General features: G+C 64.6%; 55 protein-coding genes and 1 tRNA gene (2 of these 56 only partly in view). 17 read left to right on the forward strand and 39 right to left on the reverse strand.

The genetic code is table 11. The annotated features are described in order from the left end of the window. Both ACK4FK_RS14845 and ACK4FK_RS14850 read left to right on the forward strand, forming a co-directional pair. Positions 1–46, forward strand: partial view of a U32 family peptidase gene (locus ACK4FK_RS14845; protein ID WP_409745847.1) — the end only. Its footprint begins 893 nt before the window's first position; the window shows 46 of its 939 coding nt (coding positions 894–939); its start codon lies off the left edge, out of view; its stop codon occupies positions 44–46. A 201-nt stretch (positions 47–247) separates the two neighbouring features. Next, positions 248–586 carry a P-II family nitrogen regulator gene (locus tag ACK4FK_RS14850; RefSeq protein ID WP_290811128.1) on the forward strand — a complete coding sequence of 113 codons (339 nt, stop codon included), beginning with the start codon at positions 248–250 and terminating at the stop codon, positions 584–586. A gap of 78 nt (positions 587–664) precedes the next feature. Here the strand turns inward: ACK4FK_RS14850 and ACK4FK_RS14855 are convergent, their stop codons facing one another. The 5 genes from ACK4FK_RS14855 to ACK4FK_RS14875 form a co-directional block, all read right to left on the reverse strand. After that, a complete protein-coding gene (locus tag ACK4FK_RS14855) occupies positions 665–1,189 on the reverse strand; it encodes a PAS domain-containing protein (RefSeq protein ID WP_409745850.1) in 525 nt (174 codons plus the stop codon). A 113-nt stretch (positions 1,190–1,302) separates the two neighbouring features. Further along, positions 1,303–2,286, reverse strand: a complete 984-nt coding sequence (locus tag ACK4FK_RS14860) for a metal ABC transporter solute-binding protein, Zn/Mn family (protein ID WP_409745852.1) — start codon at positions 2,284–2,286, stop codon at positions 1,303–1,305. Positions 2,287–2,288: 2 nt separating this feature from the next. Further along, positions 2,289–3,164: a metal ABC transporter permease gene (locus ACK4FK_RS14865; RefSeq protein ID WP_409745854.1), complete on the reverse strand. Its 876-nt coding sequence runs from the start codon at positions 3,162–3,164 to the stop codon at positions 2,289–2,291. A gap of 30 nt (positions 3,165–3,194) precedes the next feature. Then, on the reverse strand, positions 3,195–3,989 hold the full coding sequence (locus ACK4FK_RS14870) for a metal ABC transporter ATP-binding protein (RefSeq protein ID WP_409745856.1): 795 nt from the start codon (positions 3,987–3,989) through the stop codon (positions 3,195–3,197). 3 nt (positions 3,990–3,992) lie between these two features. After that, positions 3,993–4,127 (reverse strand): hypothetical protein, encoded by a 135-nt coding sequence (locus ACK4FK_RS14875; RefSeq protein WP_409745858.1) that lies wholly within the window; start codon positions 4,125–4,127, stop codon positions 3,993–3,995. A 155-nt stretch (positions 4,128–4,282) separates the two neighbouring features. Here ACK4FK_RS14875 and ACK4FK_RS14880 point away from each other — a divergent pair, with 155 nt between their 5' ends. Further along, a complete protein-coding gene (locus tag ACK4FK_RS14880; RefSeq protein ID WP_409745860.1) occupies positions 4,283–6,385 on the forward strand; it encodes a transglycosylase domain-containing protein in 2,103 nt (700 codons plus the stop codon). After that, the gene (locus tag ACK4FK_RS14885) at positions 6,382–7,428 is read left to right on the forward strand and encodes an alpha/beta hydrolase family protein (protein WP_409745862.1); all 1,047 of its coding nucleotides are present in this window, start codon (positions 6,382–6,384) and stop codon (positions 7,426–7,428) included. The genes ACK4FK_RS14880 and ACK4FK_RS14885 overlap by 4 nt, the downstream gene beginning before the upstream one ends. Here ACK4FK_RS14885 and ACK4FK_RS14890 read toward each other — a convergent pair. Both ACK4FK_RS14890 and ACK4FK_RS14895 read right to left on the reverse strand, forming a co-directional pair. Continuing rightward, positions 7,425–8,651, reverse strand: coding sequence for a multidrug effflux MFS transporter (locus ACK4FK_RS14890; protein WP_409745864.1), 1,227 nt, complete (start codon positions 8,649–8,651; stop codon positions 7,425–7,427). The genes ACK4FK_RS14885 and ACK4FK_RS14890 overlap by 4 nt on opposite strands. A gap of 3 nt (positions 8,652–8,654) precedes the next feature. Next, positions 8,655–9,281, reverse strand: a complete 627-nt coding sequence (locus tag ACK4FK_RS14895) for a M48 family metallopeptidase (protein WP_409745866.1) — start codon at positions 9,279–9,281, stop codon at positions 8,655–8,657. Positions 9,282–9,506: 225 nt separating this feature from the next. Here ACK4FK_RS14895 and ugpB point away from each other — a divergent pair, with 225 nt between their 5' ends. From ugpB to ACK4FK_RS14915, 4 genes are all read left to right on the forward strand, one after another. Then, the gene (gene ugpB, locus ACK4FK_RS14900; RefSeq protein ID WP_409745868.1) at positions 9,507–10,853 is read left to right on the forward strand and encodes a sn-glycerol-3-phosphate ABC transporter substrate-binding protein UgpB; all 1,347 of its coding nucleotides are present in this window, start codon (positions 9,507–9,509) and stop codon (positions 10,851–10,853) included. Between the two features lie 72 nt (positions 10,854–10,925). Beyond that, positions 10,926–11,807 carry a sn-glycerol-3-phosphate ABC transporter permease UgpA gene (ugpA, locus tag ACK4FK_RS14905; protein ID WP_409745870.1) on the forward strand — a complete coding sequence of 294 codons (882 nt, stop codon included), beginning with the start codon at positions 10,926–10,928 and terminating at the stop codon, positions 11,805–11,807. Then, positions 11,807–12,664 (forward strand): sn-glycerol-3-phosphate ABC transporter permease UgpE, encoded by an 858-nt coding sequence (gene ugpE, locus ACK4FK_RS14910; RefSeq protein WP_409745872.1) that lies wholly within the window; start codon positions 11,807–11,809, stop codon positions 12,662–12,664. Before ugpA ends, ugpE begins: the two co-directional genes overlap by 1 nt. A 9-nt stretch (positions 12,665–12,673) precedes the next feature. Further along, entirely contained in the window at positions 12,674–13,747 is a 1,074-nt protein-coding gene (locus ACK4FK_RS14915) for a sn-glycerol-3-phosphate import ATP-binding protein UgpC (RefSeq protein WP_409745873.1), read from the forward strand. A gap of 10 nt (positions 13,748–13,757) precedes the next feature. On the opposite strand, the gene ACK4FK_RS14920 is transcribed toward ACK4FK_RS14915, so the two are convergent. Continuing rightward, a complete protein-coding gene (locus ACK4FK_RS14920; protein ID WP_409745875.1) occupies positions 13,758–14,231 on the reverse strand; it encodes a hypothetical protein in 474 nt (157 codons plus the stop codon). A gap of 68 nt (positions 14,232–14,299) precedes the next feature. On the opposite strand from ACK4FK_RS14920, the gene ACK4FK_RS14925 reads away from it, so the two are divergent. Together ACK4FK_RS14925 and ACK4FK_RS14930 are read left to right on the forward strand one after the other, a co-directional pair. Next, a complete protein-coding gene (locus tag ACK4FK_RS14925) occupies positions 14,300–15,277 on the forward strand; it encodes an NAD-dependent epimerase/dehydratase family protein (RefSeq protein WP_409745877.1) in 978 nt (325 codons plus the stop codon). A gap of 10 nt (positions 15,278–15,287) precedes the next feature. Next, positions 15,288–16,409, forward strand: a complete 1,122-nt coding sequence (locus tag ACK4FK_RS14930) for a DegT/DnrJ/EryC1/StrS family aminotransferase (RefSeq protein WP_409745879.1) — start codon at positions 15,288–15,290, stop codon at positions 16,407–16,409. 12 nt (positions 16,410–16,421) lie between these two features. On the opposite strand, the gene ACK4FK_RS14935 is transcribed toward ACK4FK_RS14930, so the two are convergent. The 3 genes from ACK4FK_RS14935 to ACK4FK_RS14945 are packed head-to-tail and all read right to left on the reverse strand — an operon-like array spanning position 16,422 to position 18,489. Further along, positions 16,422–16,757 carry a DMT family transporter gene (locus ACK4FK_RS14935; protein ID WP_409745881.1) on the reverse strand — a complete coding sequence of 112 codons (336 nt, stop codon included), beginning with the start codon at positions 16,755–16,757 and terminating at the stop codon, positions 16,422–16,424. After that, the gene (locus ACK4FK_RS14940; RefSeq protein WP_409745883.1) at positions 16,754–17,746 is read right to left on the reverse strand and encodes a glycosyltransferase family 2 protein; all 993 of its coding nucleotides are present in this window, start codon (positions 17,744–17,746) and stop codon (positions 16,754–16,756) included. Before ACK4FK_RS14940 ends, ACK4FK_RS14935 begins: the two co-directional genes overlap by 4 nt. Further along, entirely contained in the window at positions 17,743–18,489 is a 747-nt protein-coding gene (locus tag ACK4FK_RS14945) for a class I SAM-dependent methyltransferase (protein ID WP_409745885.1), read from the reverse strand. The genes ACK4FK_RS14940 and ACK4FK_RS14945 overlap by 4 nt, the downstream gene beginning before the upstream one ends. A 97-nt stretch (positions 18,490–18,586) precedes the next feature. On the opposite strand from ACK4FK_RS14945, the gene ACK4FK_RS14950 reads away from it, so the two are divergent. Then, complete coding sequence (locus ACK4FK_RS14950) at positions 18,587–20,179, forward strand: hypothetical protein (protein ID WP_409745887.1); 1,593 nt, start codon at positions 18,587–18,589, stop codon at positions 20,177–20,179. On the opposite strand, the gene ACK4FK_RS14955 is transcribed toward ACK4FK_RS14950, so the two are convergent. Genes ACK4FK_RS14955 through ACK4FK_RS14985 form a run of 7 tightly spaced genes read right to left on the reverse strand, consistent with a single transcriptional unit; the run spans position 20,180 to position 26,197 of the window. Beyond that, complete coding sequence (locus ACK4FK_RS14955; protein WP_409745889.1) at positions 20,180–20,551, reverse strand: HesB/IscA family protein; 372 nt, start codon at positions 20,549–20,551, stop codon at positions 20,180–20,182. A gap of 13 nt (positions 20,552–20,564) precedes the next feature. Next, on the reverse strand, positions 20,565–20,909 hold the full coding sequence (locus tag ACK4FK_RS14960; RefSeq protein ID WP_374303674.1) for an SUF system Fe-S cluster assembly protein: 345 nt from the start codon (positions 20,907–20,909) through the stop codon (positions 20,565–20,567). Then, positions 20,909–22,159 carry a SufS family cysteine desulfurase gene (locus tag ACK4FK_RS14965; RefSeq protein ID WP_409745890.1) on the reverse strand — a complete coding sequence of 417 codons (1,251 nt, stop codon included), beginning with the start codon at positions 22,157–22,159 and terminating at the stop codon, positions 20,909–20,911. The genes ACK4FK_RS14960 and ACK4FK_RS14965 overlap by 1 nt, the downstream gene beginning before the upstream one ends. Next, complete coding sequence (gene sufD / locus ACK4FK_RS14970) at positions 22,156–23,463, reverse strand: Fe-S cluster assembly protein SufD (RefSeq protein WP_409745892.1); 1,308 nt, start codon at positions 23,461–23,463, stop codon at positions 22,156–22,158. Before sufD ends, ACK4FK_RS14965 begins: the two co-directional genes overlap by 4 nt. Positions 23,464–23,473: 10 nt before the next feature. Further along, positions 23,474–24,223 (reverse strand): Fe-S cluster assembly ATPase SufC, encoded by a 750-nt coding sequence (gene sufC / locus ACK4FK_RS14975; RefSeq protein WP_409745894.1) that lies wholly within the window; start codon positions 24,221–24,223, stop codon positions 23,474–23,476. A gap of 28 nt (positions 24,224–24,251) precedes the next feature. Further along, a complete protein-coding gene (gene sufB, locus ACK4FK_RS14980; protein WP_409745896.1) occupies positions 24,252–25,712 on the reverse strand; it encodes a Fe-S cluster assembly protein SufB in 1,461 nt (486 codons plus the stop codon). Between the two features lie 17 nt (positions 25,713–25,729). After that, positions 25,730–26,197, reverse strand: a complete 468-nt coding sequence (locus ACK4FK_RS14985; RefSeq protein WP_409745898.1) for an SUF system Fe-S cluster assembly regulator — start codon at positions 26,195–26,197, stop codon at positions 25,730–25,732. Positions 26,198–26,398: 201 nt separating this feature from the next. Here ACK4FK_RS14985 and ACK4FK_RS14990 point away from each other — a divergent pair, with 201 nt between their 5' ends. Together ACK4FK_RS14990 and ACK4FK_RS14995 are read left to right on the forward strand one after the other, a co-directional pair. After that, entirely contained in the window at positions 26,399–28,093 is a 1,695-nt protein-coding gene (locus ACK4FK_RS14990) for a tetratricopeptide repeat protein (protein ID WP_409745900.1), read from the forward strand. 5 nt (positions 28,094–28,098) lie between these two features. After that, a complete protein-coding gene (locus ACK4FK_RS14995) occupies positions 28,099–28,635 on the forward strand; it encodes a flavin reductase family protein (RefSeq protein ID WP_409745902.1) in 537 nt (178 codons plus the stop codon). Positions 28,636–28,653: 18 nt separating this feature from the next. On the opposite strand, the gene ACK4FK_RS15000 is transcribed toward ACK4FK_RS14995, so the two are convergent. Further along, a complete protein-coding gene (locus ACK4FK_RS15000; protein WP_409745904.1) occupies positions 28,654–29,361 on the reverse strand; it encodes a hypothetical protein in 708 nt (235 codons plus the stop codon). A gap of 38 nt (positions 29,362–29,399) precedes the next feature. Further along, positions 29,400–31,586, reverse strand: a complete 2,187-nt coding sequence (locus tag ACK4FK_RS15005) for a hypothetical protein (protein ID WP_409745906.1) — start codon at positions 31,584–31,586, stop codon at positions 29,400–29,402. A gap of 175 nt (positions 31,587–31,761) precedes the next feature. On the opposite strand from ACK4FK_RS15005, the gene corA reads away from it, so the two are divergent. Beyond that, positions 31,762–32,727, forward strand: a complete 966-nt coding sequence (gene corA / locus ACK4FK_RS15010; RefSeq protein WP_409745908.1) for a magnesium/cobalt transporter CorA — start codon at positions 31,762–31,764, stop codon at positions 32,725–32,727. 26 nt (positions 32,728–32,753) lie between these two features. Here the strand turns inward: corA and ACK4FK_RS15015 are convergent. From ACK4FK_RS15015 to miaA, 15 genes are all read right to left on the reverse strand, one after another. After that, positions 32,754–32,829 (reverse strand) — tRNA-Lys (locus tag ACK4FK_RS15015). A gap of 144 nt (positions 32,830–32,973) precedes the next feature. Then, the gene (gene rodA / locus ACK4FK_RS15020) at positions 32,974–34,116 is read right to left on the reverse strand and encodes a rod shape-determining protein RodA (RefSeq protein WP_409745910.1); all 1,143 of its coding nucleotides are present in this window, start codon (positions 34,114–34,116) and stop codon (positions 32,974–32,976) included. Position 34,117: 1 nt separating this feature from the next. Then, entirely contained in the window at positions 34,118–36,025 is a 1,908-nt protein-coding gene (mrdA, locus tag ACK4FK_RS15025) for a penicillin-binding protein 2 (protein WP_409745912.1), read from the reverse strand. A 17-nt stretch (positions 36,026–36,042) separates the two neighbouring features. After that, positions 36,043–36,564 carry a rod shape-determining protein MreD gene (gene mreD / locus ACK4FK_RS15030; RefSeq protein WP_409745914.1) on the reverse strand — a complete coding sequence of 174 codons (522 nt, stop codon included), beginning with the start codon at positions 36,562–36,564 and terminating at the stop codon, positions 36,043–36,045. A gap of 11 nt (positions 36,565–36,575) precedes the next feature. Further along, positions 36,576–37,445: a rod shape-determining protein MreC gene (mreC, locus tag ACK4FK_RS15035; protein WP_409745916.1), complete on the reverse strand. Its 870-nt coding sequence runs from the start codon at positions 37,443–37,445 to the stop codon at positions 36,576–36,578. 58 nt (positions 37,446–37,503) lie between these two features. Further along, entirely contained in the window at positions 37,504–38,547 is a 1,044-nt protein-coding gene (locus ACK4FK_RS15040) for a rod shape-determining protein (protein WP_300297710.1), read from the reverse strand. A 118-nt stretch (positions 38,548–38,665) separates the two neighbouring features. Next, positions 38,666–40,222 (reverse strand): 2-isopropylmalate synthase, encoded by a 1,557-nt coding sequence (locus ACK4FK_RS15045; RefSeq protein WP_409745918.1) that lies wholly within the window; start codon positions 40,220–40,222, stop codon positions 38,666–38,668. 262 nt (positions 40,223–40,484) lie between these two features. Then, on the reverse strand, positions 40,485–41,378 hold the full coding sequence (locus ACK4FK_RS15050; RefSeq protein ID WP_409745919.1) for a phytanoyl-CoA dioxygenase family protein: 894 nt from the start codon (positions 41,376–41,378) through the stop codon (positions 40,485–40,487). Positions 41,379–41,462: 84 nt separating this feature from the next. Continuing rightward, on the reverse strand, positions 41,463–42,644 hold the full coding sequence (locus tag ACK4FK_RS15055; protein ID WP_409745921.1) for a lipid-transfer protein: 1,182 nt from the start codon (positions 42,642–42,644) through the stop codon (positions 41,463–41,465). A gap of 17 nt (positions 42,645–42,661) precedes the next feature. Then, positions 42,662–43,153, reverse strand: coding sequence for a MarR family winged helix-turn-helix transcriptional regulator (locus ACK4FK_RS15060; protein ID WP_409745923.1), 492 nt, complete (start codon positions 43,151–43,153; stop codon positions 42,662–42,664). 1 nt (position 43,154) lies between these two features. Next, positions 43,155–44,306 (reverse strand): Acg family FMN-binding oxidoreductase, encoded by a 1,152-nt coding sequence (locus tag ACK4FK_RS15065; protein WP_409745925.1) that lies wholly within the window; start codon positions 44,304–44,306, stop codon positions 43,155–43,157. Between the two features lie 148 nt (positions 44,307–44,454). After that, positions 44,455–45,477, reverse strand: coding sequence for a ketol-acid reductoisomerase (gene ilvC / locus ACK4FK_RS15070; RefSeq protein ID WP_409745927.1), 1,023 nt, complete (start codon positions 45,475–45,477; stop codon positions 44,455–44,457). Between the two features lie 43 nt (positions 45,478–45,520). After that, positions 45,521–46,036, reverse strand: a complete 516-nt coding sequence (ilvN, locus tag ACK4FK_RS15075; protein ID WP_409745929.1) for an acetolactate synthase small subunit — start codon at positions 46,034–46,036, stop codon at positions 45,521–45,523. Positions 46,037–46,067: 31 nt separating this feature from the next. Continuing rightward, a complete protein-coding gene (locus ACK4FK_RS15080) occupies positions 46,068–47,858 on the reverse strand; it encodes an acetolactate synthase 3 large subunit (RefSeq protein ID WP_409745931.1) in 1,791 nt (596 codons plus the stop codon). A gap of 81 nt (positions 47,859–47,939) precedes the next feature. Beyond that, positions 47,940–48,914 (reverse strand): tRNA (adenosine(37)-N6)-dimethylallyltransferase MiaA, encoded by a 975-nt coding sequence (gene miaA, locus ACK4FK_RS15085; protein ID WP_409745932.1) that lies wholly within the window; start codon positions 48,912–48,914, stop codon positions 47,940–47,942. Between the two features lie 71 nt (positions 48,915–48,985). On the opposite strand from miaA, the gene serB reads away from it, so the two are divergent. Continuing rightward, complete coding sequence (serB, locus tag ACK4FK_RS15090; protein ID WP_409745934.1) at positions 48,986–49,882, forward strand: phosphoserine phosphatase SerB; 897 nt, start codon at positions 48,986–48,988, stop codon at positions 49,880–49,882. A 40-nt stretch (positions 49,883–49,922) separates the two neighbouring features. Here the strand turns inward: serB and ACK4FK_RS15095 are convergent, their stop codons facing one another. Then, positions 49,923–50,705: a 3-hydroxybutyrate dehydrogenase gene (locus ACK4FK_RS15095; protein ID WP_374303622.1), complete on the reverse strand. Its 783-nt coding sequence runs from the start codon at positions 50,703–50,705 to the stop codon at positions 49,923–49,925. Between the two features lie 176 nt (positions 50,706–50,881). Between ACK4FK_RS15095 and ACK4FK_RS15100 the strand changes: the two genes are divergently transcribed. Further along, entirely contained in the window at positions 50,882–51,508 is a 627-nt protein-coding gene (locus ACK4FK_RS15100) for an ATP-dependent Clp protease proteolytic subunit (RefSeq protein ID WP_409745936.1), read from the forward strand. Between the two features lie 67 nt (positions 51,509–51,575). Here ACK4FK_RS15100 and ACK4FK_RS15105 read toward each other — a convergent pair whose 3' ends face one another. From ACK4FK_RS15105 to hflK, 3 genes are read right to left on the reverse strand one after another with little or no spacing between them, the layout of a single operon-like run. Beyond that, a complete protein-coding gene (locus tag ACK4FK_RS15105; protein ID WP_409745938.1) occupies positions 51,576–53,078 on the reverse strand; it encodes a DegQ family serine endoprotease in 1,503 nt (500 codons plus the stop codon). A 43-nt stretch (positions 53,079–53,121) separates the two neighbouring features. Further along, entirely contained in the window at positions 53,122–54,012 is an 891-nt protein-coding gene (gene hflC / locus ACK4FK_RS15110; protein ID WP_409745940.1) for a protease modulator HflC, read from the reverse strand. 13 nt (positions 54,013–54,025) lie between these two features. After that, positions 54,026–55,171, reverse strand: a complete 1,146-nt coding sequence (hflK, locus tag ACK4FK_RS15115) for an FtsH protease activity modulator HflK (RefSeq protein ID WP_409745942.1) — start codon at positions 55,169–55,171, stop codon at positions 54,026–54,028. 227 nt (positions 55,172–55,398) lie between these two features. Between hflK and apbC the strand changes: the two genes are divergently transcribed. Further along, positions 55,399–55,717 carry the beginning of an iron-sulfur cluster carrier protein ApbC gene (apbC, locus tag ACK4FK_RS15120; protein WP_409745944.1) on the forward strand. Its footprint extends 851 nt past the window's final position, so only the first 319 of its 1,170 coding nucleotides appear in the window; its start codon is at positions 55,399–55,401; its stop codon lies off the right edge, out of view.

Raw genomic sequence — 55,717 nt, forward strand, 5'->3', positions numbered from 1 at the left:
CCGCAGCCTGGTTTCGGCCCGGTTCGCCCCCCCTGACGCCGCCTGATCATTGCCTATTATTTTTGCAGCGAGGGTGCGTTTTGGGCAGCCCCGCCGCCCTTCCGCTTCCCGGCCGGGTCCACAGCGGGCTAAAGTGGCCGGCGACTCGCTGGCTGCAACCGGCACGCTTCTTGAAAGACCGGTTGGGCGACGACGCGCCGCGCGGGCAAGACCGGTTTGCGGCCAACAATGCTGAGGAGTGACACACATGAAACTGGTCATGGCAGTCATCAAGCCGTTCAAGCTCGACGAGGTGCGCGAGGCGCTTACCAGCCTCGGCGTCGAGGGCCTGACCGTCACCGAGGTGAAGGGGTTCGGCCGGCAGAAAGGCCATACCGAGATTTACCGCGGGGCGGAATACGCCGTTAGCTTCCTGCCGAAGGTCAAGATCGAGGTGGCGGTGAAATCCGCGCTGGCCGATCGCGTGATCGAGGCGATCCAGAATGCCGCCAAGACCGGCCAGATCGGCGACGGCAAGATCTTCGTGGTCGACCTGGAGAAGGCCCTGCGCATCCGCACCGGCGAGACCGACGACGACGCCCTGTAAGGCGCCGTCGACCATCCGGCTCCCTGACGACAGACCCGGCTGCAGCTCCTGCGGCCGGGTCTGTCTTTTATCGGCGAGTCAGAGCGAGAAGACCAGCTCGTCGTAGGTGATGCCCTTGTCGCCGAGCAGCTTCAGCACCGTGTCGATGCCGGCCTGCATGCCCTGCTTGCGGTCTTCGTACTTGTTCTCGATGGCAAGCAGCTGGCTGTATAGCCCGGCCGCGGCCTCCACCGCCTTGCGGTCGGGCGTGCGGCGGTTGGAGTGATAGCCGATGATCTGGCCCTGCTTGTCAAAGCTGGGCGTGACATGGGCGAAGACCCAGTAGAAGTCGCCGCTTTTCGCCATGTTCTTCACATAGGCGAAAATCTCGTTGCCTTTCGAGATGGTTTCCCACAGCAGCCAGAACACGCAGCGCGGCATATCCGGGTGGCGCAGGATGCTGTGCGGCGCGTTGATCAGCTCATGCTCGGAATAGCCCGAGACCCGCACGAAGATGTCGTTCGCGTAGGTGATGCGTCCGCGCGTGTCGGTCTTGCTGACGATGATCTCCTCCTCGCCGAAGAAGATCTCCGTGTTGGTCGGCACCCTGTCGTACTTGGTCATGCGGGCTCTGCGGTTGGGTAATATTGCAATTCTTGCAAATTACCGGTGGTCCACCCACTGCCAATTGACGCAGATCAAGCCTCTCCGCGAGGGCAGGTAGAATTTACCGTCATTCAACTATCGCGGCGCATGGCCTCGATCAGCCGGCTGACATTGAGGCGATACATCTTGACGAAGCTGTCGGCCTCGCCGCCAGGGGCTGAGAGGGCATCGGAATACAGCCGGCCGCCGACCTTGACCTTGGCCTCTTTGGCAATCTGTTCGATCAGGCGCGGATTGACCACGTTCTCGAAGAACACCGCCTGGATGCGCTGGCGCTTGATCTGGCGGATCAGCCGGGCCACCGCCTCGGCCGAGGCTTCCGACTCGGTGCTCATCCCCTGCGGCGCAAGGAACTCGATCTGGTAGCGGTCGGCCAGGTAGCCGAAGGCGTCGTGCTGGCTGATCGCCTTACGGTAGGCTTTCGGCAGGCGGGCGAACTCGACCGCGGCCCACTGGTCGATCTCCCTGAGCTGCGCGGCGTAGGCCTGGCCGCGGGTACGATAGTAATCGGCATTGACGGGATCGGCCGCGGCCAGACCGTTGGCGATGTTGGCCACATAGGCCTGCATGCGCTGCAGGTCATGCCAGACATGGGGATCGTCCTTGGCATCGTCATGATCATCGTCCGGCGCGCCGCCGGGCCCATGACCGTGGCCATGGCCGTGTCCGTGATGGTGGTGATGGTCGCCCAGTTGCCGCGGCTTGATGCCCTGGGCGGCGACGATGCGGCGGCCCTTGAAGCCCGAGGCCGACACGAGGCGATCAAGCCAGGTTTCGAAATTGAGGCCATTGGCCACCAGCAGGTCGGCGCTGGCCACGGCGCGGGCATCGGCCGGGCTGGGCTGGTAGACATGGGCATCGCCCATCGCCGGCACCAGCGTGGCGACGGTTACCTTCTCGCCGCCGATCTCGGCCACGATGTCGGCCAGGATCGAGAAGCTGGCAATCGCCTTCAGCTTCGGCTGGGTCTGGGTCTGGGTCTGGGCCTGGACCTGGGCCTGCAGCGGCCCGGTCAGCAGCAGCGCGGCGACGAATGCAACAATCACGCGGATCATGATCAGGCCTCCAGGTGGCGCCTCTGGCGCAGATACAAGATCAGGCCCTGACGACCGAAGGCGAGCGACAGCAGATAGCCGGCGCCGGCGAACAGCACGATGGAGGGGCCCGAGGGCAGGTCGGCATGGAAGGAGAGCAACAGGCCGCAATAGCCCGACAATGCCGCGATCAGCACGGCGACCGCCATCGCGGCGATCAGCGACCGGGTCCAGTATCGCGCGGCCAGCGCCGGCAGCATCATCAGGCCGACGGCCATAAGGCTGCCCAGCGCCTGGAAGGCCGCGACCAGGTTGACCACGACCATGCCGAGAAAGATGAAGTGATACAGCGCGCCGCCGCCGCCCACGCTGCGCAGGAATTCCGGATCGAAGCCATCGGCCAGCAGCGGACGATAGATGGCGGCGAAAATCAGCAGAGTCAGGCTGGCCACCGCCCCGAGCAAGAGCAAAGCCGCTTCGTCAACCGCCAACACCGAACCGAACAGGATGTGCATGACGTCCACCGCCGAACCGCGGGTGGATATCAGCGTGACGCCGAGCGCCAGCGCGATCAGGTAGAAGGCGGCGAAGCTGGCATCCTCGCGCTGGTCGGTGGCGCGCGTGGCCGCACCGGCAGCCAGCGCGACGATCAGGCCAGCAACGATGCCGCCCAGGCTGATGGCGGGCAGCGAGAAGCCGGCGACCAGGAAGCCGACAGCGGCGCCCGGCAGGATGGCGTGGCTCATCGCCTCGCCAAACAGGCTCATGCGCCGCAGCATGAGCACCACGCCGATGGGCGCACCGCTCAAGGAGAGGGCAAAACAGGCCACCAGCGCCCGCCGCATGAAGGCGAACTCGGCGAAGGGGGCGAACAGGAAATCAAACATGGCGGCGCCCATGCGCGGCTCCGGTGTACTGGCAGAGGGGGATCAGGCCGCGTGGCCGTGATGGGCATGATGATCATGCCCGGTATCGCAAAGCGGCGCAGCGTCGTCCCAGGATTCGGCCATGCGGCGTGCCGCGAGCTGGTTCTCGGGCGTCAGCACCTCGTCGATGCGCCCCCAGGCGATCAGCCGCCGCGCCAGATACAGCGCCTCGGGGAAATGCTGGCGCACCAGGTCAAAGTCATGCAGCACCGCGATCACGGTGCGCTTCTCGCCATGCCAGCGCTGTAGGAGCGCGAGCAGGTCGGCGACCGTGCGGGCATCCAACGCATTGAAGGGTTCGTCCAGCAGGATCACGCGGGCATCCTGTACCAGCACGCGGGCAAACAACGCGCGCTGCGCCTGGCCGATGGACAGCGTGCCGAGCGGCCGCTGCTCGAAGCCTTCCAGACCCACGGCCGACAGGGCTTCGCGCGCCGCGTGGATGCCGGCCCGGCCGATGCCGCCGAAGGCGCCGACGCGCTGCCAGTGGCCGAGCAGCACAACCTCCAGCACCGAGATGGGATAGGCGCGGTCGAGGCTGGCCTGCTGGGGCAGGAAGGCGATGTCGCGCGGCTTCAGCGGGCCGCGCTCGATGCTGCCGTCGGCGACCGGCAACTGGCCGACGATCGCCTTCAGCAGGGTGGACTTGCCGGCACCGTTCGGGCCGACGATGGCGGTGAGCGAACCGGATGCGAAACGGCCGCTGACATGGTGCACGGCCGGATGGCGGTCGTAGGCCACGGTGACATTGTCGAGGCGGATTTCCCCGGACGGCGCGGGCGAGACGGCTGCGGTCATGCGTCACTCCACCGCCATGGCCCACCAGACCGCGCCCCAGAGGGCGGCGATCACCGGCAGCAGCGCGGCCATGCGCATCCACCACGCAGCGGTGAGGACTGCGATGGGCAGGTCGAAGTGGGGCGGACGGCGCGGCATGGGAATTCCAGATGACGTTATTATATAACATAAACCCCATTCACCGGACGTCAACCCTCATGCCCTAAACCGGTCACATTCGGCTGGCACACCGGCCGCGCCGGTGATTCCGCCGGCCTGGACATCCTCAACAGAAAAACAGCATTGCCCGCGCCATGGCCCGCCAGTCCCGCCAATCCAAGTCCAATTCGGCCCAGTCTGGTTCGGGCAAGTCCGGTTCGGGCCACGACAAGCCGGCCAATTCCGCCGCCGGCCGCAAACGGCGCCAGGCCAGGCCAGGCCTTATCGGCCGCTTGTCCCGCTTCGCCCTGCTGGTTGGAATCTGGGGCCTGGTGGCCGGCGGCGCCCTGTTTGCCTGGTATGCCTACGACCTGCCGGATTTCGACGATCTCTATATCGTCGAGCGCCGCAGTTCGGTGACGCTCAAGGCCGCCGACGGCATGGTGCTGGCCACCTATGGCGACCTCTACGGCGAACACCAGGCCCTGAAGACCCTGCCCGCCCACCTGCCGCAGGCCCTGATCGCCACCGAGGATCGCCGCTTCTACAGCCATATCGGGGTCGATCCCATCGGCCTGGCCCGCGCCACCCTGGCCAACCTGCGCGCCGGCCGCGTGGTGCAGGGCGGCTCGACCCTGACGCAGCAGCTCGCCAAGAACGTGTTCCTGGAGCGCGACCGCACGCTGAAACGCAAGGTGCAGGAACTGATGCTGGCCTTCCGGCTGGAGCAACGCTTCAGCAAGGACCAGATCCTGGAGATGTATCTCAACCGCGTGTATTTCGGTGCCGGCGCCTACGGCGTGGAGGCGGCGGCGCAGCGCTATTTCGACAAGCCGGCGACCAAGCTTTCCCTGGGCGAATCCGCCATGCTGGTCGGCCTGCTGAAGGCGCCGTCGAAACTGGCGCCGACCGGCAATATCAAATCCGCCCAGGCCCGGGCCGCGCAGGTGCTGCGCAACATGGCCGATGCCGGCTTCATCACGGCGGAAGCCGCCGAGGCAGCGATCGCCAAGCCGACGCAACTGGCGCGCTCGCGCCTGCCGCTGCCCAATGCGCGTTATTTCGCCGACTGGGTGATCGACGAGGTCTATCAGCTGGTCGGCCGCGATCACGCCGACCTCACCGTCTACACCACCATGGACAGCCGCCTGCAGGGCGGGGCCGAACGCGCCGTCGACAGCCTGATGGATCGCGAAGCGCAGAAGCAGGACGTGGATCAGGCCGCTCTGGTGGCGCTGGCGCCCGATGGTGCCGTGCGTGCGATGATCGGCGGCCGCGACTACCTTGACAGTCCGTTCAACCGCGCAACGCAGGCGCGCCGCCAGCCCGGTTCGGCCTTCAAGCCGATCGTGTTCCTCACCGCGCTGGAACAGGGCATCACCCCCGACGACCAGTATGTGGATGGCCCCATCGAGATCGCCAACTGGAAACCGCGCAATTACGACGGCCAGTATCACGGCAGCATGACCCTGCGCGAGGCGGCAGCGCGTTCGATCAACACCGTTGCCGTGCAGGTTTCCGAACGTGTCGGCCGCGAAAGGGTGATTGAAACGGCGCGCCGGCTTGGCATCACCAGCGACCTCAAACCGCATCCCTCGCTGGCGCTGGGCTCCTTCGAGGTGGGCGTGCTGGAACTCACCGCCGCCTATGCCGCCTTTGCCAACGGCGGCTATGCCGTGCAGCCCTATGGCGTGATCGAGATCCGCGACCGCAACAATGCCGTGCTGTTCCGCCGCGATACCGGTGGCGCTTATGCCCATATGATCGCTGCCGAACCGCTGGGTGAACTGAACGAGCTGCTGCGCGGCGTGATCTCCAGCGGCACCGGCCGCGCAGCCGCCATCGGCCGCCCCGCCGCGGGCAAGACCGGCACGACTTCGGATTACCGCGATGCCTGGTTCGTCGGCTACACGCCCGACCTGGTGACGGCCGTATGGGTGGGCAACGACGACAATTCGCCGACCAGGAAAGTAAGCGGCAGCGGTTTGCCCTCGCAGATCTGGCGCAGCTTCATGAACGATGCGCTGAAGGGCCTGCCGGTCAGCGAATTGCCGCAGGCGCCCAGCCAGACCTTCAGCCTGCCTTCGCTGTGGGATCGCATCATGCGCCAGTTCAGCGGCACACCGGCAAGCGCCTCCCCCGCCCCGGTTCCGCCGCCGCCGCGCACGGTGATCGAACCGGCCGCGCCGCCGCCCTCGACTTCACAGGGGGAACCGCAGATGATCTGGCAGGTCGGCCCGCAACCGGTACGGCAATGAGACGCCTATTCATCAGCCTGCTGACAGGATTGCTGCTGGTGCCGCCGACGGCGCAGGCAGCGGAGCGCGCCGCCAACCAGCAGGTCAGCATCTCATCGCGCGACGGTTCCGTGCTGGCCGGTACGCTGACATTGCCCGCCGACGCGGCCTCGCGACCGCCGGGCCGGGTGCCGGGCCTGGTGCTGATCCAGGGCAGCGGACCGACGGATCGCGACGGCAACCAGCCGCCGGTGTTGCGCACCGACCTGCTACGCCAGATCGCCGAGGGCCTGGCGGAGAAAGGCATTGCCACGCTGCGCTATGACAAGCGCGGCATGCATGCGAATGCAGCCGGCCGGCCGGCCAGCCAGGATGATTACGCGGAATATTTCAGCTGGGGCCGTTTCGTTGATGACGCCTATGCCGCCTATGCCTTCCTGCGCGCCCAGCCGGCTGTCGATCCCGGCAAGACCGGGCTGTTCGGGCATTCCGAGGGCGGCCTGATTGCACTCGATCTCGCCACGCGCCTGGTGGAGGGCGAAAGGCCCCAGGCTCTCATTCTTGCGGCCACATATGGCCGGCCGGTCGATGCCGTGATCCGGGAACAAATCAGCCGTTCGCTGAAAGAGGCGAATGCAAAACCGGCGGACCGCCGGATGTTCATGGCCGAGAACGATCGCGCCATCAAGGCGCTGCGCGAGACCGGAAGAGCGCCCGCCAACCTGCCGCCCGCCCTGGCTGGACTGTATCCGTCTTATCTGGGGCCATTCTGGCAGGCCCAGTTCAGGCTGGATCCGGCCGCACTGGCGCAGCGCTATTCCGGTCCGGTGCTGCTGATCCAGGGCGATGCGGATATCCAGATCTCGGCCGAGCGCGATGCGCTGGCGCTGGATGCCGCCCTGCAGAAGCGCGAACCCGACGATCACGCCCTGATCATTCTGCCGCGCACCAGCCATGCGCTGAAGCCGCTGCAAAACGACAAGGATTCCGGCTTTGAGGGCGAGATCGATCCCGGCGTGATCAGCCGGATCAGCACCTGGCTGCTCGGCAAGCTCAGCCCCTAGGCCGCAGGACGGCCCCGCCATACGATCAGCAGCCACGACAGCAAGGTGGCCAGGCCCATGGCGGCAACGGTCCAGCTCAGCGGCAGCGCCGTCTCGTTCAGGGCATGGCCGACAAAAATGCCGGTCAGCGCACCCACGCCCATCTGTACGAAGCCCATCAGCGAAGCGGCGCTGCCGGCCATCTGCGGAAATGGCTGCAGGGCACCGGCCTGGCCCTGCGGCATGGTCAGGCCCAGACCCATGGTGAAGATCATCATCGGCCCGATCAGGCTGAACCAATGCCAGTCCAGACCGTTGGCCCAGGCCCAGCTTTGCAGCAGCGCCATGCCGCCACCGCCCAGCGCGCAGCAGGCGGCGCCCACGCCCAGCATGCGGTCGACACCCAGCCGCAGCGTGAGCCGCGTGCCGATGAAACCGCCGCACAGATACCCGAACACGATCAGCGAGAAGCAGTATCCGAACACGGTTTCGCCGACACCGAACACGCGACTGAGGGTGAATGACGAGCCGGAGATGAAGGCGAACATCCCGCCGTAGGAAAACGCGACGCAGAGCACATAGCCGCGATAGCGCGGATGGCGGATCAGGCTGGCAAAATTGCGCAGCATCGGCCGCACATGCGTGGCGGTGGGATTGCGGCGCTGATTGCTTTCGGCCAGGAACACCAGCACGCAGACGCCCAGCAGGCAGCCGACCAACGCCATGGCGAGGAAATTCGCCTGCCAGCCGAACCAGGCATGCAGATAGCCTCCCAGGATCGGCGCCACCGCGGGGGTCAGCCCCAGCACCATCGCCATCATCGACAATGCCCTGGCCGCATGGGCCCCTTCGAACAGGTCGCGGGCGATCGCGCGGCCCAGGACCACGCCGGAACAGGCGCCCAGCGCCTGTACGAAACGCCAGGCGATCAGCCATTCCACGCTGGCCGCGAAGGCGCAGCCAACGGAGGCCAGCGTGAACAGCGCAATGCCGAACAGCAGGGCCGGTCGGCGGCCGAAGCGGTCCGAGACCGGGCCGTATATGAGCTGCGTCACCGCAAAACCGGCGAGGAAGGCGCTGAGGGTGAGCTGCACGGATGCGGCATCGGTGCCATAGATTGCCGCCAGCGCCGGCAGCGAGGGCAGATACATGTCGGTGCTGAGCGGTCCCAGCGCGGTGGCGCAGCCGAGCAGGATGACCAGCGCGGTGGAATCGCGCGGCAGCGGACGCCACAGGCCCTTCATGGATCAACCATGTAGATGCAGCGCGGCGCCATGGCGGCGCAGCCAGCCGCGCGCCGCACGCAACTCGCCCTCGCCGCCCAGCAGCTGGGCGCAGAGATGCCAGAAGGCGACGCTGTGATCCATGTGCTTCAGATGCGCCACTTCATGGGCCACGAGGTAGCGGGCGACCGGCGGTGGGGCCAGCAGCAGCCGCCAGGAGAACGACAGGTTGCCATGAGCCGAGCAGCTGCCCCAGCGACTCTGGGTGTCGCGCACGGTGATGCGCCGGACGCTGAGGCCGATTCCCTGGGCCATTTCCCTTGCCGCAGCCCCAAACTCCTCGCGTGCCCGGCGCTTCAGCCAGTCCCGCAGGCGGCGCGGCAGATGCTCGGCCTGGCCGGTGACATGGATTTCATCGCCCTCGATCCAGACGCCGCCCCTGGCGCCGGGCCGGTGCCGGATGGTGTGCGGCGCACCATACAGCGGCAGGCTGGCGCCATCCCGCCAGGGCTGAACTTCCGGCCGCTCTTCCTGGCGCGCCAGGATCCAGCCGACCTGTTCGGTGACGAATTTCTGCCCGGATTTCAGGCTTGCCCGCATCGGCAGCACCAGCACCACGGCTCCATCCCTGGGCATGACGCGCAGCAGCATGCGGCGGGCCCGCGAATCGCGCTTGACCAAAAAAGGGAAACTGCTGCTCCCGACCGTCAGCCGGTCGGTACCGATTTCGATTGTTTCAGAATAAGGCTTGGTCAACGCCCGGTCCTTGTCATATAACCGTAACAAATCTTACGCATGAGCGTCATCGTAAGACCCATAAAAAAGTCGGCCCTCCCGACTCTAGGGGTGGATTTCTTTAGCATTGGAGACAGCACAATGAAATCGACAGGGAAACTCGCGCGCCTTGCGCTCGCGCTGATTGCCGGCACGGCCGTGGTGGCCCCCGGCCTTGCCGCGCAGGCGCAGGACAACCGCATCGAGATCCAGTGGTGGCACGCGATGACCGGCGCCCTGAACGAGCGGGTGAACGAGGTCGCCGAAGGTTTCAACAAGGGCCAGAGCAAGTACAAGGTCGTTGCCGTCAACAAGGGCAGCTACCCCGAGACGCTAACCGCTGCCATGGCCGCCTTCCGCGCCGGCAAGGGCCCCCATATCGTGCAGGTCTTCGAAGTCGGCACCGGCACGATGATGGCCTCGCGCGCCGCGATCAAGCCCGTGTATCAGCTGATGGCCGAGAACGGCTACAAGTTCGACCCCGGTTCCTACATCACCGCGGTGACCGGCTATTACAGCACCTCGGACGGCAAGATGCTGTCCTATCCGTTCAATTCCTCCACGCCGGTGATGTATTACAACAAGGACGCCTTCGAAAAGGCCGGCCTTGACCCGAACAAGCCGCCGAAGACCTGGCAGGAATTCGAGCCCATGCTGCGGAAGCTGAAGGCTTCGGGCAGCACCTGCCCGTTCCAGACCAACTGGCAGACCTGGGTGCAGCTGGAGAACTTCTCCGCGCTGCATAACGTGCCGTTTGCCAGCAAGTCGAACGGCTTCGACGGCTTCGACACCGAGCTGCAGTTCAACAGCCCGCTGCATGTGCGCCACATCACCAACCTGGCCAACTGGATGAAGGAAGGCCTGATGGTGTATGGCGGCCGCAAGAACGAGGCGAATGCCAAGTTCGTATCGGGCGAATGCGCAATCCATATGGAAAGCTCGGCCGGTTACGCCACCTTTGCCCGCGGCGCGAAGTTCAAGTGGGGCATCTCGATGCTGCCCTACTACAGCGACGTGCAGGGCGCGCCGCAGAACTCGATCATCGGCGGCGCCTCGCTGTGGGTGCTGGCCAAGCACAAGGCCGAGGAATACAAGGGCGTGGCCCAGTTCTTCGACTATCTGTCGTCGACCGAGAACCAGGTCTGGTGGCACAAGGTGACCGGCTATCTGCCGATCACCCCGATGTCCTATGAAGCCACCAAGCAGCAGGGCTTCTATAACGCCAATCCGGGCACGGACACCTCGGTTCAGCAGATGATGCTGAAGCCCCCGACCAACAACTCCAAGGGCCTGCGCCTGGGCAATTTCGTCCAGATCCGCGACGTGATGGACGAGGAGCTGGAAGCCGTCTGGTCGGGCAAGAAGTCGCCCAAGGAGGCGCTCGACGCCGCTGTGGAGCGCGGCAACCGCCTGCTCCGCCAGTTCGAGCGCGACGCCAAGCGCTCGTAATGAGTTAACCCTCACTCAAGCGGAAGCCCGCGCCTTGACTCTTTAAGGCGCGGGCTTCTTTTATGGCGCCCCATGGAAAAACGAGTCGTCTTTCATAACCGGTATCTGCCGTATCTGCTGGTCGCCCCGCAGATCGCCATCACCGTGGTCTTCTTCTTCTGGCCCGCCAGCCAGGCCGTCGTGCAGTCGGTACTGCGCGAGGATGCCTTCGGCACCAGCAGCTATTTCGTCGGGCTGGAGAATTTCGCCGCCCTGTTCGAAGACGACTATTACCTGAATTCTTTCAGGATCACCGCGCTGTTCAGCACGCTGGTCACCACGCTGGGCCTGAGCATCTCGCTGCTGCTGGCCGTCACGGCCGACCGCCTGATCCGTGGCGCGATGGTCTACAAGACCCTGCTGATATGGCCCTATGCCGTCGCCCCGGCGGTGGCCGGCGCGCTGTGGGGCTTCGTCTTCCTGCCCGGCCCTGGCGTCTTCGCATGGCTGCTGGGGCAGATGGGCGTAGACTGGAATTTCCACCTCAAGGGTGGTCAGGCGATGTTCGTCGTCGTCGTGGCTGCCACATGGAAGCAGATTTCCTACAATTTCCTTTTCTTCCTCGCCGGCCTGCAGGCGATCCCGAAATCGCTGATCGAAGCGGCTGCCATCGACGGCGCCAGGCCATTCCGTCGTTTCTGGACTATCGTGTTGCCGATGCTGTCGCCGACGCTGTTCTTCCTGATCGTCGTCAACGTGGTCTATGCCTTCTTCGAAACCTTCGGCGTGATCCACTCGCTGACCCGCGGCGGCCCGGCCAAGTCGACCGAGATCCTGGTCTACAAGGTCTGGTATGACGGCTTCGAGGCACAGGACCTGGGTGGCTCGGCCGCCCAGTCGGTGATCCTGATGGCCATCGTGATCGGCCTGACCGTGATCCAGTTCCGCTACATCGAACGCAAAGTGCATTACTGATGATCGAGCGTCGCCCCATAGCCGATGCGGTCGGCCACCTGATCATGCTGGCGGCGATATTCATCGTCGCCTTCCCGATCTACCTGGCGATCATTGCGGCCTCGCACACGATCCAGGATGTGTCGCAGACGCCGATGCCGCTGCTGCCCGGCGCCGAATTGATCACCAACACGGCCCGCGCCCTGTTCGACGGACCGCAACTGGTGGGCGTCAGCGGCGCCACGCCGGCCATCGTGCTGCTGATGAACAGCTTCATCATGGCGATCTCGATCGCGGTGGGCAAAATCATCATCTCGCTGCTCTCGGCCTTCGCCATCGTCTATTTCCGTTTTCCGCTGAAGAACTTTTTCTTCTGGATGATCTTCATCACCCTGATGCTGCCGGTCGAGGTGCGCATCATTCCGACCTACAAGATCGTTGCCGATCTCGGTCTGCTTGATACCTATACCGGCCTGATCCTGCCGCTGATCGCATCGGCCACCGCCACGTTCCTGTTCCGCCAGTTCTTCATGACCGTGCCGGACGAACTGGTGGAGGCGGCCCGCATCGACGGCGCCGGCCCGATGCGCTTCTTCTGGGACGTGCTGGTGCCGCTGACCCGCACCAGCATCGCCGCAATGTTCGTGATCCAGTTCATCTACGGCTGGAACCAGTATCTCTGGCCGCTGCTGATCGCATCGGACTACAAATACCAGACCATCGTGCTGGCGATCGGTCGCCTGATCCGGGCGCCGGATGCCTTCTACGAATGGCCGGTGATCATGGGCATGGCCGTGCTGGCCCTGCTGCCGCCCGTGGTGGTGGTGGTGCTGATGCAGCGTTGGTTCGTCAAAGGTCTTGTTGAAACGGAAAAGTGAGCGCCCGTCATGGCGAAGGTGACGCTGAAAAGCGTGAAAAAGAATTATGGCCCGGTGCGGGCGATCCATGGCGTCGACATGGAGATCAAGGATGGCGAGTTCATCGTCATCGTCGGTCCGTCGGGCTGCGGCAAGTCGACCCTGCTGCGCATGATCGCCGGTCTGGAGGCGATCACCGAGGGGGAAATCCATATCGGCGACCGGGTGGTCAACAACATCGAACCCGCTGATCGCGACATCGCCATGGTGTTCCAGAATTACGCGCTCTATCCGCATATGAGCGTGTACGAGAACATGTCTTACGGCCTGCGCATCCGCGGCATGAGCAAACCCGACATCGAAAAGCGGGTCCAGCGCGCCGCCGAGATCCTACAGCTGCAGCCCTACCTGCAACGCAAGCCGCGCGAATTGTCGGGCGGCCAGCGCCAGCGCGTCGCCATGGGCCGCGCCATCGTGCGCGAACCCAGCGTGTTCCTGTTCGACGAACCGCTGTCCAACCTTGATGCCAAGCTGCGCGTGCAGATGCGGCTGGAGATCAAGCGCCTGCACCAGCAGCTGGGCGTCACCTCGATCTATGTGACGCATGACCAGGTCGAGGCCATGACGCTGGCCGACCGGCTGGTGGTGATGAACCAGGGCCGCGCCGACCAGATCGGTTCGCCACAGGAGGTCTACAATCATCCAGCCACCACCTATGTCGGCGGCTTCATCGGTTCGCCGGCGATGAATTTCATGAAATGCCGTATCGACGGTAGAGAGGCCAGACTGGCCGACGAGGTTATCCTGCCGCTTCCCGCCGGATGGTCAGTACCGACCGCTGACTACACATTGGGCATCCGCCCCGAGAATCTGCGTATTGCCAGGGCCGGGGAGACGCCGCACCTGATGCTGGATGTCGACGTGGCCGAGGAACTTGGCGCCGACACCTTGCTGCACGGCAAGATCGCCGGCGAGGAAATCGTGGTTCGCGTGCCAAGCCATGCCGGTTTCCACGACCATTCCCGCCCGGGCCTGGTGGTGGATATCGCGCGCCTGCACCTGTTCGATCGCGAGAGTGGTCTGCGCATCGCCACGCCGGCCTGAGGCCACGGCGTCAGTACAGGCTTATCTCACCAGTATAGTTGTCTGAGCTCCGCAAGTTCGGCCTGGCCTCCTCGGCCGTGCGGCTGAGCGAGCCGCAACTGTATGTCACCCGCACGGGAGCTGACAGCGAACAGGAAAACAGGTCGGTGACATTCCACTTCAACTGTGGATCGCTGCAATGCTTTTGAACCAGCGCCCGGACCTGCTCGGCGGTATGTAGCGTACTATTGTAGCAGATCGAGAAAAAGGGCCGCCCAGTGGCAGGATCGTTGGCCCAGCGTAGGAATCCTTGTTGATAGATGCCGACATCTTCCTGCCTGAAACGGCCGAGATAGTATGGTTCAGACACTGGCCCCGAGCAGCCGGCCAGAATGGCCGCCAGAGCCGGTCCGCCCAAAACTAGGGATAGGGATGCGCGCGTCATGCCGGCAGTTTGCCGCGCGGCCACAAGAACGGCAAGGCCGGCCCCTGACAAATCAGCCATGGTTCGGGCATAATTGAGCGGCAAATTTCCGGTGCCCGCCCACTCGTGCGGGCCGATTCGAGGATGACATGACCTGGCAGGGCGTACCGGTCGTCGTGACCGGCGGAATGGGATTCATCGGCTCCAACCTGGTCCGGCGACTGGCCGGTCTTGGCGCCAGGGTCACGGTGATCGACCGCATGCTGGCCCAATACGGCGCCAATCCCTTCAACCTGGCAGAGCTGGTGCCGCCGGTGCAACTGATCGAGGCCGATATCGGTGCCGAAGCCGTGGTGGCTCCGGCCCTGGGCGAGGCGGCATTTGTTTTCAACCTCGCCGGTCAGACCTCGCACATGGACTCCATGCAGCAGCCGCTGGAAGACCTGCGCCTGAACCAGGAAGCCAACCTGCGATTCCTTGAAACCCTGCGCCGAACCAATCCGGCAGCCCGGGTGATCTTCAGCTCGACCCGGCAATTCTATGGACCGCCTCAATATTTGCCCGTCGACGAGAAGCACCCGATCGCGCCGCCCGACATCAACGGCATCCACAAATATGCCGCCGAGGCGTATCACATGCTGTTCGCCCGCGTGTACGGCCAGCGCATCACCGCGCTGCGTCTGACCAACGTATTCGGTCCGCGCATGCGCATCCGCGACGCCAAGCAGACTTTCCTGGGAATCTGGATCCGCCACGCCATCCAGGATACCCGCTTCGAGGTCTGGGGCGGCGAGCAGAAGCGCGACTTCACCTATGTCGAGGATATGGTCGACGCCTTCCTGGCCGCCGCGCTCAGCGAGACCACGATCGGGCGAGTCTACAACATCGGCGGCTGCCCACCGGTCAGTCTTCTGGAACTGGCCGAGCTGCTGGTGCGGATTGCCGGCAGCGGCGCCTATGACCGTCGCGAATTCCCTGCCGAGCGCAAGAAAATCGATATCGGCGACTACGTTGCCGACGACAGCGCCTTCCGCGCCGTCACCGGCTGGCGGCCACGCCACAGTCTGGACGAAGGCCTGGCTGAAACACTTGCGTTCTACCGCGCGCACGCCGCGCATTACCTGTGAGCCGTAGACGATGATCCCGCAAACCAATCCCAAAGCTGCCTACCTGGCGCAACGCGATGCCATCGATGCCGCCATCCGCCGCGTGCTGGAAAACGGCTGGTATATCCAGGGCGAGGAGGTGGCCGCCTTCGAACGGGAATTCGCCGTCTATACGGGCAGCAAACACGGCATTGCCGTGGCGAGCGGCACCGATGCGCTGATCTTAGCCCTGCGCGGCATGGGCATCGGACCGGGCGACGCTGTGATAACCGTATCGCATACCGCGGTGGCCACCGTGGCGGCCATCGAACTGGCCGGTGCCACGCCGGCACTAGTCGACATCGATGCATGCTGGACCATGGCGCCCGCGGCGCTTGAGGCGATGCTGAAGGATTGGCCGCAGCAGGCGCCGAAGCCCAAGGCCGTGATCCCGGTGCATCTCTATGGCCAGCCCGCCGCCATGCCCGAGATCGCCGCCATTGCCGAACGGCACGGCCTGATCCTGCTGGAAGACAACGCCCAGGCCCATGGCGCCTCGTTGAATGGACGCATGGTCGGCCGCTGGGGCAAGGCCGCCGCCTACAGCCTCTATCCGACGAAAAATCTGGGCGCCATCGGCGATGGCGGCATCATCACCACAGACGACGACAGCCTGGCCGAGACCTTGCGGGCCCTGCGCGAATACGGCTGGCGCGAACGCTACATCAGCGCCATCCCGGGCATGAACAGCCGGCTCGACCCGCTGCAGGCGGCGATCCTGCGCGTGAAGCTTGGCAACCTGCCGGCCGATACGGCGCGACGGCAGGCCATCGCCGCGCGCTACAGCGCCGGGCTGGCCGGGCTGGCGGGCCTGTCCCTGCCGACCGTGCGGCCTGGCGCAGCTCCCGTGTATCACCTGTATGTGGTGGATGCCGGTACGCGGCGCGACGCATTGCAGGCCGGGCTTAAGGACCGCGGCATCGGCACACTGGTCCACTACCCGGTGCCCGTGCACCTGCAGGCGGCCTATCGGGGCCGCATCCTGCTTGGACCTGGCGGCCTGCCCAGGACCGAACTGGCCGCGAAAAGCGTGCTGAGCCTGCCGCTCTATCCGCAGCTAGGCGATGCCGAAGTGGATACGGTGATCGACGCCGTCAGGCAGGTCTGGGGCTGATCCCGGCCGGGATCAGGCCGGACGGGTGATCAGAAAGACGCCGGCGCAGACCAGGGCGATGCCGCCCAGCTTCGATGCGGTGAGCGGCTCGCCATACAGCCAGAAGCCCAGGAACGCCACCAGCACGTAGGATAGCGACACGCTCGGGAAGGCAACCGAGACGGGGATCTTGCGCAGGGCCAGCATGTAGCAGACAGCAGCGGCAAAGTAGAGCCCGAGCCCGATGATCGATTGCGGCGAAAGGAATTGCTGCAGCAGCGTCTCGCCGCTGGCGCCGGCCTTCAGCAGCACCTGCCCGGCAACGCCAAGCAGCACGCCGGCCGCGAGGGCAACGTAAAACCAGGTCATGATGCGCCCTTCCCCTCGCCTGCACGCGCATTGCGCTGAACGTCACGGACGATGAATTGCGGTTTCCTGTTCACGGTCAGGAACAGGCGGCCGAGATATTCGCCCACCAATCCCAGCATGATGAGTTGCACGCCGGCCAGCAGCAGGATAGCCGCCATCACCGAGGCATAACCCTGCGGCGTCCGGCCAAACATCGCCTCGACCAGGATGATGAGGAATACCAGCAGACCAAGACCGGCCATCACGAATCCGGTCAAAGTGCCCAGCCGCAGCGGCATGACCGAGAAATTCAGGAACATCGACATGAAAAGCCGCACCAGGCGTCGGATCGTGTAGTTGCTGCGGCCGCCGGCGCGCGGAAGATGCTGCACCTGCAGCCGACCGATATTCTGCGTCACCTGCATGATCAGGCCGTCCACATAGGGAAATGGCCCGGTATGGGCCAGGATATTGCGGGCGGTGAAGGCGCTCATGCATCGGAAGCTGGACAGATACAGCCCCTTGGGCTTGTCGAGCAGGAAATCCGCGCACCAGTTGGTGAAGCGGCTGCCCAGGTTGCGCCAGGCCGCATGCTGCTTTTCGGCATAATAGGTATAGACGACGTCGTAATCGTTATCCTTTGCATAACGCCAAAGCCGCACCACTTCCTCGGGCGGATTCTGCAGGTCGTCGTCCATGTTGACGATATAGGCGCCGCGGGCATGGCTCAGGCCGGCCATTACCGCGTTATGTTCGCCGAAATTGCGCGCGAGGTTCACCACCGTCAGCGCCACCTCGTTGCGGCGGCACAGTTCGCGGCAAACCTCCAGAGAGTTGTCGGGGCTGCAATCATTGACCAGCACGATCTCGTGGCCGCCTGGCACCTCAAGTTTCGCCAGGGCCTCGACCAGCGTGGGCACGCTGTCGGCGCCATTATAGACCGGCACGACGATCGACAGGGCAAAGGTCGGTTCGGCGGCAGTGATTGCGGAAACTGGGGCTTCGTTCATGACTTGCGGGCCTCGACCCAGACCGATCCACCGAAGGGCAACCGCAGGCCAAGTCGGGCCAGCCGGCGTTCGGCGGTGGTGATGGCGGTAAACAGGCTTTCCTGCCAGGCCGGAAAGGGCCGCACGTCGCTGCCGGCCTCGTCCCGCCCGGCCGTCAGCCGGTGCAGCAGCATTAACGGAAACAGCAGGCTGTTCCAATAGCCGCAGACGACAGGGGCGAACCCGGCCCTGGCCAGCAGGCGGCATGCCTGGCCGGCCGTATAGCGCCGTACGTTGTGGACATGGCGATCATGGGCCGAAGCCATCCACTGATAGGCCGGCAGGTTGAGCAGCAGCAGCCCGCCCGGCCTGAGACAGCGGCGGAATTCCGCCAGGGCTGCATCCTGATCGACCCCGCCATGGCAAAGCACGTCGGCGCTGACCACCGCATCAAAACTCTCCGCCGGATAGGGCAGGGCATTCACCGAGCCGGCCTCCACTGGCAGGCCGGTCTTGGCCGCGGCGATGGCCGCGGCTTCGGCGTCAAATTCCAGGCCGGCGAGATCGAGGTCGGGCCGGGCCGACTTCAGCCGGGCCAGGAAGCCTCCTGTGCCACAGCCCGCATCCAGCAGCCGGCCGCCGGGCCGCAAGCCGCCAGCCGCTCCGGCCGGCCCCAGGCGGTCAATCAGGCCGGCATGGAGGGCGCGATACCACCACATGGTATCCTCCAGCGCCGCCATCCGGTGGTATTCAACCCGCTCCATTCGCCCCTGCCGGTTTTCCCATTTGATTTATTGTTAAGCGAATGATTTACCAAGTCGACCCTAGCATCCGCCAGTCCGGAATGATCCCCACCCGTCGATGATGAACCAATTCGATCCGACGACAGAGGCTCTGCAGCGCCGCGGCCGGGACTGGCCCCGTCTGCTGCATCTGCTTGTCCTGGCCGTGTGTACGGCCTGGATCGCCGGCTATTTCTTCCCGCCGATCAATCACGATACGGCGGTGCTGCTCTACATTTCCAAGGTCTGGCTGGAAGGTGGCAGGCTTTACGTCGACGCCATAGACATCAACACCCCCCTCGTTTTCGTCATCCACCTGCTGCCCGAAGCCATCGCCAAGGTCACCGGCCTGCCCGGGACCACGGTGCTGGTTGCCCTGCTGGGTTTAGGGATTGCCGCATCCTTCGTCACCTGCCGGATGGTTCTGGCGGCCAGCCTCGACCCGGCCCATGCCACGGCCGATGCGCTGCTCCCGCTGCTGCTGCTCTTCCTGCTGATCGTCTATCCGAACAACATGTTCGCCCAGCGCGAACACATGATGCTGGTTCTATGCATGCCCTATCTGCTGGTGGCCAGCGGGCGGACCGATGGCGAGACGCTGTCGAACCGGCTGAAAATCGTCACCGGCCTGATGGCTGGCTTCGGTTTCGCCATGAAACCATATTTCCTCGGCATCCCGCTTTTCGTCGAGCTCTATGTCGCCAGCCAGCTTGGCCTGCGTCGGAGCCTGTCAGATCCGGCCCCCTGGGCTGTCTTTGCCATCTGCGTCGCCCACGCCCTGTTTGCCGTCATCGTCACGCCGGAATATTTCACCGTTGCCCTGCCGCTCGCCCGCAGTTTCTACAGCGAGGTCAGCGAATGGAGCATGCTCGACCTCGCGCTCAGCGCCAACCTCGGGCCGCCCACCGCCATCCTGCCCCTGCTCGGCATCGCGGCCTTTCTGGCGATGCGCTCGAACCTCGCCCGCATCATCTGCCTGGCCGGCATCGGCGGACTTCTCTCGGGCTATGCCCAGGGCAAGGGCTGGCCCTATCACGCCCTGCCGGGCCAGGCCTTCACCCTGCTGCTGGCCGGCGTGATCATCGCCCATGTGATGGATCACGTGGTCTGGCCCAAGCGCGGCGACAGCCGGCCCGCGAAACTGTTCGCTGCCGCGCTGATGTTGCTGATTTTCTATCAGGAAGGCCTGCATAGCCGGCCGTTCTTCAAGCAGCTTGAATACCAGGGCTCCGAGCTGCAACGCCTGATGCATGTGGTAAAGCAGGAACGGCGCAACGACCGCATCCTCGTGCTGTCACCCGGCATCTATCCCCATTTCCCGCTGCTGAATTACCTGAACATGCGGATGACCATGCGCTTCGAAAGCATGTGGATGGTGCAAGGCGCCTATGCGGACTGCGAGGAACTGGCGCCGCTCTACAACCCGCCGGAAAAGATGAGCAAGGCGGAAGCCTTCGTGTTCCGCAGCGTGGCGGAGGATTTCTACAAGAAGAAACCCTCCCTTCTGGTGGTGGACAACGTGCCCGGAATCCCGCGCTGTCAAGGCGAAAGTTTCGATTATCTTGAATACTTCTCGCGCAACCCGCTGTTTGCCAAGCGTTTCGAGGATTACGAAAAGGCTTTGGACCTGGGTCGCTATACGATCTACCGCCGCCGCGAAGATCTCAAATAATCAGACGTGGAAGCTTTCGCCGCAGCCGCAGCGGCCCTTCTCATTCGGATTGCGGAACACAAAACCGGACTGCAGCTTGTCTTCCGACCAGTCGATCTCGGTGCCGAAGATATACATCTGCGCCTTCGCCTCGATCAGGATCGTGACACCCTTGTCTTCCACCACCTCGTCGAACTTTTCCTTCTCGGTGGCATACTGGATGTCGTAGGAAAAGCCCGAGCAGCCCTTGGTCTTGATCGCGATACGCAGGCCAATCACCGGCTTGTCCGATTGCGCGATCAGGTTCCGCACGCGTTCGGCAGCCGCGTCAGTCAGGGTGACGGGCTTGAAGGCCGGACGGGCCGGCGGCGTTGCCATCTCTGTGCTCGCCATTGCAGGCTGCTCCTTACATAATCCCGAGTTCCAGCCGGGCGGCTTCGGACATATGCTCCGGCGACCACGGCGGATCCCAAACCACATCGACGGTCACCTCGCCGACGCCGTCGATGGAGCGGGCTTTCTGCTCCACCTCGCTGGGCATCGACTGGGCAGCCGGACAATTCGGCGAGGTCAGCGTCATCTCGATCTGGACGTCGCGGGCCTCGTTGACCTCGACCTTGTATATAAGGCCGAGTTCGTAAATGTTAACCGGAATTTCCGGGTCGTAGACGGTTTTCACCGCCTCCACCACCTGCTCCCGCAGGTCTTCCGGGCTGGGAAGGGCATCCTGCTTCTTGGCTTCCGCGCTCATCACCCGAAAATCTCCCTGACGCGCTGCAGACCGGCACAGAGGGCATCCACCTCCGCCCGGGTGTTATACAGACCAAACGAGGCCCGCACCGTGGCCGGCACGCCGAAGCGCTCCATCAGGGGATGGGCGCAATGCTGGCCGACGCGCACGGCAATGCCCTCGCGGTCGAGAATGGTGCCGATATCGTGGGGATGGATGCCTTCCAGCACGAAGGATATCACCCCGGCCTTGTCCTTGGCATTGCCGATGATGCGCAGGCTGTTGACCGCCTGCAGCTTTTCGGTGGCATAGACCAGCAGATCGTGTTCGTGGGCGGCAATCGCCTCCAGCCCGATCGACTGCACATAGTCGATGGCAGCGCCAAGGCCGACGGCTTCGACGAAGGCCGGCGTGCCGGCCTCGAATTTATGCGGGATGTCGTTGTATTCGGTCTTGTCGAAGGTCACCGACAGGATCATGTCGCCGCCGCCCTGCCAGGGCGGCATCGCCTCGAGCAGCGCGGCCTTGGCATACAGCACGCCGATGCCGGTGGGTCCGTAGAGCTTGTGGCCGGTGAAGACATAGAAATCGACATCCAGCGCCTTCACGTCGACGGCCATGTGCTGCACGGCCTGACTGCCATCGATCAGCACCCTGACGCCCTTTTCATGCGCAACCCGCACCACATCGGCCACCGGCACGATGGTGCCCAGCGTGTTGGAGACATGGGTGATCGCCACCAGTTTCGTCCTGGGACCGATCAGCTTGACGAACTCGTCCCAGATCAGCTCGCCGGCATCGTTCACCGGCGCCACTTTCAACACGATACCAATGCGGTCGCGCAGCAGCTGCCACGGCACGATATTGGCGTGGTGCTCCATGTGCGAAATCAGCACCTCGTCGCCGGCTTTCAGGAATGCCTGCCCCCAGCTATAGGCCACCAGGTTGATCGCCTCGGTGGCGTTGCGGGTGAAGACGATTTCACGGCTGTCGGGCGTGCCGATGAAACGCGCCACGGTGTCGCGCGCCTTCTCGAACTGATCGGTGGCCGACTGGCTGAGATGATAGATGCCGCGATGCACGTTGGCGTAGGAATGCTCCAGCATGCGGGTCATGGCGTCGATCACCGCACGCGGCTTCTGCGCGCTGGCGCCGCTGTCGAGAAAGACTAGCGGCTTGCCGTAGACCTTCTCGGCCAGAATCGGAAAATCGGCACGGATACGGTCGATGTCGAATCCGGCGACGGACTTAACGGCAGCGAGCGCGGTCATGCCTGCCCGTCCTTCTTCTGGGCCAGCCAGGTTTCGACGAAGGCCTCGACATGGTCGCGTAACGCACCTTCCGGCACGGCCGAGACGATCTCATAGGCAAAGCCGCTGAGCAGCAGGCGGCGGGCTTCGGCGGCGGAAATGCCGCGCGCCTGCATGTAGAACAGTTGCTGCGCGTCCACGTCGCCGATCGAGGCGCCATGGCTGCATTTCACGTCGTCGGCCAGGATTTCGAGTTCCGGCTTGGTGTCGATCTGCGCCCGGTCGGCCAGCAGCAGCGTGCGGCTGAGCTGCTGGGCATCGGTCTTCTGCGCCTGCGGCGCGACCCGGATACCGCCCTGGAACACGGCATGCCCCTGCTCGTCTACCACATGCTTGAACAGCTGGTTGCTGCGGCAATCGGGCAAGGCGTGATGCAGGCGGAGAGTGTGGTCGATAAGGCTGGCGCCACACACCAGCGCCAGTCCCTGAACATCCACCTCGGCACCGCGGCCGGCGAACTGGATCTGCAATTCATGTCGCGCAATCCTGCCGCCTCCCTGCACGGAGACATGGGCATAACGCGCCTCTTCGCCAACCGACACCTGACCGAGGGCTGCGTGATAGGCATTCGCCGCCTCGTCCTGCAGCCGGATATGCGTGAGTTTCGCGCCTTGGGCCAGTTCGATGCCAGCCACGATATTGCTCCAGCCGGCTTCCGCCGATCCGGCATCGCGATAGCTTTCCACCAGCACGGCCTCTGCCTTGCGCCCCAGCCGCACCAGATGGCGCAGGTTGACCAGAGCCGGCGCGCCGAAAGCCAGCAGTTCAATCGGGCGCTCCAGCACCACACCATCGTCGATCTGCAACAGCAGCCCGTCGCTAGCAAAGGCGGCATTCAGTTCGGCTAGGGAACCTGCGCGGTCATCGCCGGCAGGCGCCAGCATGGCCGGGAGTTCGGCGCCGGCCTGGCTGAGCGGCAGCAACCGCACGCCCTTGGGCAGGCCGGCCAGATTCGATGCCGCGGCATTGAAACGTCCGCTGACGAAGACCAGTCGGAAATTCTCGCCGGACAACGCGGCGGCGGCCAAACGGGCGGCTTCTATGCTGCCTTCGTTGGCCGGCTGCGGCGGCACCTGCCGTTCCAGGCCGGTCAGGCTGGTGAATTTCCAGGCCTCCAGCCGCGCGGTCGGCAGGCCGTGGCGACGGAAACTGTCCAGGGCGGCCTGACGGCGCGCGATCACCTCGGGCAGCGAGGCACCGGGCAGGCTGGCAACTGCAGCCCTGTGGGCGTCGCCGAGACGGTCGATGAAAGACGGAGCTGGCATCGGCGTTCCCTCAGGCCGCATCCGCCACGATGTCGGCATAGCCCTTGGCCTCAAGTTCGAGCGCCAGATCCTTGCCGCCGGTCTTGATGATCCTGCCGCCGGCCAGCACATGCACGACATCGGGCACGATGTAGTCCAGCAGGCGCTGGTAGTGGGTGATCACCAGCGCTGAACGTTCCGGGCTGCGCAGGGCGTTGACGCCCTCGGCCACGATCTTCAGCGCGTCGATGTCCAGGCCGGAATCCGTCTCGTCCAGAATCATCAGGCTGGGCTCCAGCATCAGCATCTGGAACACCTCGTTGCGCTTCTTCTCGCCGCCCGAGAACCCGACATTGACGGCGCGCTGCAGGAACTTCTCATCCATCTGCAGCTGCTTCATCTTCGCCTTGGCGGTCTTGAGGAAGGTCATGGCGTCCATGTCGGCCAGCCCCTTGTGCTTGCGCACGGCGTTCACCGCGGAGCGCAGGAAGGTCGCATTGGCAACGCCCGGAATCTCGACCGGATACTGGAAGGCCAGGAAGATGCCCTCGCGGGCGCGCTCTTCCGGCTCCATTTCCAGCAGGCTGTAGCCGTTGAACAGAATGTCTCCTTGGGTGACCTCATAGCCATCTCGGCCGGCCAGCACGTAGGACAGGGTGGATTTGCCAGAGCCGTTCGGCCCCATCACGGCATGCACCTCGCCCGGCTTGATGACGAGGTCGATGCCACGCAGGATTTCCTTACCGTCGACGGTGGCGTGCAGGTTCTTGATCTCAAGCATGGGGCGGGTCCTTGTAATTCTTTTTCGCTCAGCCGACCGAGCCTTCGAGGCTGACACCGAGCAGCTTCTGCGCCTCGACAGCGAATTCCATCGGCAGCTTCTGCAGCACTTCCTTGCAGAACCCGTTGACGATGGTGGAGACGGCATCCTCTTCCGACAGTCCGCGCTGGCGGCAATAGAACAGCTGGTCGTCGGAAATCCGCGAAGTGGTGGCTTCGTGCTCGACCTTGGCCGAGCGGTTCTTCACCTCGATATACGGCACGGTATGGCCGCCGCAGCGGTCGCCGATCAGCAGGCTGTCGCACTGGGAATAGTTGCGCGCGCCCGCAGCCCCCGGCATCACCCGCACCAGGCCGCGATAGGTGTTCTGCGCCCTGCCGGCCGAGATGCCCTTGGAAATGATCGTCGACTTGGTGTTCTTGCCCATATGGATCATCTTGGTGCCGGTATCGGCCTGCTGGGCATTGTTGGCCACCGCCACGGAATAGAACTCGCCCACCGAGTCATCGCCCTGCAGGATCACGCTGGGATATTTCCAGGTGATGGCGGACCCGGTTTCCACCTGGGTCCAGGAAATCTTTGAACGCGCGCCACGGCAGGCCCCGCGCTTGGTGACGAAATTGTAGATGCCGCCACGGCCATCCTTGTCGCCGGGATACCAGTTCTGCACGGTGGCATAGCGGATCTCGGCGTCTTCCATGGCGACCAGCTCGACGACAGCGGCATGCAGTTGGTTCTCGTCGCGCATCGGCGCCGTGCAGCCTTCCAGATACGAGACATAGGCACCCTTGTCGACCACGATCAGGGTACGCTCGAATTGTCCGGTCTTGGCTTCATTGATGCGGAAATAGGTGGACAGTTCCATCGGACAGCGCACGCCCGGCGGCACATAGACGAAGGAGCCATCCGAGAAGACCGCCGAGTTGAGCGTGGCATAGAAGTTGTCGGTGATCGGCACCACGGAACCGAGATATTTCTGTACGAGTTCGGGATATTCGCGCACAGCTTCCGACATCGAACAGAAGATGATGCCGAGATCCTTCAGCTTCTCCTTGAAGGTGGTGGCAACCGAGACGCTGTCGAACACGGCATCCACGGCCACGCCGGCGAGGATTTCCCGTTCCTTCAGCGGAATGCCCAGCTTTTCATAGGTGGCCAGCAGTTCCGGATCTACCTCGTCCAGGCTTTTCAGCGCATTTTTCTTCGGCGCGGCATAGTAATGAATGTCCTGAAAGTCGATCTTCGGATAGCTGACCTTGGCCCAGCCCGGCTCGCCCTTCTCTTCCGCCATGCGCAACCAGGCGCGATAGGCCTTCAGGCGCCAATCCAGCATCCATTGCGGCTCGCCCTTCTTGGCCGAAATGAAGCGTATGGTGTCCTCGTTCAGGCCCTTGGGCAGGATCTCGGACTCAATGTCGGTCACAAAGCCGTACTTGTACTCGCCGGCCAGGCTCTCGACCGTTTCGATGGTTTGGGCATTGGCAGCCATGGGGCAGCTGTCCTTCGTTACTCGGCTGTGTCGGTGGTGGCGGCATCCGCGCGCGGCGGATAGGGCCCGAAGAAATCGTAGGGTCGGGCCAGTTCTGCCAGCGTCACGCTTTCCAGCGCGCTGCGGATGGCCGTGTTGATGCGGTTGATGCCGCGGCGCGACACGCACAGATTCTCGCGGTCGCAGGCGCTGGGCTGGTGGTTGCTGGAGCATTGCGTCAGCGCGATCGGGCCATCCAGCGCGGTGACGATGGCGGCAACCGAAATGGCTTCCGGAGCATCCGCCAGGCGATAGCCGCCATGGGCGCCACGCTGGGAGGCGAGCAGGCCTGCGCGGGACAGTTTGGCCATGATCTTGGCCACCGTCGGTCCGGGCAAACCCGTGGCGGCCGCGGCATCGCCGGCATTATGCACGCCGCGGGGCTCGGCCGCGACATGGGCCATCACCATGACGCCGTAATCGGCCAGCCGACTGAGACGCAACATATTGCAAATCCTTCGCAATTACGAAACCGGACTAGATCGGTCGGAATCATCGGCGCAAATAAGACCAATCCGGTCTGTTTTGCAAGATGATTTCCCAACCCCCGAAGTCAAGCCGGCGCTCACGACGATCCGGAGCGGTTTAAACCCGTCTTTAAGGGGTGCCGGGCAAAGGTTAACGCCCAGAGCCATGGAGGGCGGGACGTGAATCGTAAACAGCGGCGGGCACAGGCAAAAACAGCGGCGACACCCGGTTCCGCCGCCCTGCCCCCGGCCACCGTGCAACTGGAGGCCAACCGGCTGAACGACCAGGCCCTGCGTCTGCATGCCGCGGGGCGGCCGGCCGAGGCGATTGCCCTGCTGCGGCAGGCCATCATGCTGAACGGCCGCCAGCCGCTGTTTCACAGCAACCTTGGCGAATTGCTGCGCCAGAGCGGCGATCTGGAGGCTGCCCGCGCCAGCCTGCAGCAGGCCATCCTGCTGGCGCCCAAATACGCCGAGGCGCACAACAATTACGGCAACCTGCTGGGTCAGCTGGGCGAGCTGGACGACGCGATCAAGGCCTACGAGGCGGCCATCGGACTGAAGCCCGACTATGCCGAGGCGATGAGCAACCTGGGCGCCGCGCTGATCAACCGCCACGACCATGCCGGGGCAGCAGACATCCTGCGCCGGGCGATTGCGCTGAATCCCGGCATTGCCATGTTCCACAAAAACCTTGGCATTGCCCTGATCGCGCTGGGCGATGTGACCGGCGCCGAAGCCGCCTTCAAGGCCACTTTTGCCGCGCCGGTGAAACTGCCCGCCGACAGCGTCGAACTCATGATTGCCCTGGGCGACCTCGAGCGTTTCAAGGGCGATATCGAGGCCGCCCTGCATTGGTATCACCGCGCTTGGCAGGCCAAGCCGGGCGATGGTGAGGCGCATATGCGCTATGCCGTCGCCCTGATGGTGAAAGGCGAGTATCGCGAGGCGTGGCCGCATTTTGGCGCCCGCTGGAGCCTGGCCGACACCGATGTCGACAAGCGGCCGTTTGACCAGCCGATCTGGCGCGGCGGGCCGCTGCCCTCCGGCGGCCGGATGCTGCTGTTTACCGAACAGGGCGTGGGCGAGACGCTGGTGCTGATCAGCCTGATCCCTGAACTGCTGCAGAAAACGATCACGCCGGTGATCGAATGCGATCCACGCATGATCCCCCTGCTGCAGCGCAGCTTCCCCGGCATCGAGGCCTATGCGCGCACCAATCCTCCCAACCCGCGGTTCCGCGAACCCGATCTGGCCGTGCAGGCCACACTTTTCGATGTGGCCGCGGTGCTGCGCCAGTCGCCGGCCGACTGCACGGGCGCCCTGGCCCTGCGTGCCGACACGGCACGCGCGGAAGCATTGCGGGCCGGCTATCGCAAGGACCATGGCGGCCCTCTGGTCGGCATCGCCTGGCACAGCGCGAATCCCAAGCTGGGGGCGCCGAAATCGGCGCAGCTTGCCGATTTCGCCCCCTTCCTGAGTCTGCCCGGCTATCGCTTCGTCGACCTGCAATATGGCAACCGCGAAGCCGACCGCCAGGACCTGAAGGCGGCCTGCGGCGCCGAGCTGCTGGTCGATCCCGACATCGACCAGCTGAAGGACCTGGATGCTTTCGCCGCCCAAGTGGCGGCCATGGACCTGGTGATCGCCACCAGCAACACCACGGCCCACATGGCCGCCGCGCTGGGCAAGCCGACCTGGGTGCTGCTGAACAAGGGCATATCGCCGCACTGGTACTGGGGCCTGGAGGGCGAACGGACGCCATGGTATCCGACCGCCCGGCTCTGGCGCCAGCAGACCGCCAACGACTGGCGCGGCCAGGCGGAATCCGTGGCCGCGGAATTGAAGCGGACGTTGCCCTCGACTACATCTTAGCGGCCATGGATTCCTCGCCAAACACCGCCACCGACGCCGCCATCCCGCTGGAGACCGCTTTCCGTGCCGCCATGCGCCGGCTGGCGGCCACCGTGACGGTGATCTCCACCCGCTCGGAAAGCGGCCTGCGCCAAGGCATGACGGCGACGGCGGTGACCTCGGTTTCTGCCGACCCGCCCGCCGTGCTGGCCTGCGTCAACCGCTCGGCAGCCCTGCATGCCCAGCTTGGCCTCGGCCGGCGCATCTGCATCAACCTGCTGCATTGCAGCCAGCAACGCCTGTCGGAAGTCTTCAGCGGCGCGCTGGAGGGCGAAGCCCGTTTCGGCGAGGGTGAATGGCGCAGCGATGCCGATGGCGTGCCCTATCTGGCCGATGCGCAGGCGAACATCTTCTGCGAGGTCGAGGCGCTGCATGCCTATGGCACGCATTCCATCTGCATCGGCCGCGTCGTGCGGGTGATATGCCGCTCCGATGTGGCGCCGCTGGTCTACCAGGACGGCGCCTACATGTGCACAGGGCCGCTGGCAACGCCGCAGGAATAGCGATCAGGAATACAGCGCCTAGGAATACAGCGCGACAGTGCGCAGCAGGCGGCGAAACTCGTCCACCACCTTGCGCTCGACCTTTTCATTCAGCGCCACTGCGCTGCGCAGCTTGCGCGGCCGCAGCGGCACCACCTGCGCAGCGGCCGCCATGGCCGCAGGCCGCGGCAGCGGCTTCTCGGGCAGCGGACGCGGGCGCGGCGGCAGCGGCGTGACCTTGGCGGCCGGTCGCGTCACCGCTCCGCCCATGGCCTGGGACAGCGGCGCGAGCTTCAGCTTCGGGTGATCGCGGAAGCCGGCCGAGGCATAGACCGCTATCCTGCGCTTTCCGTCCGGCAGCTCTTCGATCAGCAGAAGGTTGGGAAACCGCGCTGCCAGCAGGGCATAGGTCTCGTCGGCCAGGAAGCTCGGTTCGGGCGTCGCGCACCAGCGCTTCTGCGCCTCGAATCCAAGCGGCCGGCCATGGGCGCGATAGAGCCGCTGCATGGCATCGGTGAACGCGCCATCCTTGTGGAAGACCAGCACGATCTGGCGATGGACGTCCTGCGGGCTGTGCCGCCGGCAGACCAGCAGCGCCAGTTCATCCGGCCGCGCGCCCAAGGCCGCCGCCGCGCTGAAAAACCCCAGCACGGTGCCCGCCGCCCGCACATCCTGGGTCAGGAACCCGAGGCGGTCGGCATGCGGCAGGGTGCCGATGGGGTTGAAGAAGCGCGGTTGCAGGTTCATGCCCATATCCTAGCGGCTTAACCCGCCCGCGTCTTTGGTTAACCGCCAAACAGGCGGGCGAACCAGCCGTAGCGCCACCCGGCGATGGCCAGCGCGACCACCAGGGCGAGCAGAAGATACCAGCCCCAGGGCTGACGTTTCTCAGCAAAGGGGTCGCTCAGGGCGCGCTCGGAACCGGGCGGCAGCTTGGCGAGTTGCGTCAGGTTGCCGCCGAAGGGGATGTTGATCAGCGCGCGGGCATTCACCGCCCAGCCATTGGCATCCAGCAGCGGACCAAGATTGCGCTGCCGCAGCTTCATCGCCGCGATCACCATCGACGGTCCCGAGATCACCAGTATGAGACCGATGATCGCCAGCGGAATCTGCCACCAGGCAAGATTGAGGAAGCCGGTGACCACCGAGGCCAGCGCGGTGCCGATGGCGCCGACCGCCAGGCCGATGGCGGCGAAGATGCCGGCGAATTTGGCGACATCGAAAGCCGGCGGCGGCGCAGCGGCCGGAGCAGCCTGGGCCGGCGCGCCGCTCAGCACCTGGCTGCCGGTCTCCAGCAGCTTCTGGGTCATCTGCGTCTCGTTCGCCTTGCTGCGCGCGGCGGCGAATTTCTCGATCTGCTCGCCGATGAACTTGCCGACCTTCTTGAACGGCAGCCAGAAGGCCTCGCGGATGCTGATCGGATGGCTGACGATCTTGACCACCACGGCATCCCAGTCGTTCCCCTGGCGGTCGTAGAACACGCCGTTGCGGCCGACCATCAGCTGATCGGCATCGCCGCCGGTGACAGCGGCGGCAATGGTCATCTTCTCGTTGCTGCCGCGCCGTACGCAGTCGCAATAGAGCAGATAGATGCGGCTGAGCGTGGCCAGCGTGGCATGCTTGGCCGGGTCCTCCACCCTGATGCAGAGATCGCAGGAGCGGCCGTCGATATAGAGCGTGCCGACCTGGAAGATCGCCTTGCCCCGCCTGGTGTAGAAATCGCGGAAAGAAACGAAGTTGTTGAGCAGCGGCACCAGGTCTCGCAGATAGCGCGCCAGCGTCTCGACGGCGGCGATGGCCTCGAATTCCGGCGCCAGCGCGGCATCGGCCGCGATCAGTGCGGCGATCTTTTCCTTCGCACCGGATGCGGCGATTTCGCGCACGCGGGCAATGCCCAGTTTTTCAACCAGCCCACCCTGCTTGCGTTCCAGCCAGCCGATGGCCGGCCCCAGCCTGGCCTGCAGGTCGCGCCATTCCGCCTCGCTGAGCATCTCGCGCGGACCGAGCAGCGGCAGGATCGCCGCCTCGCGCAGCCGGGCGATGGCATCGCTCCAGGCCGGATTCACGCCATCGCGCAGCGGCAGCGGCCGTTCGGCGGCCACGCGGGCGAGCGGAAATGCCGCGGCAGCGGTTGCGCCGGCCGAAAGATTGCCATCCGCCAGGGCCGCGAAATCGGCGGCATCGGCATTCAGCGCCGCCCCGGCCTGCGGATCGTAGGCGGCCAGGCGGCAGCGGAAGAAGTAGTCGTCCACCTTGGCGGCAACGGCCTGCAGGGCCATCACCGCAGGCAGGGTCGCCTCGCCCAGCGGCAGGATGCCCGCTTTGCCCTCGGCCTCGCCCCACCAGGCCAGATAGGCATCGACGGCGCCGAAAAAGGCCTCCGCCTCTTCCTTGCCGATGCCGGTCTCGCCGCCGCGGTCGGCCCTGGCCGCAACCAGCGCCATGATGTCGCGGATCACGGCCGCCGTTTCCGGGTCTTTCGCCGCGGAGGGCGGCACGATGCCGTCGCCGTTCAGCGTGGTGCCGGCCAGGATGCGCTGCACGTCGGCTGCGTCCTCTGGCGTGATCGCCGCCGCATCCGGCCGGCCGATATTGGTGAGGATGCGCTTTGCCGAGGCCACGATGCGGGCGCCCTCGGCATGGCTGTCGTCGACCAGCGCCAGCGGGAGTTCGCCATGGCCGGCGAACATCGCAGTGGGGTCGCGCAGCAGGCCGCAGGCCCAGCGCACGGCCTGCAGCAGCTCCGGCACGCGGATGCGGCCGTCCCGGTCGCTGTCGATCAGGTCGAGCGTGCGCCGGTCGAACTCGACGCTGGCCGTCGGGCAACTGAGGGCCAGCCAGAGCTTCTGGTCCAGCTCGGACAGGTGACGCAGGTCCTCTGCCGTGTCGATGCGGACCTGGTCGAAGCCGCCGGCGCGGAAGAAGCGCCAGCGATGGCGCGGCGATGAAACGTCATTGTCCTGGGCTGCCATGGCTTTCCTCGTTCTGCGTCGGTCAGGCGGCCTGCTTGTCCCCCCGCAGGAATACTAGCCCGCGGACGCCGTCGCGACGAGGCCGATCCGGCTGGAACAGGAGACGAACGAATCTCGGGTCTGGCCATGATGGCGCCGAACCTGCTAGCCATGCGGCAACAGGGAGTCGAATCCGATGCTCATCAACTGCGTCGCCTATCGCCAGGGCGAGAAACTGGCCGATCTGCCGATCCAGAAGATCAGCGACTATGTCGGCCAGTCCGATACCGTGGTCTGGGTTGCCCTCAAGGATGCGACGGCCGACGAACTGGCCGAAATGCAGGGCGAGTTCGGCCTGCACGACCTGGCCATCGAGGATGCCCGGCACGGCCACCAGCGCCCCAAGATCGAGGAATACGGCGATTGCCTATTTGTGGTGATGCAACTGCTCACCATCGTGAACGGCGAGCTGGAAGTGGGCGAGGTGGATGTTTTCGTCGGCCGCGACTTCGTGCTGTCGGTACGCAACCGCAGCAGCCAGACCTTCCTGGGCGTGCGCGACCGCTGCGAACGCGAACCGGACCTGCTGAAAATGGGCTCGGGCTTCATCCTCTATGCCCTGATGGATGCGGTGGTGGACCGTTACTTCCCGGTGATCGACGCGTTCGAAACCGAGCTGGAGGAGATCGAAGACCAGATCTTCACCAAGGGCGCGGCGCGGCAGAATATCGAACGGCTCTACGACCTCAAGCGCAAGGTGATGCAGCTCAAGCATGCCGTGGCCCCCCTGATGGAAGCGGTTTCCAAGCTGCATGGCGGCCGGGTGCCGCGCGTCTGCGCCAGCATGCAGGAATACTTTCGTGACGTTTCGGATCATCTCGTGCGCATCAATGCCTCGGTGGAAAGCATCCGCGACACCATCGGAACGGCGATCCAGGTGAACCTGGCCATGGTGACCATCGAGGAGAGCGAGGTGAACAAGCGGCTGGCGGCCTGGGCCGGCATCTTCGCCGTGGCCACCGCGCTTGCCGGCATCTGGGGCATGAATTTCGAATTCATGCCGGAACTGAAATGGCAATACGGCTATCCCGCCGCGCTGCTGGCGATGGGCGGCATCTGCGGCCTGCTCTACTGGCGCTTCAAGAAGAGCGGCTGGCTGTAGGGGATTGCTGCGGCGGCCGGGAAAAATGGTGGGCGCACTAGGGCTCGAACCTAGGACCCGCTGATTAAGAGTCAGCTGCTCTACCAACTGAGCTATGCGCCCATTTTTCCTCGGGCGGCCGGGGCCGCCGAAAGCCGCGTGAAAATATCCGGATTCGCCGGAATTGCAAGCGCTTCGAACCGCGGAAAAACATTTTTCCGATCAGGGATTTAGCCCGGCCGAGTCGGGCGCTGGCGCAGTCGATGGCTAGAGCCCGCTCATATGGCGGGGAATCTCCACATCGCGGTGGACATAGACGTTGATCAGCAGCCCCAGACCCACCAGAAGCGTCATCATCGCCGTGCCGCCGTATGAGACCAGCGGCAGCGGCACGCCCACCACCGGCACCAGGCCGGATACCATGGCGATGTTGATGAACACATAGAGGAACAGCATGGTGGTGAGGCCACCGGCCAGCAGCCGGCCATACTGGCTGCGCGCGCGCAGACTGATGGCATAGCCATAGGCGATCATCAGGATGTAGAGCGCGATCAGCATCAGGGCGCCGATCAGGCCATGCTCCTCGGCCAACATGGTGAAGATGAAGTCGGTCTGCTTCTCGGGCAGGAAGCTCAGATGCGCCTGGCTGCCCTGCATATAGCCCTTGCCGGTGAAGCCGCCCGAGCCCAGCGCGATCTTAGATTGCAGGATGTGATAACCCGAACCGAGCGGATCTTCCTCGGGATTCATGAAGGTGAGCACGCGTTTCTTCTGGTAGTCGTGCAGGAAATTCCAGGCCAGCGGCAGGCTGGCGCCGCCGGCCACGATCACGGCGATGAATTTCCAGGCCCGCACGCCGGCGAAGAAAAACACCGCGCCCGACGAGGCCAGCAGCAGCATGGCGGTGCCCAGGTCGGGCTGCTTCATCACCAACCCCACCGGCACCAGCACGATGGCCAGCGGAACGAACAGCCAGCTGATGCGGCCGACCTCCTCGTAGGACAGGCCATGGAAATAGCGCGCCAGCGTAAGAATCAGGGCGATCTTCATGATTTCAGACGGCTGGACATGGAAAAAGCCGAGATCGAGCCAGCGCTGCGCGCCCATGCCGATCCGGCCGAACAAGTCCACCGCCACCAGCAGCACGACGCCGACGGCATAAACCAGATACGACAGCCGCATCCAGATGCGGATATCGGTGACCGCGATCGTGATCATGACCAGCAGACCGAAGGCGAAGCGCACCATCTGGCGGTCGGCCCAGGGATCGAGGCTGCCGCCAGCGGCGGAATACAGCGTGGCAAAACCCGTGCTGGCAACCAGGGTGATCAGCAGCACCAGGCCCCAGTTGATATCGCGAAGCTTCTTGCCGAGCGACAGATCGTTGCCGCGGCTGGACCAGTGTGGCATGTCAGCTCCCTCCCCTGGCCGGATTGGCCGAGGCTGTGGTGGGGCCGGGCGCGGTGCGCGGCTTGCGCGAGGGATCGAGGCGCTGGGTCTCCAGCATGATGTCGCGGGCGATCGGGGCGGCCGCCTTCGAGCCCGAGCCGCCATGCTCGACGATCACCGCGCAGGCATAACGCGGCGCCTGAATCGGCGCGTAGGCGACGAACAGGGCATGGTCGCGCTCTTCCCAGGGCTTCTCCTCGTTCTTGCGCACGCGGGTTTCGCGTTCCTGCCTGCTGATGCGGCGCACCTGGCTGGAGCCGGTCTTGCCTGCCATGGCATACTGCGCCAGCGTGATGCGGGCTCCGGCCGCTGTGCCGCGCGGCGGCGAGGTGACGCGGATCATGCCTTCCAGCACGTAATCCAGATGCTCGCGCTTCAGCCCGACATGCGGCCAACGCTGGGCCGCCGGGCGCGGATCGGTCGCCGGCCCCAGCACGCCATCCTCGCGCACGATCCGCGGGATGACGGCATAGCCGCCATTGGCCAGCCGCGCGGCCATCACGGCAAGCTGCAGCGGCGTGGAGGTGACGTATCCCTGGCCGATGCCGATCACCAGATTCTCGCCCTGCGCCCAGGGCTGGCCGAGCGTGGCCTGTTTCCAGGCCCGGGTCGGGATCAGGCCCTTGCGCTCGCCGGTCAGGTCGACGCCGGTAAAGTCTCCCAGGCCAAGGCGTCTGGCCATCTCGGCGATCTTGTCGACGCCGGTGCGCCGCGCGATTTCATAGAAATAGACGTCGCAGCTTTCCTCGATGGCCGAGACCAGGCCCATCGTGCCGTGACCGCCCTTCTTCCAACAATGGAAGGTGTTGTTGCCGAATTCCATATGGCCGGGGCAGAAGACGCGGGTATCGGGCGTGGCAGTGCCGGCTTCCAGCGCGGCGAGGCCGACCAGCATCTTGAAGGTGGAACCGGGCGGATACTGGCCCTGGATCGCCTTGTTGATCAGCGGCTTGTATTTGTCGCCGTTGAGCTGGCGCCATTGCGCCTGGGTGATGCCGACATTGAACCAGTTCGGGTCATAGCCCGGATTGGAAACCAGGCTGAGGATCTCGCCGGTATGGATATCCATCACCACGGCGGCGCCGCTCTCTTCGCCAAAGCGCTCCATGGCGAAACGCTGCAGATCGGCGTCGATGGTCAGCACGATGTCGTCGCCGGGCTGGCCGTTGTTGCGCCGCAATTCGCGGATCGCACGGCCATAGGCGTTGACCTCGATCTCGCTGTGGCCGGCGCGACCGCGCAGCCGCTCGTCATAGACCTTTTCAACGCCGCTCTTGCCGATGCGGAAGCCGGGCAGTTCCAGCAGCGGATCGTCGCCCAGCTCGTTTTCCGCCACCGCGCCGACATAGCCCACCACATGGCTGAACATCGGGCCATAGGGATAGTCGCGGGTTTCGCCGACATCGAGCTGCACGCCGGGCAGGTCGGGGCTATGCAGGTTGATCTTGGCGAAATCGTCCCAGGACAGATTCTCGGCGACCACCACCGGCACGAATTTGCGCCGCCGCTCGATCTCGCGCTTCACGCGCGCCTTCTGGCCGTCATCGACCTGGATCAGCTTGGAGAGCGCTTCCAGCGTTGCATCGACATTACGGGCCTGTTCGGCGACGATCAGCACCCGGTAATTGCGACGGTTGGAGGCCAGTTCGTGGCCGAAGCGGTCGAGCACGCGGCCGCGGCGCGGCGGCAGCAGGCGCATGCTGATGCGGTTTTCCTCGGCCAGCAGCGTGTATTTGTCGGACTCCATCACCTGCAGGTAATACAGCCGTGCCGCCAGTGCTCCGAACAGGCCGAGCTGCGCCGTGCCCAGCAGCAGGGCGCGACGGGTGAAAACCCGCTGCAGGTCGTTGTCGCGCCGGTTGATCGCCATCGCCGCCCCGGTCGCCGTCAGGCCGCTGCCGCCGCGCGCAGCCAGCGGCGCTCCAGCCGGCTGAGCAGCCAGTAAACGGCCGGATACAGGGCCAGCGACAGCAGAAGCTGCGCCACCAGCGGCGTCACCGGCAGCATCTGCCAGTGCAGCAGGGAGATCAGCGCCCAGCAGACCGGCAATACCGCAGCGATCACCAGCGCAAAGGCCGCCCAGTTGACCAGGAAGGACGAGCCGAGGAAGACGCGCCGCTGCGACACGCCCAGTTCATGGGCCAGCAGCAGCACCAGCGCATTCAATCCAAGCGGCCCGCCGCTGAGCAGGTCGAGCAGCAGGCCAATGGCAAAGGCGCCCGTCATCGTCATCAGGTCGGAGCGGAAGATGCTCCAATAGAACACGGCCATCAGGGCGAAAGCCGGACCGACCACATCGAAATGGGGCAGACCCAGCGGCAGCAGGCCGAACAGCACCAGCGCCAGGCTGCTGATGATCGGCAGCAGGGCGCGGATGCGGCGGCGGGTCTGGCGGAGCAGCGCAGACATCCCGCGCGCTCCTACTGATCCCTGGATGGCGGCGCGAGCGGCAGGATCTGGGCGGCCGGATCCTCGGCATCGATCCGCGTCTCGTCGAACTGCATCACGCGGAGGAAACCCAGACGGCCCAGATCGACCAGCGGACGGACGCGCACGGCACCGTCGATTTCCACGATCTCGCCGACCGGAATGCCGGCAGGGAACTGGCCGCCATCGCCCGAAGTGACCACCTGCATGCCGATGGCGGGCTTGGCCGCACCGGACAGGTATTCCAGCCGCGGCAGCGGCGAGTTGTCGCCGGTCAGCACGGCGCGATGGCCGCCCTCCTGCAGCATCACCGGCAGGCGCGAGTTCAGGTCGGTGAGCAGAAGGATGCGGGCGGCCCGATGGCCGACCTCGGCGACGCGGCCGACATAACCGCCCTCGCCGATCACCGCCTGGCCCTTTTTGACGCCATCCCTAGCGCCGACATTGATCAGCGCGGTGCGCACGAAGGCCCCGCCGCCATCGGCGATCACGCGGCCGGTCACGAATGTCTGGCTGAGATCGGGGCCTGCGGCCAGCAGACGGCGCAGCGCGGCATTGTCCTGCTCCAGCCGGCGTGCCACTTCCTGCCATTGCAGCAGACGGGCGTTCTCGGTGCGCAGGCGGAAATTCTCCTCATGCACGAAGAGGATGTCGTCGACCCAGCCGACCATGGCATTCACGGCCGCCACCGGCTGCGCCACCGCGCTCAAGACCGGTTCGACGATGTCGGCAACCATGGCACGGGCCCGTTCCACCATGGGCCGGTCGATGCGGCTGACCAGCACGAGGCCGACGGCGGTAGCCAGCAGCAGCAGAAAGGCAAAACGCTGCAGCAGCGCACGAAACGGCGCTGCGATCCACATGCTGCGTCCCGACCGTCTTGCCATATGCCCCTGTCATGCCCTCCGCAGGCCGTACCGATCAGTACGGCGGATTGTACAGAACGTGCTTCAGCGTCTTCATCTCCTCCAGCGCGCGGCCGGTGCCCAGCGCGACGCAGGAGAGCGGTTCATCGGCGATCGAGACAGGCAGGCCGGTCGCGTGCCGCAGCACCAGATCCAGATTGCCCAGCAGCGCCCCACCGCCGGTCATCACGATACCCTTGTCGACGATGTCGGCGGCCAGTTCCGGCGCGGTATGCTCCAGCGCGACCTTCACGGCCTCGACGATGGCACCGACCGGCTCGGCCAGGCTTTCGGCGATCTGGCGCTGGTTGATCACCAGCTCCTTCGGTACGCCGTTCATCAGGTCGCGGCCCTTGATCTCCATGGACAGGCCATTGCCGTCTTCCGGCGGCGCGGCCGAACCGATCTGCTTTTTGATGCGCTCGGCCGAAGCCTCGCCGACCAGCAGGTTATGGTTGCGGCGGATGTAGGCGATAATGGCTTCGTCCATCTTGTCGCCGCCGACGCGCACGCTGCGCGAATAGACGATGCCGCCCAGCGACAACACGGCCACTTCCGTCGTGCCGCCGCCGATATCCACCACCATCGAGCCGGTCGGCTCGGTGACCGGCAGGCCGGCGCCGATCGCCGCGGCCATCGGTTCCTCGATCAGGAACACGCGGCGTGCGCCGGCGGACTCGGCGGAGTCCATGATGGCGCGCCGCTCGACCGCGGTGGAACCCGACGGCACGCAGATGATGATCTGCGGCGAGGCAAAGCTGCGCCGGTTATGCACCTTGCGGATGAAATGCTTGATCATTTCCTCCGCCACCTCGAAATCGGCGATCACGCCGTCGCGCAGGGGGCGGATCGCCTCGATGTTGCCCGGCGTGCGGCCCAGCATCTGCTTGGCCTCGTCGCCGACGGCCAGCACCTGCTTCTTGCCGCGGTTATTGGTAATCGCCACCACCGAAGGCTCGTTCAGCACGATGCCGCGCCCCTTGACGTAAACCAGGGTATTGGCCGTGCCAAGGTCGATGGCCATATCGGCCGACATGAAACCCATCAAACGCGAGAACATCCAGTAAGATCCTCACCAACGAAATGCTGCGCCGTTATCGCCTCGGGCACCGGTGCAGCGCAACCCCCAGTCCCCCATAATTTCAGCCCTGCGCCGGCCGCCCGCCGCAGGCCCGGATTCAGGCACTCAGGGCCGCCGGGGCGGTCTTTTCCCGCTTCACCAGCAGCTTGTTGAGCGCGTGGATATAGGCCCGGCAGCTCGCCACCAGGGTATCGGCATCGGCCGCCTGTCCGTTCACGGTTTTCCCGCCCTCTTCCAGCCGCACGGTGACTTCGGCCTGAGCATCGGTGCCCTGGGTCACGGCATGCACCTGATAGAGCTGCAGGGTGGCGGCATGGGGGAACAGGGCCTTGATGGCATTGAAGGTGGCATCGACCGGGCCATTGCCGGTCGCCCTGACCGATTTCAGGGCGCCGTCGATCTCCAGCTCCAGTTCGGCGCTCTGCGGCCCCTTGGAACCGGCGATCACCTGCAGGCTGACAAAGCGGATGCGCTCGTTGCCGCGCGCCATCGTGTCGTCAACCAGGGCGACGAGGTCTTCGTCAAAAACTTCCTTCTTGCGGTCGGCCAGATCCTTGAAGCGGCCAAAGGCATCGTTGAGCTGGTTGTCGGCGAGGTTGAAGCCGAGTTCCTCCAACTTCTTGCGGAAGGCATGGCGGCCGGAATGTTTGCCCATCACCAGTGTCGAGCGGTTCAGACCGACCGATTCCGGCGTCATGATCTCGTAGGTGCCAGCATGCTTGAGCATGCCGTCCTGGTGGATGCCGCTTTCATGCGCGAAGGCATTGGCACCGACGATGGCCTTGTTCGGCTGCACCACGAAACCAGTGACAGCCGAAACCAGACGCGACGCCTTCATGATGTCGGTGGTCCTGATGCCCGTTTCGAACGGCATGGCATCGCCGCGCGTGCGCAGCGCCATCACGATTTCTTCCAGCGCAGCGTTGCCGGCGCGCTCGCCCAGACCGTTGATGGTGCATTCCACCTGGCGTGCGCCGCCGATCACGGCGGCCAGCGAGTTGGCGACGGCAAGACCCAGGTCGTTGTGGCAATGCGCGGAAAACCTGGCTTTATCGCTATTCGGCACGTTTTCGATCAGGTAGCGCATCAGCCGGGTATATTCCTCCGGGACGGTATAGCCCACGGTATCCGGCACATTGATCGTGGTGGCGCCGGCCTTGATCGCGCTTTCGATCAGGCGGCAGAGAAACTCGGGGTCCGAGCGCGTACCATCCTCGCAACTCCATTCGATGTCGTCGCACAGGTTACGCGCATAGCTCACGCTGTCGATCACCGCCTGATGCACCTGCTCGGGTTCCATCTGCAGCTTGTACTTCATGTGCAGCGGCGAGGTGGAGATGAAGGTATGGATACGGGCACGCCTGGCGGGCTTGAGCGCTTCCCAGGCACGGTCGATGTCCTTGCGGCCGGCGCGGCTCAAGCCGCAGACGGTGGACTCGGTCACGCGCTTGGCGATTTCGTTGACGGCCTCGAAGTCACCGTTCGAGGCGATGGGGAAGCCCGCCTCGATCACGTCGACGCCCATGCCTTCCAGCACGGCGGCGATCTTGAGCTTCTCTTCCAGATTCATCGACGCGCCGGGCGACTGCTCGCCGTCGCGCAGGGTGGTGTCGAAGATAATTACGCGCTCACGCGCGGGCTGGTTGGTGGCCATGTCACACGCCCTTTCCCACGGGCCGACCATGCCGAAACATCGGCCGGACCGCCTGATTCTGCCGCATTTTCCGTGCTTTAACCATAGTGTACACGCTTTGGCCGGGTTCAATCAAAGGGCGAAAAGTTTCGCCGGGACATGGACTTAACACCAGCACTCTGGGCCAGCATGCTTAACACTCGATGAATTCCCGGCTTCGCCGGGAGATTTCCCATAATATATTGTAAAATATATGTTTTTTGTCCGGCCCGAAGGCGGCCTGCTACGCCAGCACCTGCTCGGCCAGGGCCTGCATTTCCGGCCGCAGCGGATACATGTGCGCATACTGAAGAACCTGCTTGGCGATCAACCTCAAACGGTTCTCGAAACTCAGTAATGGCATGGTCCCCAGCAGCGGCTCGTTGAATGGCGCGATGTCGGCGCGCTGGAACTCCAGCGCCATGCTCATGCGCGGCTTCACGGCGAAGGGGCTCGACTGCGCCCCCCAATGCAGCACGGCCTGATTCCAGACGAAGTAGTCGCCCGGTGCGCCCGGCAGGGCCCGGATCGACGGAAAGTCGATCTGCAGGGCTGCTTCATTTGCCGTGCCGTAAACCGGATCGCGGTTCGCCGGCAGGATGTACATGCAGCCGTTGAGCGGCGAGGCCTCGGTCAGCGGCACCCACATCGTCAGCGACAGCGGCGCTCCATCGGGCGCCAAGGCCCTGCGGCCCTTGTCGCGATGCGGCCGCCAGCCGGCCTGACCGGCTTTCGGGTCGACATGCCAGGCCCAGAAATCCGGCATGACCTGGTAATCAGGGCCCAGGAACATCGCGATCATCTGATGCTGGCGATAGAAAGACGCCCAGGCCTCATCGAACAGGAATATGAATACGGGGGGTATGTTGAGCGAAACGCAGCGCTCGATGGCGCGCGACAAACGGCCCGCAAGATCGACCAACTCCTCGTCCCGCTCCTGAAAATATCCTTCCAGTTGCATTCGCTTTGCCGCCAGCATGGCCGGTTCGTTGCGCAGCGCATTGACCTTGAATGCGCCCTTCAGGCGCTCCCGAATGCTGAGCTCGGGAAACATCTCGCGCCAGAAGGCTTCCTGCGCCATCTCCCGGGTCAGGTTTGGCGGCGCACCATCGGCAGGTGGAGAGACAGGTTCAGTCATCGGCATCGCAATCCGGATTACTGAAACAGCCTACGCCAGGCACACGCCTGACCGCCAGCAGCTTGTGCAATACCCCTGCATGGATCAGGCCTGCCGGTAAAGCGTCACCACGCAGGCTCCGCCCAGACCGAGATTGTGCTGCAAGGCGATGCGCGCCCCCTGCACCTGTCGCGCTTCCGCCGTGCCGCGCAATTGATGGGTGAGCTCGTAGCACTGGGCCAGCCCGGTGGCGCCGAGCGGATGCCCCTTGGAGAGCAGGCCGCCCGAGGGATTGGTCACCACACGGCCGCCATAGGTATTGTCGCCATTCTGCACGAAACCCTCGGCGCCACCCTCGCCGCAAAGGCCAAGAGCCTCGTAGGTGATCAGTTCGTTATGGGCAAAGCAGTCATGCAGTTCCACGACGTCCACATCGCCGGGACCAATACCGGCCTGCTCATAGACCATATCGGCTGCCGACTTGCTCATATCGGCACCGACCAGTTGCATCATGTCGTGCGCCTCGAAGGTGGAAGGATAATCGGTCGTCATGGCCTGGGCTGCGATCTCGACATCGCGGCGCAGGCCGTGCCTCGCTGCAAAGCCCTCTGAAACCAGCAGGGCCGCCGCCGCGCCACAGGTGGGCGGACAGGCCATCAGGCGCGTCATCACACCCGGCCAGATCGCCTGCGCCTGCATGACGTCGTCGACGCTGACTTCCTGGCGGAACAGCGCAAGCGGGTTGTTTTTTGCGTGCCGGCTGGCCTTGGCGCGGATATGGGCAAAGGTTTCCAGCCTGGTGCCGTATTTCTGCATGTGGCTCAGACCGGCGCCGCCGAAATAGCGCAGCGCCAGCGGTACATCGGGCATGCCGACGATTTCGTCGCAGACCGCGTCGAAATCCTCGAATGGGCTTGGGCGGTCGACATAGACCGAACCCAGCGCGCCGGGCTTCATCTGCTCGAACCCGAGCGCCAGTACGCAATCGGCCGCGCCGCTCTGGATCGCCTGCCGAGCCAGAAACAGCGCCGTTGAGCCGGTTGAGCAGTTGTTGTTCACATTGATGACCGGAATGCCGGTCATGCCGATACGGTAGAGCGCCTTCTGGCCGCAGGTGCTGTCGCCATAGACATAGCCGGCATAGGCCTGCTGCACGGCGTCGTAACCGACACCTGCATCTTTCAGCGCCAGCTGCCCGGCTGCGGCGCCCATCTCGTCATAGGATTTGCTGCTGCCCGGTTTGGCGAACGGGATCATGCCCACGCCGGCGACAAAGACCTTGGCCATGTCGTTTCCTCCTGTTTTTATCGATTTCGGTCAAACCAGACCTTAAGCCGATCAAGATACTGCCAGAATTGCTCCAATTCCGCAGGCGTCCAGCCAGAGAAGGCGGGTGCCAGTTCAGGCAGCAGCGCGGCGATCGCCTTGCCATGCGCCGTCCTGCCCCGTGGGGTGAGGAACAGCAGCTTGGATCGCGCATCATCGGCGCTCGGCACTTCGCGCAAGTATCCCTTGGCCAGCAGCTTCTGGGTCGTCTTGGTCACCGCTGGCGGCAGTTGCTGCATGGCGCCGGCGATGCCGCTGACGGTCTTTCCTTCATCGGGCCTATGGCTGAAGTGGTTGAGCATGACGAATTGCGGCAGTGGCAGGTCATGGTCGCGCAACACGCGGTTGGCCTTGGTGGATGCGAGCTGGTCGATGATTCCGATCCAGTTGACGATGCGAAAGCGCCGATCCGGCGGCGCATTGCCTGCCGGTTCAACAGCACCTGCATTCTTCGCAGCAGATCGGGCCATTTCAGCTCATCAACAATGCATCCAACGGCCGTCGCGGTGACGGCGGCACCGGCTCACAATAGCCCAACCGAAATAACATTTGCACCGTCTGGCCCGGCGCGGCTGCGACCGCGGCAAGAAACTCGCGCTGCAAAGCGCCCATCTCCGGATATTCCTGCAGTACCTGGCTGACCGGATGCATGGCAACGCCGAGTTCGGTCGCCTTCAGGTTCAGCCGCACATAGGCCCGACCCACTTCGATCTGGCTTAGCCGGTCATTCGCCGTTGTGGTCAGCCAGCCAAACGACGGCGTGGCGCGCGCCCAGCCAAGCGCATAATCAATACCGCCCTGGTAGGCCATGGTGCCGGGTGTCATCGCCTTGTCCGGCGTCATCAATCCGAGCTTTGCCATCCACCAAAAGAACGGCCCGTGCAGTTCGATGCCATCTGGCTGCGCGGCGATGGCATCGGCACCGATACGCAGCCGGTCGATACTTTCCTTCAGCGTATGCGGGGTTTCCAGTTCAATCAGCATTGCCCGCTCGGTAATACCGCGCAGCACTGCCACCTGAGCGGCGTCGGTGGTGAGGGTCAAGCGCGCGGCATCCGAATGGTGCGACATGCGCAGGGCCTCGGCATGCCTGGACTCGAGGGGAGTCTGGCGGTACGGCTCCTTGGACGAGCGTCGGTGCGGAATCTGCGAGAATAGTGGATCGGCCGGCCCGCTGGCCCGATGCAGCTGGATGCGCGCGAGCGGGCGGTCATCCACGTCGCCGGCAGTAGGCACCCCTTCCGGAAAATACTCGATCTTACAGTCATAGCCATCGGCTCCTGCCGCCAATGCCAGCAGTTCGAGAAAAGTCCCATGACCGATGACGATCTGGCGGGCAAAAGGATCGGTTTCAGGCAGCAGTCGCGTACGGTCGACATGAAGCAGGATTTCGCCGTCCCGCCGCAGATCTACCAGCCATGGCTGCATGTTATGGGGATTCGGCGCCAGCAGCGCCCAGGACAGCGCCCGGCGGCGCGGATCGCGCTCGGCGCCCGGCCCCTGCCACGGTGCCACAGCGCTTGCCGGCATCCGGTCGCAGCCCTGCAACCCGCCGCCAACCAGGGCCGCGCCAACCACGCCACCGCCGATCACCCTTATGAAACCCCGTCGCGACACCGTCATGGCCACCTCCCTTGTTAATTTCCGTGGAACATATTATTATTTCCATGGAAATTAACAAGGTCGCAGAGTGTGACGCTTCGCACAGCCAGAAACGAAAACAGCCGCCGGATCGCTCCGGCGGCCGTAAAAACAAGGAACCGTCGCAGGTTTAGTTGCTGCGCGCCTTGTCGACCAGCTTGTTCTTGGCGATCCAGGGCATCATGGCGCGCAGCTTGGCGCCCACTTCCTCGATCGGGTGCGCGGCCATCTTGGCGCGCGTGGCCTTGAACGACGTCTGGTTCACCTTGTTCTCCAGCATCCAGTTACGGGTGAAGCGACCCGACTGGATATCGTCCAGAACGCGCTTCATCTCGGCCTTGGTTTCCGGGGTGATGATGCGCGGACCGGTGACATACTCGCCATATTCGGCCGTGTTCGAGATCGAGTAGTTCATGTTGGCGATGCCGCCCTCGTAGATCAGGTCGACGATCAGCTTCACTTCATGCAGGCATTCGAAATAGGCCATCTCCGGGGCATAGCCGGCTTCCACCAGCGTCTCGTAGCCAGCCTTGATCAGTTCGACCAGGCCGCCGCACAGCACGACCTGCTCGCCGAACAGATCGGTTTCGCATTCTTCCTGGAAGGTGGTCTCGATGATGCCGGCCTTGCCGCCGCCATTGGCCGAGGCATAGGACAGCGCGATTTCCAGCGCATTGCCCGAGGCATTCTGATGCACGGCAACCAGCGACGGCACGCCGCCGCCCTTCAGGTATTCCGAACGCACGGTGTGGCCCGGGCCCTTCGGCGCGATCATGAACACGTCGAGGTCCTTGCGCGGCTCGATCAGGTTGAAGTGGATGTTGAGGCCATGGGCGAAGGCGAGCGCGGCGCCTTCCTTCATGTTGTCGCGCAGGTCGTTATTCCACAGGTCGGCCTGGCCCTCATCGGGGGTCAGCACCATCACCACATCGGCCCACTTGGCGGCCTCGGCCGGCGTCATCACCTTGAAGCCGGCTTCCTCGGCCTTCTTCACGCCGGCAGAACCCTTGCGCAGGGCGACGGCGATATTCTTCACGCCGCTGTCCTTCAGGTTCATCGCATGGGCATGGCCCTGGCTGCCGTAGCCGACGATGACGACCTTCTTGCCCTTGATCAGGTTCAGGTCCGCATCGCGATCGTAGTAAACGCGCATGATATTTCTCCTCGGGACTGCGTCGTTGCTTATGGGTAAAGGTTCAGAGTGGTTTCGGGCCGCGGCTGATCGCGACCACGCCGGTACGCGAAACGTCGACCAGGCCAAGCGGCTTCATCAGCTCAATGAATGCGGTGATCTTTTCAGGGGCGCCAGTCAGTTCGAAAATGAACGACTCGATGGTCGAATCCACCGCACGGGCGCGGAAGATGTCGGCGATGCGCAGGGATTCCACACGTTTCTCGCCGGTGCCGGCCACCTTGATCAGCGCCAGCTCGCGCGCCACATGCGGCCCCTCGACGGTCAGGTCGTGCACGTTGTGCACAGGCACCAGACGCCCAAGCTGAGCCTTGATCTGTTCGATCACATTGGCCGGGCCTGAGGTGACAACCGTGATGCGCGACAGATGCGCGGCGTCGGAGACCTCGGCCACGGTCAGGCTTTCGATGTTGTAGCCGCGGCCCGAGAACAGACCGACCACGCGGGCAAGGATGCCGGGTTCGTTGTCGACCAGCACGGACAGGATATGGGACTGGATCGGCTGCTGCGGCGCAGGCATGGACGGGACTCTCTTTTTCGTTATCCGGCGATCAGACCAGGGCCATGCCGTCTTCGCTGACGGTGGCGTTGTTGGGGTCAGCCGGCTTGTCGTCAGCCAGGATCATCTCGTTATGCGCGGCGCCCGAGGGCACCATCGGGAAGCAATTCTCCGCCTTGTCGACAGCGACGTCCACCACCACCGGCCCGTTGATGGCGATCATCTCCTTGATGACGCCGTCCAGGTCGGCGGGGCTGGTGCAGCGCAGGCCGGTGCAATGGAAGGCCTCGGCCAGCTTGACGAAATCGGGCAGCGATTCCGAGTAGCTCTGCGAGTAGCGGCCGCCGTGCAGCAACTGCTGCCACTGGCGCACCATGCCCATATATTCGTTGTTGAGGATAAACACCTTCACCGGCAGGCGGAACTGTGCCGCCGTACCCAGTTCCTGGATGTTCATCAGGATCGAGGCCTCGCCGGCGATATCCACCACCAGCTTGTCGGGATGGCCGAGCTGCACGCCGATGGCGGCCGGCAGGCCGTAACCCATGGTGCCCAGGCCACCCGACGTCATCCAGCGGTTCGGCCGGTCGAATTTGTAGAACTGCGCGGCCCACATCTGATGCTGGCCGACCTCGGTGGTGATGAAGGTGTCGCGGTCCTTGGTCAGTTCATAAAGCCGCTGGATGGCATATTGCGGCTTGATGATCTTGTCGTCCTGCTTGAACTTCAGGCAGTCGCGCGCACGCCACTGGTCGATCTGCTGCCACCAGGCATCCAGCGCCTTCTGCTTCGGCTTGTAGCCGCCCTGCTTCCAGGCGGCGATCATCTGCTCCAGCACGCGGTAGGCATCGCCGACGATGGCGATGTCGCAATGCACCGTCTTGTTGTGCGAGGAAGGGTCGATATCGACATGGATCTTCTTCGAGCCCGGCGAGAAGGCATTCAGGCGGCCGGTGATGCGGTCGTCGAAACGCGCGCCGATGGCGATCATCACGTCGCAATCATGCATGGCATGATTGGCTTCCCAGGTGCCATGCATGCCCAGCATGCCGAGGAACTGCCGGTCGGTGGCGGGATAGCCGCCCAGGCCCATCAGCGTGTTGGTGATCGGGAAGCCGGTCAGCTTGACGAAGTCGCGCAGCAGTTCGGACGCGCGCGGGCCGGCATTGATGATGCCGCCGCCGGTATAGAAGATCGGGCGTTCGGCCGCGGCCATCAGCGCCACGGCTTCCTTGATCTTGGCTTCTTCGCCGTCCACGCGGGGGCGATAGGTCTTGTGGCGGATATTGTCCTTGGCGGTGTAACGGCCCGCCGCCACCTGCACGTCCTTGGGCAGGTCGATCACCACCGGGCCGGGACGGCCATTGGTGGCAACATAGAAGGCCTCATGCACCACACGGGCGAGGTCATCGACGTTCTTCACCAGATAGTTATGTTTGGTGCAGGGCCGTGTGATGCCGGTGGTGTCGCATTCCTGGAAAGCGTCGGTGCCGACCAGATGCGTCGCGACCTGGCCGGTGAGGCAGATCAGCGGGATCGAATCCAGCAGCGCGTCGGTCAGGCCGGTGACGGCATTGGTGGCGCCGGGACCCGAGGTGACCAGCACCACGCCGGGCTTGCCGGTGGAACGGGCATAGCCTTCGGCGGCGTGAACCGCGCCCTGCTCGTGGCGCACCAGGATGTGGCGAATGGCGTTCTGCTTGAACAGCGCGTCATAGATGGGAAGGACGGCGCCGCCGGGATAGCCGAATACGACCTCGACGCCCTGATCGACCAGGGCCTTGATCACGATTTCGGCGCCGCTCATCTGCTGGGTCGGCGCGGCCTGCGCTCCGGACTGCATCACTCTTCCCCTGAAAAACCTGCTGCGGGAGACGAAAATCGGCCGGAACATCCCGCTCCGGCCGTCGAAAAGCGCGCCAACCTAAACGGCCCCTCCGCGCACGGTCAATAGATATCTCACAATGTTTGGAAAGATTTCTACCTCCGGGTTGAAATTTTCTTGCCCGGAAACATCATTTTCCACAACCCGGTCGGCTGAAAACTGGTGCCGGAACCAGGTGGTCTGCCGCTTGGCGTAGTGGCGGGTGTTGAGCTGGCCGCTGCGGATCGCCTGATCCAGGCTAATTTTTCCATCAAGATATTGAATCAATTCAGGTAATCCATGGGCCTTACGGATCGGGGCATCGGCGGGCACGTCGCGGCGGCCCATGAAGGCCCGCGCCTCGTCCAGCGCGCCGGCCTCGATCATGGCCTCAAAGCGCCGGTCGATCCGGGCATAGAGCGCTGCCCGGGGTGGCCGCAACAGCAGGCGATAGACCGGATTGGGCAGAGGCGGCGCGGCCGAACCGGCCTGCCAGTCAGCCAGCGACCGCCCGGTACCCAGCCGCACCTCATAGGCCCTGACCAGCCGCTGGCTGTCGCCGGGCTTCAGCCGTTCGGCCATGGTCGGATCGATGGCCGCCAGCGCGGCATGCAGGCCGCCAGGGCCATCCTGCTCCAGACGGTGCCGCGCCTCGCTGCGGGCCTCCTCGGAGATTGGCGGCAGATCGACCAGCCCTTCGGTCAGGGCCTTCAGATACAGCCCGGTGCCGCCCAGCAGGATCGGCACCCGGCCGGCGCGGATGGCCTCGCCGATGGCCTCCAGCGCCATGTCGCGCCACAGGGCGGCCGTGCCATGCACGGCGCCATCCAGCACGCCGTAGAGCCGGTGTGGCACGCGGGCCATTTCTTCATCGGTGGGCCGGGCGGTGAGGATACGCAGGTCGCGATAGACCTGCATGCTGTCAGCATTGATCACCGTGCCGCCGATTTTCTCGGCCAGCGCCAGCCCAAGCGCCGACTTGCCGCTGGCGGTGGGGCCGGCGAGCAGGATGACGGGGGCGTGACGGGTATCCATGGCGACGGGATGCAGGACAGGGGCATTCAGGGCGGGTTGCGCCGCCCCTTCTACAGCCCTAGAACAGGCGGATGCAAAACATTCTCACCCTGATCACCGCGCCCCACAATGCCGTGCTGACGCCCCGGGTGGCGAATGCCGTGCGCGACGCCCTCGCCCTGGCCCGCGGCAAGGTCGGCCCGGCCGACTGGCTGGAACCCGGGATCGCCTGCGACATCCCCTTCGACAACGTGGCGCCCGACGAGGCCGCCAAGGCCGCCCGCACCGCCCTGCGCGCCACGCCGGTGGATGTGCTGGTGCTCAAACCCGAAAACCGGCGCAAGAAGGCGCTGGTGGCTGACATGGAATCGACCATCATCCGCAACGAGATGCTGGACGAGATCGCCTTCCTCGCCGATATCGGCGACCGCGTGGCCGAAATCACCCGCCGCGCCATGAACGGCGAGCTCGATTTCTACGAGGCGATCCGCGAACGCGTCAGCCTGCTGAAGGGCCAGCCGGCCAGCCTGCTCGACAAGGCCGCCGAACGCATCAAGCTGATGCCCGGCGCCGCCGCGCTGGTGGCGACGCTGAAACAGAATGGCGTGCATTGCGCCCTGGTTTCGGGCGGCTTCGATTACTACACGCAGTCGATTGCCCAGCAGCTTGGTTTCGACGAGCAGCAGGCCAATCACCTGATCCTGGAAAACGACGCCATCGCCGGCATCCGTGAACCCATTCTCGGCCGCGAGGCCAAGCTGGAAGCCCTGCAGCGCGTGGCGCGCGAGAAGGGCATCGGCGTGGAGGATTGCATCGCGGTGGGCGACGGCGCCAACGACCTTGCCATGCTGGACGCGGCGGGTCTGGGCATCGCCTTCCACGCCAAGCCGAAGGTGCAGGAAGCAGCAAAGTTCAACATCCGCCACGGCGACCTCACCGCGCTGCTTTACGCGCAGGGCTATCGCCGCGACGAGATTTTCGGGCGCTGAGCGTTAACGCGCGATCCAGCCGCCATCGCCACCGCCCGCTTCAGCGGGCGGTCCAGCCGCCATCGATGGCAATAGCCGTGCCGGTGATCGATTTCGCCATCTCGCCGCACAGGAACAGGGCGAGCGCCGCCACTTCCTCGATCTCGATGAAGCGCTTGTTCGGCTGCGAGGCCAGGATCACCTCGCGCACCACGCGGTCGCGCGGCATGTTATGCACCTTGGCCTGATCCTCGATCTGGCCTTCCACCAGCGGCGTGCGCACATAGCCCGGGCAGATCGCGTTCACCGTGATGTTGGTCTCGGCCACTTCCAGCGCGACCGACTTGGTGAAGCCGATCTGGCCATGCTTGGCCGACACATAGGCCGACTTGAACGGCGAAGCCACCAGGCCATGGGCCGAGACCAAGTTGATCACCCGGCCCCAGTTCTTCTGCTTCATGCCTGGCAGGGCCGCCTTGGTGGCGTGGAAAGTGGAATTCAGGATGATGTTCTGGATCGCATGCCACTTGGCCTCGGGGAATTCATCCACCGCCGAGACGAACTGGATGCCGGCATTGTTGACCAGGATGTCGACGCCGCCGAAGGCATCCTCGGCCTTTTTCACATGGGCGGCGACGGCCGCACCGTCGGACATATCGGCGCCGTCATAGAGCACCTTCACGCCGGTTTCGGCAGCCAGCCCGGCGCGGATCTTCTCGATGGCGGCCGCGTCGCCGAAGCCGTTCAGCATCACGTTGACGCCCTGCCCGGCCAGCGCCCGGGCGATCCCAAGGCCGATGCCGCTGGTGGAACCTGTGACGACAGCGGACTTGCCTTTCAGCATGGCGCGACCTTTCTTTAAGGGAGGCGGAAACCGGCCGGAGCCTAGCGGAAAAGGCCGGGTCCTGCCTAGCGCCGGGGCCCGTTTGGCCACCGCTTAGGCCCCTGAGCCTTGCACCCCCTCCCACCCCGTGGGCAGAATGTGACCATGAGTCGTAAGCCTGCAAGGAACCTTCCGGCATGATGAATCGCATTACTCACCTGGACGACGAGCCCGACCAGCCGGAAAAGAACGGCGACGCCGAGGCCAAGGCGAAGGACAAGTCGCCCGGTATCGAGGAGCGGCTGTTCAAGGCCCGCACCATCCTGATCTATGGCGGCATCGACCAGAAACTGGCCAAGGAAGTCTCGGCCCGCCTGCTGGCCCTGCAGGCCGCCGGCGACGAACCGATCACCATCTTCATCAACAGCCAGGGCGGCCACGTCGAATCCGGCGACACGATCTACGACATGATCAAGTTCGTGAAGCCCGAGGTGCGCGTGGTGGGCACCGGCTGGGTCGCCTCGGCCGGTGCGCTGATCTATGCCGCAGCCAAGAAGGAAAACCGTTTCTCGCTGCCCAACACCCGCTTCCTGCTGCACCAGCCGTCAGGCGGCGCCGGCGGCACGGCCTCGGACGTGGCGATCCAGGCCAAGGAAATCATCCGCATGCGCAAGCGGCTGAACGAGATCTTCGCCCGGGAGACCGGCCAGCCGATCGAGCGGATCGAAAAGGATACCGACCGCGACTACTGGATGAGCGCGGAGCAGGCCGTGGAATACGGCCTGGTCGGCAAGATCGTGCAGAACGCGGCCGAGATCGGCTGAACGTCACATAGACTGAAATGAAAAGGCCGGCTGAGAAGCCGGCCTTTTTTGTTGGCTGCGACACCTTTTACGACTTCAGGGGCACCGGCACGAAGCGGGGCTCGCCGCCGCGCTGGATCTGCAGCAGGGCAACCTTGCGCTTGGCATCCTTCAGGGCTTTCAGCATCTCGACGGCATCGTCGGGATTGCGCACTTCCGACTGGGCCATCTCGATGATCACGTCGCCAACCCGCACGTCGCGCTTGGCAGCCGGCCCCTCCGGATCGACATCGGTGACCACGACGCCCTTTACGTCATCCTTGATGTCGTGTTTCTGGCGCAGTTCCTTGCTCAGCGGCGCAACCCGCAGGCCCAGATCCGCCAGTTCGGTTTCGTTGCGGCCCGGCTTGGCACGATTGGGGTCGGCCTTCTGGCTGTTCTCGGCCTTGGCCGAGGCCAGGGCAGCTTCAAGTTCGCCGAGCGTAGCCTTCACGGTCTGCCGCTTACCCTTGCGGACAATGTCGACATTCACGGTCTTGCCGACCGGCGTCTCCGCCACGCTGCGGGTCAGCGCGTTGGTGGTGGCGATCGCCTTGCCGTCGAAGCTGACGATCACGTCGCCGGAATCGATGCCGGCCTTCTGGGCCGGGCCGCCCGGAACGACCTTGGCGACCAGAGCGCCGCGCGCCTGCTGCAGGCCGAGCGCCTCCACCATTTCGTCGGTGACCGACTGGATCTGCACGCCGAGCCAGCCGCGCTTGGTGCGGCCGAATTCGATCAGTTGCTGCACCACCGGCTTCGCCAGGTTCGCCGGCACGGCAAAGCCGATGCCGATGGAGCCGCCCGTCTGGGAGAAGATCGCGGTGTTGATGCCGATCACGTTGCCGTTCTTGTCGAACAGCGGACCGCCAGAATTGCCCTTGTTGATCGAGGCATCGGTCTGCAGAAAGTCGTCGTAGCGGCCGGCGTTGATGTCTCGGCCGCGGGCGGAAACGATGCCGGCCGTCACGGTGCCGCCAAGCCCGAAGGGGTTGCCGATCGCCAGCGTCCATTCGCCGACGCGTATCTTGTCGGAATCGCCCCACTGTACGGCGCTGAGTTGACGACCGTTCTTGGGCTCGACCTTCAGCACGGCGATGTCGATTTCCGGATCGCGGCCGACCACCTTGGCTTCCAGTTCGGTGTTGTCATGCAGGATAACGCGGACCTGGTCGGCTTCGGCGATCACATGGTTGTTGGTGACCACGTAGCCCCGCACATCGACGATGAAGCCCGAGCCCAGCGATGAGACCTGACGCGGCGGCCGGTTACCCTCGCCCCGCTGCTGACGCTCGAAAAATTCCTTGAAGAAATCCTCGAATGGAGAGCCAGGCGGGAATTGCGGCATGCCTTCCGGCAGGCTGCCGCGATTTTGCACCGTCTGGGTGGTTGAGATGTTCACCACCGATGGCAGCAGGCGTTCGGCCAGATCGGCAAAGTCGCCTTCCGGCGCCCGCGCCTGAACCGCGCCTACAAATCCAACAACGACAAACAACGCCGCCGCCAGCGCCGTGCCGGCGCGGGTCAGGCGGGTGTGCAACATGGCAGTCATGACCTTACCTCCACGCCGCCCACGGCGGCGATCGCAATCAGCCCTAACGCTGGGCCGGCCGGCGGGCCGTGCCGGTCGGGCTTTCGAAATAGCGGAAGAACTCGGAATCCGGCGACAGTACCATGGTGGTGTCGCCCTGCTGCAGGGCCTTGGTATAGGCCTGGAGCGAGCGGTAGAAGCCGTAGAATTCCGGATCCTTGTTTGCCGCCTCGGCGAAAATCTTGGTCCGCTCGGCGTCGCCTTCACCGCGCAGGATTTCCGAGCGGCGACGGGCATCGGCCAGCAGGATCGTGCGCTGGCGTTCAGCCTCGGCGCGGATTCTCTCGGCCAACTCGAAACCCGTGGCGCGCTGCTCATTGGCCTCGCGCTGCCGTTCGGTCTGCATGCGGCGGAAAATCGCCTGTCCGATCGTATCCGGGAAATCGGCGCGCTTGATGCGCACGTCAACCAGCTCGATGCCCAGGCGACGGGAGTCTTCCTGCAGCGTGGCCGTCACCTGCTGCATCGCCGAGGGGCGATCGCCCGAGATGATGCTGGTGGCATCCAGCTTGCCGAAGGCGCCGCGGAAGGCATTGGCCACGCTGGGCGCCAGACGGCCGCGCAGGCCAAGCTCGTTACGGACGGTCTGATAGAACAGCAGGGGGTTGGTGATGCGATAGCGCACGAAGCTGTCGACCACCAGGCGGCGCTGGTCGGTGGTGAGGATTTCTTCCGGCTGGGCATCGAGGCCGAGGATGCGCTTGTCGAAATAGACCACATCCTGGATCAGCGGAATCTTGACGTTCAGACCCGGCTCGGTGATCACCCGGCGCGGATCGCCGAACTGCACCACCAGGGCCTGCTGGGCCTGATGCACGGTGAAGAGGGAGGCCTTGACCAGGAAGCCGGCCGCCACGACGGCAGCGACGATAACGGTGAGGAGCGTGCGGTTCATGATGGAATCCTCCTCAGCGCTGCGGTTGCGGCTGCTGCTTTTTCTGCAGCTCCGGCAAAGGCAGGTAAGGCAGCACACCCTGACCGCTGTGGCCGTCGATGATCACCTTGTTGGTGCCGCGCAGCAGCTGTTCCATGGTCTCGAGGTACATGCGCTTGGTGGTCACGTCCTTGGCCAGTCGATATTCGTTATAGACCTGGGTGAAACGGCTGGCATCACCCTGGGCATTGGCGATCACTTCCTGCTTGTACGCTTCAGCCTGCTGCAGCATGCGCTGCGCCTCGCCGCGGGCGCGCGGAATAATGTCGTTACGATAGGCTTCCGCCTCGTTCTGCGCGCGCTCGCGATCGGCCTGGGCGGCCTGAACGTCGCGAAAAGCGTCGATCACCGAGGCCGGCGGCTCGGTGCGCTGCAGGGCGACCTGGGTGATCACCACGCCAGCATTGTAGCCATCCAGCACCGCCTGCATCACGCGGCGGGTGTCGTCGGCGATCTTGGTGCGGCCTTCGGTGAGGATGAACTGGATGTTGTTCTTGCCGACGACCTCGCGAATGGCGCTCTCGGCCACCTGTTTGATGGTGCGCGACGGATCGACGACATTGAAGAGATACTGCCCGGCATCCTTCACCTGCCACAGCACGGTGAAGTCGATGTCGACGATATTCTCGTCACCGGTCAGCATCAGGCTTTCTTCCGGCACGTCGCGCTGCTGCGCGCCGCGGGTGGGAGAATCGCCCAGGCTGCGGAAACCGATTTCCTCGCGGTTGACGGTGGTGACCTTGGGGGTCAGGACGGTGTCGATCGGCCAGGGCAGGCGGTAGCGCAGGCCCGGCTCGGTCACCGAATGCACCTTACCGAACCGCAGCACCACACCCTGCTCATCGGTATCCACCCGGTAGAAGCCGGTACCCAGCCAGATCGCCAGCGCGACCAAGACCAGCAGCAGGATGCCTCGGCCGGAGACATCGCCCCCGGGCATGATGTTGCGGAATTTGTCCTGGCCCTTGCGCAGGATGTCTTCCAGGTTGGGCGGATTGGGACCACCAAACCCGCCACCACCGCCGGAGCCCGATGGCCCGCCGCTGCGCGGCCCCTGCCCCCAAGGCCCGCGGCCACCGCCACCACCTTGCCATCCGCCACCTTGATTGCTCCAGGGCATCCTGTTGTCCTTCTATACCGGGCCGGCCGGCCGGATCGCCCATGATCCGCCTTCCCCTGCCCTGCCGGAATGGGTCGGGTCCATCCGGCTTTATGCCTCAAACCTGTTTACCTTCAGGCCGGTGAATTGCCGTCCCTGCGCCGTCGCGATATATCACCCGCAAGGCTCCAGAGCCGTTTCGCCTGCCAACAGCCGACAATATTGGAACGTTTACAGGGATTTCAAGCATGACCGGGGTGACGGAAGCGCAGATCATCGACGCGCTGCGGGGTGTGGTAGACGCCGATCATGGCAAGAATGTGGTCGAACTCGGCATGGTTGCCGGACTTGTGATCAAGGGCGGCAATGTCGGCTTCGTTCTGGAGGTCGACCCCCGCGCCGGGGCCGCCAAGGAGCCCCTGCGCAAGGCCTGCGAGCAGGCGGTGGCAAAACTGCCTGGCGTGACCTCGGCCACCGTGGTCCTCACCGCTGAACGCCAGGGCGCCAAGAACCAGCCGGCAACCGCGCCCCACAGCCATTCGCACGCGCATGATCACGGCCACGACC

Source organism: Ferrovibrio sp., assembly GCF_046297895.1.
In the GTDB taxonomy this organism is placed as follows: domain Bacteria; phylum Pseudomonadota; class Alphaproteobacteria; order Ferrovibrionales; family Ferrovibrionaceae; genus Ferrovibrio.

Excerpts from the sequence above, each read along its gene's own strand:
- sufD (WP_409745892.1), bottom strand. The coding sequence starts at position 23,463 with ATGCCAGCTCCGTCTTTCATCGACCGTCTCGGCGACGCCCACAGGGCT.
- ACK4FK_RS15005 (WP_409745906.1), bottom strand. The coding sequence starts at position 31,586 with ATGGCAGCCCAGGACAATGACGTTTCATCGCCGCGCCATCGCTGGCGC.
- ilvC (WP_409745927.1), bottom strand. The coding sequence starts at position 45,477 with ATGCGCGTTTACTACGATCGCGATGCGGACCTGAACCTGATCAAGGGC.
- corA (WP_409745908.1), top strand. The coding sequence starts at position 31,762 with ATGCTCATCAACTGCGTCGCCTATCGCCAGGGCGAGAAACTGGCCGAT.
- ACK4FK_RS14855 (WP_409745850.1), bottom strand. The coding sequence starts at position 1,189 with ATGACCAAGTACGACAGGGTGCCGACCAACACGGAGATCTTCTTCGGC.
- ACK4FK_RS15040 (WP_300297710.1), bottom strand. The coding sequence starts at position 38,547 with ATGTTCTCGCGTTTGATGGGTTTCATGTCGGCCGATATGGCCATCGAC.
- mreC (WP_409745916.1), bottom strand. The coding sequence starts at position 37,445 with ATGTGGATCGCAGCGCCGTTTCGTGCGCTGCTGCAGCGTTTTGCCTTT.
- ACK4FK_RS14865 (WP_409745854.1), bottom strand. The coding sequence starts at position 3,164 with ATGGGCGCCGCCATGTTTGATTTCCTGTTCGCCCCCTTCGCCGAGTTC.
- ACK4FK_RS14920 (WP_409745875.1), bottom strand. The coding sequence starts at position 14,231 with ATGGCTGATTTGTCAGGGGCCGGCCTTGCCGTTCTTGTGGCCGCGCGG.
- serB (WP_409745934.1), top strand. The coding sequence starts at position 48,986 with ATGCAAAACATTCTCACCCTGATCACCGCGCCCCACAATGCCGTGCTG.
- ACK4FK_RS14870 (WP_409745856.1), bottom strand. The coding sequence starts at position 3,989 with ATGACCGCAGCCGTCTCGCCCGCGCCGTCCGGGGAAATCCGCCTCGAC.
- ACK4FK_RS14940 (WP_409745883.1), bottom strand. The coding sequence starts at position 17,746 with ATGAACGAAGCCCCAGTTTCCGCAATCACTGCCGCCGAACCGACCTTT.
- ACK4FK_RS15100 (WP_409745936.1), top strand. The coding sequence starts at position 50,882 with ATGATGAATCGCATTACTCACCTGGACGACGAGCCCGACCAGCCGGAA.
- ACK4FK_RS14950 (WP_409745887.1), top strand. The coding sequence starts at position 18,587 with ATGATGAACCAATTCGATCCGACGACAGAGGCTCTGCAGCGCCGCGGC.
- mreD (WP_409745914.1), bottom strand. The coding sequence starts at position 36,564 with ATGTCTGCGCTGCTCCGCCAGACCCGCCGCCGCATCCGCGCCCTGCTG.
- ACK4FK_RS15105 (WP_409745938.1), bottom strand. The coding sequence starts at position 53,078 with ATGACTGCCATGTTGCACACCCGCCTGACCCGCGCCGGCACGGCGCTG.
- ACK4FK_RS15060 (WP_409745923.1), bottom strand. The coding sequence starts at position 43,153 with ATGGCCCGATCTGCTGCGAAGAATGCAGGTGCTGTTGAACCGGCAGGC.
- ACK4FK_RS14850 (WP_290811128.1), top strand. The coding sequence starts at position 248 with ATGAAACTGGTCATGGCAGTCATCAAGCCGTTCAAGCTCGACGAGGTG.
- ACK4FK_RS14930 (WP_409745879.1), top strand. The coding sequence starts at position 15,288 with ATGATCCCGCAAACCAATCCCAAAGCTGCCTACCTGGCGCAACGCGAT.
- ACK4FK_RS14860 (WP_409745852.1), bottom strand. The coding sequence starts at position 2,286 with ATGATCCGCGTGATTGTTGCATTCGTCGCCGCGCTGCTGCTGACCGGG.
- ACK4FK_RS14955 (WP_409745889.1), bottom strand. The coding sequence starts at position 20,551 with ATGGCGAGCACAGAGATGGCAACGCCGCCGGCCCGTCCGGCCTTCAAG.
- ACK4FK_RS15095 (WP_374303622.1), bottom strand. The coding sequence starts at position 50,705 with ATGCTGAAAGGCAAGTCCGCTGTCGTCACAGGTTCCACCAGCGGCATC.
- ACK4FK_RS15065 (WP_409745925.1), bottom strand. The coding sequence starts at position 44,306 with ATGACGGTGTCGCGACGGGGTTTCATAAGGGTGATCGGCGGTGGCGTG.
- ugpA (WP_409745870.1), top strand. The coding sequence starts at position 10,926 with ATGGAAAAACGAGTCGTCTTTCATAACCGGTATCTGCCGTATCTGCTG.
- ugpE (WP_409745872.1), top strand. The coding sequence starts at position 11,807 with ATGATCGAGCGTCGCCCCATAGCCGATGCGGTCGGCCACCTGATCATG.
- ACK4FK_RS14945 (WP_409745885.1), bottom strand. The coding sequence starts at position 18,489 with ATGGAGCGGGTTGAATACCACCGGATGGCGGCGCTGGAGGATACCATG.
- hflC (WP_409745940.1), bottom strand. The coding sequence starts at position 54,012 with ATGAACCGCACGCTCCTCACCGTTATCGTCGCTGCCGTCGTGGCGGCC.
- ACK4FK_RS14915 (WP_409745873.1), top strand. The coding sequence starts at position 12,674 with ATGGCGAAGGTGACGCTGAAAAGCGTGAAAAAGAATTATGGCCCGGTG.
- ACK4FK_RS14880 (WP_409745860.1), top strand. The coding sequence starts at position 4,283 with ATGGCCCGCCAGTCCCGCCAATCCAAGTCCAATTCGGCCCAGTCTGGT.
- ACK4FK_RS14875 (WP_409745858.1), bottom strand. The coding sequence starts at position 4,127 with ATGCCGCGCCGTCCGCCCCACTTCGACCTGCCCATCGCAGTCCTCACC.
- ACK4FK_RS14885 (WP_409745862.1), top strand. The coding sequence starts at position 6,382 with ATGAGACGCCTATTCATCAGCCTGCTGACAGGATTGCTGCTGGTGCCG.
- ACK4FK_RS14895 (WP_409745866.1), bottom strand. The coding sequence starts at position 9,281 with ATGCTGCTGCGCGTCATGCCCAGGGATGGAGCCGTGGTGCTGGTGCTG.
- ACK4FK_RS14965 (WP_409745890.1), bottom strand. The coding sequence starts at position 22,159 with ATGACCGCGCTCGCTGCCGTTAAGTCCGTCGCCGGATTCGACATCGAC.
- miaA (WP_409745932.1), bottom strand. The coding sequence starts at position 48,914 with ATGGATACCCGTCACGCCCCCGTCATCCTGCTCGCCGGCCCCACCGCC.
- ACK4FK_RS14995 (WP_409745902.1), top strand. The coding sequence starts at position 28,099 with ATGGATTCCTCGCCAAACACCGCCACCGACGCCGCCATCCCGCTGGAG.
- sufB (WP_409745896.1), bottom strand. The coding sequence starts at position 25,712 with ATGGCTGCCAATGCCCAAACCATCGAAACGGTCGAGAGCCTGGCCGGC.
- sufC (WP_409745894.1), bottom strand. The coding sequence starts at position 24,223 with ATGCTTGAGATCAAGAACCTGCACGCCACCGTCGACGGTAAGGAAATC.
- hflK (WP_409745942.1), bottom strand. The coding sequence starts at position 55,171 with ATGCCCTGGAGCAATCAAGGTGGCGGATGGCAAGGTGGTGGCGGTGGC.
- ACK4FK_RS15000 (WP_409745904.1), bottom strand. The coding sequence starts at position 29,361 with ATGAACCTGCAACCGCGCTTCTTCAACCCCATCGGCACCCTGCCGCAT.
- ACK4FK_RS14985 (WP_409745898.1), bottom strand. The coding sequence starts at position 26,197 with ATGTTGCGTCTCAGTCGGCTGGCCGATTACGGCGTCATGGTGATGGCC.
- ugpB (WP_409745868.1), top strand. The coding sequence starts at position 9,507 with ATGAAATCGACAGGGAAACTCGCGCGCCTTGCGCTCGCGCTGATTGCC.
- rodA (WP_409745910.1), bottom strand. The coding sequence starts at position 34,116 with ATGCCACACTGGTCCAGCCGCGGCAACGATCTGTCGCTCGGCAAGAAG.
- ilvN (WP_409745929.1), bottom strand. The coding sequence starts at position 46,036 with ATGCCTGCGCCGCAGCAGCCGATCCAGTCCCATATCCTGTCCGTGCTG.
- ACK4FK_RS14890 (WP_409745864.1), bottom strand. The coding sequence starts at position 8,651 with ATGAAGGGCCTGTGGCGTCCGCTGCCGCGCGATTCCACCGCGCTGGTC.
- ACK4FK_RS15045 (WP_409745918.1), bottom strand. The coding sequence starts at position 40,222 with ATGGCCACCAACCAGCCCGCGCGTGAGCGCGTAATTATCTTCGACACC.
- ACK4FK_RS15050 (WP_409745919.1), bottom strand. The coding sequence starts at position 41,378 with ATGACTGAACCTGTCTCTCCACCTGCCGATGGTGCGCCGCCAAACCTG.
- ACK4FK_RS14935 (WP_409745881.1), bottom strand. The coding sequence starts at position 16,757 with ATGACCTGGTTTTACGTTGCCCTCGCGGCCGGCGTGCTGCTTGGCGTT.
- ACK4FK_RS15055 (WP_409745921.1), bottom strand. The coding sequence starts at position 42,644 with ATGGCCAAGGTCTTTGTCGCCGGCGTGGGCATGATCCCGTTCGCCAAA.
- ACK4FK_RS14960 (WP_374303674.1), bottom strand. The coding sequence starts at position 20,909 with ATGAGCGCGGAAGCCAAGAAGCAGGATGCCCTTCCCAGCCCGGAAGAC.
- mrdA (WP_409745912.1), bottom strand. The coding sequence starts at position 36,025 with ATGGCGATCAACCGGCGCGACAACGACCTGCAGCGGGTTTTCACCCGT.
- ACK4FK_RS14925 (WP_409745877.1), top strand. The coding sequence starts at position 14,300 with ATGACCTGGCAGGGCGTACCGGTCGTCGTGACCGGCGGAATGGGATTC.
- ACK4FK_RS15080 (WP_409745931.1), bottom strand. The coding sequence starts at position 47,858 with ATGCAGTCCGGAGCGCAGGCCGCGCCGACCCAGCAGATGAGCGGCGCC.